General features: G+C 72.7%; 46 protein-coding genes, 7 tRNA genes and 1 pseudogene. 40 read left to right on the top strand and 14 right to left on the bottom strand.

Features of this window, described 5'->3' with window-relative positions; translation table 11 throughout:
- Positions 1-924 (bottom strand): serine/threonine-protein kinase (locus tag JJV70_RS19185; protein WP_219049253.1); only part of this gene is annotated, 924 nt, incomplete at its 3' end.
- A gap of 518 nt (positions 925-1,442) precedes the next feature.
- Here JJV70_RS19185 and JJV70_RS19180 point away from each other — a divergent pair.
- Complete coding sequence (locus tag JJV70_RS19180; protein WP_219049252.1) at positions 1,443-1,667, top strand: hypothetical protein; 225 nt, start codon at positions 1,443-1,445, stop codon at positions 1,665-1,667.
- A 225-nt stretch (positions 1,668-1,892) separates the two neighbouring features.
- Here JJV70_RS19180 and JJV70_RS19175 read toward each other — a convergent pair.
- The 5 genes from JJV70_RS19175 to JJV70_RS19155 all read right to left on the bottom strand — a co-directional run bounded on the left by JJV70_RS19175 (position 1,893) and on the right by JJV70_RS19155 (position 2,332).
- Positions 1,893-1,964: transfer RNA gene (locus tag JJV70_RS19175), tRNA-Val, on the bottom strand.
- A gap of 22 nt (positions 1,965-1,986) precedes the next feature.
- Positions 1,987-2,058: transfer RNA gene (locus JJV70_RS19170), tRNA-Val, on the bottom strand.
- Between the two features lie 23 nt (positions 2,059-2,081).
- Positions 2,082-2,153 (bottom strand) — tRNA-Val (locus JJV70_RS19165).
- A gap of 1 nt (position 2,154) precedes the next feature.
- Positions 2,155-2,228: transfer RNA gene (locus JJV70_RS19160), tRNA-Cys, on the bottom strand.
- Between the two features lie 31 nt (positions 2,229-2,259).
- Positions 2,260-2,332 (bottom strand) — tRNA-Gly (locus JJV70_RS19155).
- Between the two features lie 108 nt (positions 2,333-2,440).
- On the opposite strand from JJV70_RS19155, the gene JJV70_RS19150 reads away from it, so the two are divergent.
- A complete protein-coding gene (locus JJV70_RS19150; protein ID WP_219049251.1) occupies positions 2,441-3,493 on the top strand; it encodes a chorismate-binding protein in 1,053 nt (350 codons plus the stop codon).
- Between the two features lie 9 nt (positions 3,494-3,502).
- Positions 3,503-4,321 carry an aminotransferase class IV gene (locus JJV70_RS19145; RefSeq protein ID WP_219049259.1) on the top strand — a complete coding sequence of 273 codons (819 nt, stop codon included), beginning with the start codon at positions 3,503-3,505 and terminating at the stop codon, positions 4,319-4,321.
- Positions 4,322-4,404: 83 nt separating this feature from the next.
- Here the strand turns inward: JJV70_RS19145 and JJV70_RS19140 are convergent, their stop codons facing one another.
- Positions 4,405-4,914: a DsbA family protein gene (locus tag JJV70_RS19140; protein WP_219049250.1), complete on the bottom strand. Its 510-nt coding sequence runs from the start codon at positions 4,912-4,914 to the stop codon at positions 4,405-4,407.
- 58 nt (positions 4,915-4,972) lie between these two features.
- Between JJV70_RS19140 and JJV70_RS19135 the strand changes: the two genes are divergently transcribed.
- Together JJV70_RS19135 and JJV70_RS22955 are read left to right on the top strand one after the other, a co-directional pair.
- Positions 4,973-5,431 (top strand): hypothetical protein, encoded by a 459-nt coding sequence (locus JJV70_RS19135; protein WP_219049249.1) that lies wholly within the window; start codon positions 4,973-4,975, stop codon positions 5,429-5,431.
- Between the two features lie 68 nt (positions 5,432-5,499).
- Positions 5,500-5,625: a hypothetical protein gene (locus tag JJV70_RS22955; protein ID WP_257574210.1), complete on the top strand. Its 126-nt coding sequence runs from the start codon at positions 5,500-5,502 to the stop codon at positions 5,623-5,625.
- A gap of 31 nt (positions 5,626-5,656) precedes the next feature.
- On the opposite strand, the gene JJV70_RS19130 is transcribed toward JJV70_RS22955, so the two are convergent.
- Positions 5,657-6,217, bottom strand: coding sequence for a CGNR zinc finger domain-containing protein (locus JJV70_RS19130; protein ID WP_219049248.1), 561 nt, complete (start codon positions 6,215-6,217; stop codon positions 5,657-5,659).
- Between the two features lie 217 nt (positions 6,218-6,434).
- Positions 6,435-6,848, bottom strand: a complete 414-nt coding sequence (locus tag JJV70_RS19125; RefSeq protein WP_003959770.1) for an SsgA family sporulation/cell division regulator — start codon at positions 6,846-6,848, stop codon at positions 6,435-6,437.
- Between the two features lie 249 nt (positions 6,849-7,097).
- Here JJV70_RS19125 and JJV70_RS19120 point away from each other — a divergent pair.
- The 4 genes from JJV70_RS19120 to JJV70_RS19105 all read left to right on the top strand — a co-directional run bounded on the left by JJV70_RS19120 (position 7,098) and on the right by JJV70_RS19105 (position 10,376).
- Positions 7,098-7,169 (top strand) — tRNA-Val (locus JJV70_RS19120).
- Between the two features lie 166 nt (positions 7,170-7,335).
- Positions 7,336-7,407: transfer RNA gene (locus JJV70_RS19115), tRNA-Val, on the top strand.
- Positions 7,408-7,598: 191 nt separating this feature from the next.
- A complete protein-coding gene (gene thrS, locus JJV70_RS19110) occupies positions 7,599-9,578 on the top strand; it encodes a threonine--tRNA ligase (protein WP_219049247.1) in 1,980 nt (659 codons plus the stop codon).
- A 234-nt stretch (positions 9,579-9,812) separates the two neighbouring features.
- On the top strand, positions 9,813-10,376 hold the full coding sequence (locus tag JJV70_RS19105; protein WP_219049258.1) for an HIT domain-containing protein: 564 nt from the start codon (positions 9,813-9,815) through the stop codon (positions 10,374-10,376).
- A 46-nt stretch (positions 10,377-10,422) separates the two neighbouring features.
- Here JJV70_RS19105 and JJV70_RS19100 read toward each other — a convergent pair whose 3' ends face one another.
- Both JJV70_RS19100 and JJV70_RS19095 read right to left on the bottom strand, forming a co-directional pair.
- Positions 10,423-12,156: a hypothetical protein gene (locus JJV70_RS19100; RefSeq protein ID WP_219049246.1), complete on the bottom strand. Its 1,734-nt coding sequence runs from the start codon at positions 12,154-12,156 to the stop codon at positions 10,423-10,425.
- 167 nt (positions 12,157-12,323) lie between these two features.
- Complete coding sequence (locus JJV70_RS19095; RefSeq protein ID WP_219049245.1) at positions 12,324-14,531, bottom strand: elongation factor G-like protein EF-G2; 2,208 nt, start codon at positions 14,529-14,531, stop codon at positions 12,324-12,326.
- 260 nt (positions 14,532-14,791) lie between these two features.
- On the opposite strand from JJV70_RS19095, the gene pgsA reads away from it, so the two are divergent.
- From pgsA to JJV70_RS19020, 15 genes are all read left to right on the top strand, one after another.
- The gene (gene pgsA / locus JJV70_RS19090) at positions 14,792-15,580 is read left to right on the top strand and encodes a phosphatidylinositol phosphate synthase (RefSeq protein ID WP_219049257.1); all 789 of its coding nucleotides are present in this window, start codon (positions 14,792-14,794) and stop codon (positions 15,578-15,580) included.
- Positions 15,577-16,488 carry a phosphatidylinositol mannoside acyltransferase gene (locus tag JJV70_RS19085; protein WP_219049244.1) on the top strand — a complete coding sequence of 304 codons (912 nt, stop codon included), beginning with the start codon at positions 15,577-15,579 and terminating at the stop codon, positions 16,486-16,488. The genes pgsA and JJV70_RS19085 overlap by 4 nt, the downstream gene beginning before the upstream one ends.
- The gene (locus JJV70_RS19080) at positions 16,485-17,645 is read left to right on the top strand and encodes a glycosyltransferase family 4 protein (RefSeq protein WP_219049243.1); all 1,161 of its coding nucleotides are present in this window, start codon (positions 16,485-16,487) and stop codon (positions 17,643-17,645) included. The genes JJV70_RS19085 and JJV70_RS19080 overlap by 4 nt, the downstream gene beginning before the upstream one ends.
- Positions 17,646-17,762: 117 nt before the next feature.
- Complete coding sequence (locus JJV70_RS19075; protein ID WP_308294904.1) at positions 17,763-18,455, top strand: hypothetical protein; 693 nt, start codon at positions 17,763-17,765, stop codon at positions 18,453-18,455.
- A 309-nt stretch (positions 18,456-18,764) separates the two neighbouring features.
- Positions 18,765-19,613, top strand: coding sequence for a pyridoxal 5'-phosphate synthase lyase subunit PdxS (gene pdxS, locus JJV70_RS19070; protein WP_257574219.1), 849 nt, complete (start codon positions 18,765-18,767; stop codon positions 19,611-19,613).
- Positions 19,614-19,740: 127 nt separating this feature from the next.
- Positions 19,741-20,331 (top strand): pyridoxal 5'-phosphate synthase glutaminase subunit PdxT, encoded by a 591-nt coding sequence (pdxT, locus tag JJV70_RS19065; RefSeq protein ID WP_219049241.1) that lies wholly within the window; start codon positions 19,741-19,743, stop codon positions 20,329-20,331.
- A gap of 61 nt (positions 20,332-20,392) precedes the next feature.
- Positions 20,393-21,151: a YebC/PmpR family DNA-binding transcriptional regulator gene (locus JJV70_RS19060; RefSeq protein WP_219049240.1), complete on the top strand. Its 759-nt coding sequence runs from the start codon at positions 20,393-20,395 to the stop codon at positions 21,149-21,151.
- Positions 21,152-21,290: 139 nt separating this feature from the next.
- A complete protein-coding gene (gene ruvC / locus JJV70_RS19055; RefSeq protein WP_219049239.1) occupies positions 21,291-21,851 on the top strand; it encodes a crossover junction endodeoxyribonuclease RuvC in 561 nt (186 codons plus the stop codon).
- Positions 21,851-22,468, top strand: a complete 618-nt coding sequence (gene ruvA / locus JJV70_RS19050) for a Holliday junction branch migration protein RuvA (RefSeq protein WP_219049238.1) — start codon at positions 21,851-21,853, stop codon at positions 22,466-22,468. Before ruvC ends, ruvA begins: the two co-directional genes overlap by 1 nt.
- A gap of 35 nt (positions 22,469-22,503) precedes the next feature.
- Positions 22,504-23,610: a Holliday junction branch migration DNA helicase RuvB gene (ruvB, locus tag JJV70_RS19045; protein ID WP_219049237.1), complete on the top strand. Its 1,107-nt coding sequence runs from the start codon at positions 22,504-22,506 to the stop codon at positions 23,608-23,610.
- A gap of 247 nt (positions 23,611-23,857) precedes the next feature.
- Positions 23,858-24,325, top strand: a complete 468-nt coding sequence (gene yajC, locus JJV70_RS19040) for a preprotein translocase subunit YajC (RefSeq protein WP_219049236.1) — start codon at positions 23,858-23,860, stop codon at positions 24,323-24,325.
- 114 nt (positions 24,326-24,439) lie between these two features.
- Positions 24,440-26,269 (top strand): protein translocase subunit SecD, encoded by a 1,830-nt coding sequence (gene secD / locus JJV70_RS19035; RefSeq protein WP_219049235.1) that lies wholly within the window; start codon positions 24,440-24,442, stop codon positions 26,267-26,269.
- Positions 26,269-27,483 (top strand): protein translocase subunit SecF, encoded by a 1,215-nt coding sequence (gene secF, locus JJV70_RS19030; protein ID WP_219049234.1) that lies wholly within the window; start codon positions 26,269-26,271, stop codon positions 27,481-27,483. The genes secD and secF overlap by 1 nt, the downstream gene beginning before the upstream one ends.
- A 5-nt stretch (positions 27,484-27,488) precedes the next feature.
- Positions 27,489-28,049 carry an adenine phosphoribosyltransferase gene (locus JJV70_RS19025; protein ID WP_308294905.1) on the top strand — a complete coding sequence of 187 codons (561 nt, stop codon included), beginning with the start codon at positions 27,489-27,491 and terminating at the stop codon, positions 28,047-28,049.
- Positions 28,050-28,227: 178 nt separating this feature from the next.
- Entirely contained in the window at positions 28,228-30,897 is a 2,670-nt protein-coding gene (locus tag JJV70_RS19020; RefSeq protein WP_219049233.1) for a bifunctional (p)ppGpp synthetase/guanosine-3',5'-bis(diphosphate) 3'-pyrophosphohydrolase, read from the top strand.
- Between the two features lie 331 nt (positions 30,898-31,228).
- Here the strand turns inward: JJV70_RS19020 and JJV70_RS19015 are convergent, their stop codons facing one another.
- The gene (locus JJV70_RS19015) at positions 31,229-32,455 is read right to left on the bottom strand and encodes a DUF349 domain-containing protein (RefSeq protein WP_219049232.1); all 1,227 of its coding nucleotides are present in this window, start codon (positions 32,453-32,455) and stop codon (positions 31,229-31,231) included.
- Between the two features lie 196 nt (positions 32,456-32,651).
- Complete coding sequence (locus JJV70_RS19010) at positions 32,652-33,461, bottom strand: peptidylprolyl isomerase (protein WP_219049231.1); 810 nt, start codon at positions 33,459-33,461, stop codon at positions 32,652-32,654.
- 225 nt (positions 33,462-33,686) lie between these two features.
- Between JJV70_RS19010 and JJV70_RS19005 the strand changes: the two genes are divergently transcribed.
- The 4 genes from JJV70_RS19005 (at position 33,687) to JJV70_RS18990 (ending at position 37,806) form a co-directional block, all read left to right on the top strand.
- Entirely contained in the window at positions 33,687-34,400 is a 714-nt protein-coding gene (locus JJV70_RS19005; RefSeq protein WP_219049230.1) for an MBL fold metallo-hydrolase, read from the top strand.
- A 14-nt stretch (positions 34,401-34,414) separates the two neighbouring features.
- Positions 34,415-35,674 carry a histidine--tRNA ligase gene (hisS, locus tag JJV70_RS19000; RefSeq protein ID WP_219049229.1) on the top strand — a complete coding sequence of 420 codons (1,260 nt, stop codon included), beginning with the start codon at positions 34,415-34,417 and terminating at the stop codon, positions 35,672-35,674.
- A gap of 60 nt (positions 35,675-35,734) precedes the next feature.
- A complete protein-coding gene (locus JJV70_RS18995) occupies positions 35,735-36,382 on the top strand; it encodes a vitamin K epoxide reductase family protein (RefSeq protein WP_219049255.1) in 648 nt (215 codons plus the stop codon).
- Positions 36,383-36,450: 68 nt separating this feature from the next.
- Complete coding sequence (locus JJV70_RS18990; RefSeq protein ID WP_219049228.1) at positions 36,451-37,806, top strand: replication-associated recombination protein A; 1,356 nt, start codon at positions 36,451-36,453, stop codon at positions 37,804-37,806.
- Between the two features lie 37 nt (positions 37,807-37,843).
- On the opposite strand, the gene JJV70_RS18985 is transcribed toward JJV70_RS18990, so the two are convergent.
- Positions 37,844-38,701 (bottom strand): DUF2470 domain-containing protein, encoded by an 858-nt coding sequence (locus JJV70_RS18985; protein ID WP_219049227.1) that lies wholly within the window; start codon positions 38,699-38,701, stop codon positions 37,844-37,846.
- Positions 38,702-38,756: 55 nt separating this feature from the next.
- Here JJV70_RS18985 and rpsD point away from each other — a divergent pair, with 55 nt between their 5' ends.
- The 12 genes and pseudogenes from rpsD to JJV70_RS18925 form a co-directional block, all read left to right on the top strand.
- Positions 38,757-39,368, top strand: a complete 612-nt coding sequence (rpsD, locus tag JJV70_RS18980; protein WP_219049226.1) for a 30S ribosomal protein S4 — start codon at positions 38,757-38,759, stop codon at positions 39,366-39,368.
- 303 nt (positions 39,369-39,671) lie between these two features.
- Complete coding sequence (locus JJV70_RS18975) at positions 39,672-40,109, top strand: DUF948 domain-containing protein (protein ID WP_219049225.1); 438 nt, start codon at positions 39,672-39,674, stop codon at positions 40,107-40,109.
- Positions 40,110-40,115: 6 nt separating this feature from the next.
- Complete coding sequence (locus tag JJV70_RS18970; protein ID WP_219049224.1) at positions 40,116-40,484, top strand: DUF6167 family protein; 369 nt, start codon at positions 40,116-40,118, stop codon at positions 40,482-40,484.
- Positions 40,484-43,162, top strand: a complete 2,679-nt coding sequence (alaS, locus tag JJV70_RS18965; protein ID WP_219049223.1) for an alanine--tRNA ligase — start codon at positions 40,484-40,486, stop codon at positions 43,160-43,162. Before JJV70_RS18970 ends, alaS begins: the two co-directional genes overlap by 1 nt.
- Entirely contained in the window at positions 43,162-43,626 is a 465-nt protein-coding gene (gene ruvX / locus JJV70_RS18960; protein ID WP_219049222.1) for a Holliday junction resolvase RuvX, read from the top strand. Before alaS ends, ruvX begins: the two co-directional genes overlap by 1 nt.
- A gap of 95 nt (positions 43,627-43,721) precedes the next feature.
- Positions 43,722-45,425 (top strand): endolytic transglycosylase MltG, encoded by a 1,704-nt coding sequence (gene mltG / locus JJV70_RS18955; protein ID WP_219049221.1) that lies wholly within the window; start codon positions 43,722-43,724, stop codon positions 45,423-45,425.
- Positions 45,422-46,246, top strand: a complete 825-nt coding sequence (locus JJV70_RS18950) for a shikimate dehydrogenase (RefSeq protein WP_219049220.1) — start codon at positions 45,422-45,424, stop codon at positions 46,244-46,246. Before mltG ends, JJV70_RS18950 begins: the two co-directional genes overlap by 4 nt.
- 133 nt (positions 46,247-46,379) lie before the next feature.
- Positions 46,380-47,564, top strand: a complete 1,185-nt coding sequence (gene aroC / locus JJV70_RS18945; RefSeq protein WP_219049219.1) for a chorismate synthase — start codon at positions 46,380-46,382, stop codon at positions 47,562-47,564.
- The gene (locus JJV70_RS18940; protein WP_308294903.1) at positions 47,561-48,076 is read left to right on the top strand and encodes a shikimate kinase; all 516 of its coding nucleotides are present in this window, start codon (positions 47,561-47,563) and stop codon (positions 48,074-48,076) included. The genes aroC and JJV70_RS18940 overlap by 4 nt, the downstream gene beginning before the upstream one ends.
- Positions 48,073-49,167, top strand: a complete 1,095-nt coding sequence (aroB, locus tag JJV70_RS18935) for a 3-dehydroquinate synthase (protein WP_219049218.1) — start codon at positions 48,073-48,075, stop codon at positions 49,165-49,167. Before JJV70_RS18940 ends, aroB begins: the two co-directional genes overlap by 4 nt.
- The gene (aroQ, locus tag JJV70_RS18930; protein ID WP_219049217.1) at positions 49,164-49,643 is read left to right on the top strand and encodes a type II 3-dehydroquinate dehydratase; all 480 of its coding nucleotides are present in this window, start codon (positions 49,164-49,166) and stop codon (positions 49,641-49,643) included. The genes aroB and aroQ overlap by 4 nt, the downstream gene beginning before the upstream one ends.
- A 183-nt stretch (positions 49,644-49,826) precedes the next feature.
- Positions 49,827-50,006 (top strand): annotated as a pseudogene (locus JJV70_RS18925) (hypothetical protein); the annotation flags it as partial.

The following is a 50,006-nucleotide window of genomic DNA, read 5'->3' as shown; positions in this document are numbered from 1 at the left end:
CGCCGCCCGGGGCGGACGCCCGGGGCGGCGCCGCGCGGGTTCGGCCGCCCGGCGCGCGGCGGGACGCGGCGCTGGCGCCTGCTCGGTGGCGTCCGGCAGCCCCCGGGCCTCGCGCGCTGCGATCTCCTTGAGCCGCAGCGAGAGTTGCAGCGTGGTCGGACGAGTCTCGGCGGCCTTCGCCAGGCACGCCTGCACGATGGGCGCGAGCGCGGGCGGCACCAGGTGCAGCTGCGCCTCCTCGTGCACCACCCGGTAGAGCATGACCTCGGAACTTCCCTGCCCGAACGGCGAGTCCCCGGTGGCCGCGTAGGCCAGCGTGGCGCCGAGTGAGAAGACGTCCGTCGCGGGCTGTACCACGGCGCCGCGCACCTGTTCGGGCGCGAGAAAACCGGGCGAACCGACGGCCGTGCCTACGTGCGTCAGCGTGCTCGCGCCCGTCGCCCAGGCGATGCCGAAGTCGATGATGCGCGGGCCCTTGGGGGACAGCAGGATGTTGGACGGCTTGAGGTCGCGGTGTACGACACCCGCCTCGTGCACCGCGACCAGCCCCTCGGCCAGCGCGGCGCCGATCGCCGCCACCTGCGCCGGGGGCAGCGGACCGCCCTCGTGCACCTTGTCGTGCAGGGAGGGGCCGGGCACGTACTGGGTGGCGAACCACGGCCGGTCTGCGTCCAGATCGGCGGCCACCAGCCGGGCCGTGCAGCCGCCGCGGATGCGGCGGGCCGCCGACACCTCACGGGCGAACCGCGAACGGAACTCCTGGTCCTCGGCGAGATCCGGACGGATGACCTTGAGCGCGACCCGCTGGCCGCGCTTGTCCGACCCCAGGTACACCACACCCATACCGCCGGCGCCCAGCCGCCGGTGGAGCTTGAACGAGCCGACGACTCGCGGGTCCTCACGCCGGAGCCGCATCATCGCCATGTCCTTCCCCTACCTCCTCCGGTGGGGAGGCCCCACGTGCCCATCCTCTGACGGATCACAGCTTACGGACTGCCACCCCTGAGCGCCGCCAGGCCGCGCACGCGCCACCGGACGGATTACCCGGGCCGGGCCCGCTGCCCTGGGCATATGCCAGCTCAATCCCCGTGTGACGCACGCCACCTGACACCCCAACAGGCACCGCGCCTGCCCGCTGATCCAGGTGATCGAAGTCACCAACTTCGCTGTGAGAAAGGCGTGTTCAGGCCGTCCAAGGACTGGCTGTGGTTTCCCCTCCGGTTCCCCTCCGGGGCAACCCTGGGGCCGGGGGGAGCGCCGTCCACCCTGGGGACTACTCGCCCGGGTCTCAGGTCCTCCTGAGGGATGCCCAGGGGTCGGTACGCACGCATGACGCCCCCGCCCCCGCCCCCGCATAGCGTTGGGGACAAGCGGCGGGTGCACGCACTCGTCCCCCGAGGTCACCCACCCGCCGCCCTGGACGCGAACAGGGAGTGACGATCATGGCGGACACGGCAGGGCGCCCGGCCGTCCGGACGCGGCAGCGGCTCACCGGACTGGTCTCCGCACTCGCCGCGACCGGTGGTGAAAGGCCCGCGCAGACACGGCACCCGCTGGTCGCCGTGGCCATGGTCCTGCCGCTGGCCCTCCTGCTCGCCGTGCTCTTCGGCGGGGTGGAGGCCGTGGTCACCCAGGCGTCGTCCGTAGCCGGAATGCTGGGGCGCTGACCGCGCCCCGGGCCCGGGAGAGCGGCCCGGGCTGGGGATGTTCCGGTACACGCACCCCGTGGGGACGGGGAACGGCGGACGGCAGGCAGGCCCGGGCAGCCCAGGCGGCTGCCCGGGCCTCGTGCCGTGGCCGGTGGCCGCACACCCGGCCGGACCGCACCCGCCGGACGGCACCCGCCCGCACACACGTGAGCCCCCGGCCAGCAGGCCGGGGGCTCGTCGCGGTGGACGATACTGGGATTGAACCAGTGACCTCTTCCGTGTCAGGGAAGCGCTCTCCCGCTGAGCTAATCGTCCGGGAAGGGTCCGCGAGGGACAGTGCGCGATACTGGGATTGAACCAGTGACCTCTTCCGTGTCAGGGAAGCGCTCTCCCGCTGAGCTAATCGCGCGGGAAGGGTCCGCGAGGGACCAGTGGACGATACTGGGATTGAACCAGTGACCTCTTCCGTGTCAGGGAAGCGCTCTCCCGCTGAGCTAATCGTCCGTGGAGGTGGAGACGGGATTTGAACCCGTGTAGACGGCTTTGCAGGCCGTTGCCTCGCCTCTCGGCCACTCCACCAGGCATGCGAGGCGCGAGCCCCGCACTGTCGAGCGGACGACGAGATTCGAACTCGCGACCCTCACCTTGGCAAGGTGATGCTCTACCAGCTGAGCCACGTCCGCAGACGTCTCCCGGCCACTGCCGTGGCCCGGCGACGTGTTGAACTTTAGCGGATTCCCCGGCCAGCTCAAATTCCGTTCACCCTGCGTGCTCGTCCTAGACTCGACAGCGTGCTCGATCCGGCCCCTTTCGCCCGCTTCGGCGGCCTCGTCGCCTCCGACCTGCGGGATGTCACCGACGACCCGCAGGCTCTCGACTCCCGCGGATGGTGGGCCGTCGTCGCCGACTTCGAAGGACGCGTCGTGTGCGCCCGCTTCGGCGACGTCCGGCCCGACCCGCGTCCGGCTCCGGCCGACCGCTGGCGTGGCCCGGCCCCGCGGGCATGGACGTCTTCGCTCGACCGCCCCGCCTACCTCGCGGGCGTGCGGCGCATCCGCGAGCACATCGCGGGCGGAGAGGTGTATCAGGCCAACCTCTGCCGGGTGCTGAGCGCGCCGCTGCCCGACGCCGAGCGCTCGGACATGGACGCGCTCACCACCCGCCTCGCCCACGGCAACCCCGCCCCCTACGCGGGCACCGTGCACCTGCCCGCCCACGGTGTCGAGGTCGCGACCGCCTCCCCGGAGCTGTACGTGCGCCGCACCGGGCGCACGCTGCACTCCGGGCCGATCAAGGGCACCGGACGCACCGCCGCCGACCTGCTGGACAAGGACCACGCCGAGAACGTGATGATCGTCGATCTGGTCCGCAACGACCTGGGCCGCGTCTGCGCCGCCGGCAGCGTCACCGTCCCCGCGCTGTGCGCCGTCGAAGAGCACCCCGGCCTCGTGCACCTCGTCTCCACGGTGCGCGGTGAGCTGGCCGAGGGCACCGGGTGGGCGGAGCTGCTGGCGGCCACCTTTCCGCCCGGCTCGGTCACCGGCGCCCCCAAGTCCAGCGCGCTGCGCATCATCGACGCGCTGGAGACCGCGCCGCGCGGGCCGTACTGCGGTGGTGTCGGCTGGGTGGACGCCGACCGCCGCACCGGCGAGCTGGCCGTGGGCATCCGCACCTTCTGGCTCGACCGCACCGCGTCCGGCGGCGCCGTCGTGCGCTTCGGCACCGGCGCGGGCATCACCTGGGGCTCCGACCCCGAACGCGAGTGGGCGGAGACCGAGCTGAAGGCATCCCGGCTGCTCGCGGTAGCGTCGGGGGCACACGCGCACCGAGCGAGCGGGAGGTAGGCCGTGCCGCTGATCTGGCTGGACGGGAAGCTGCGGGACGCGGACACCGCGCGCGTCTCGGTGTTCGACCACGGGCTCACCGTCGGGGACGGCGTCTTCGAGACGGTCAAGGCCATCGCCGGCCGCCCGTTCGCCCTCACCCGCCACCTGGACCGGCTCGCCGCCTCCGCACGCGGCCTCGGGCTGCCCGAGCCCGACGCCGACGAGGTCCGCCGCGCCTGCGCCGCCGTCCTGGACGCCAACCCGATGCCGCTGGGCCGGCTGCGCATCACCTACACCGGCGGCCCGTCCCCGCTGGGCTCGGACCGGGGCGAGGCCGGTCCCACCCTCGTGGTCGCCGCGGCCGCCGCCCACCGGCGCCCGGACACCACCGCCGCCGTCACCGTGCCGTGGACGCGCAACGAGCGCGGCGCGCTCACCGGGCTGAAGACCACCTCCTACGCGGAGAACGTCGTCGCCCTCGCCCAGGCCCGCAGCCACGGTGCCTCCGAGGCGCTGTTCGGCAACAGCGCCGGACGGCTGTGCGAGGGCACCGGCTCCAACGTCTTCGTCGTCCTCGACGGCGCATTGCACACTCCGCCGCTCGCCTCCGGCTGCCTCGCGGGCATCACCCGCGCCCTGGTGCTCCAGTGGAGCGGGGCGAAGGAGACCGACCTGCCGCTGGACGCCCTGGACCGGGCCGAGGAGATCTTCCTCACCTCCTCCCTGCGCGACGTCCAGGCCGTGCGCCGCCTGAACGGCCGCGACCTGCCCGCCGCGCCGGGGCTGGTCACCGCGGAGGCTATGCGCACCTTCGAGGAGCGTTCCGCCGCCGATCTCGACCCCTGACGCCCCTGCGCTGGTACGTCTTTGGCCCAGCCGTCCACCACTACGCCAAGCCGCTGCTGTGACGGCCCCCGCCAGCGCCGCGCTCAGCCCAGCAGCCGGTCCACCCGCTGCGCGATCCGCTCCCGCAGCCCCTCCTGGCTCCGGCCACCGTCCAGCCGCTCACCGGCGATGACGTAGGACGGGGTGCCGGTGACGCCCAGCGCCTTCGCCTCAGCCTGGTCGGCGTCCACCGCCAGCAGGTGCCGCCCGTCGATGAGGCACGTCTCCACCTCGTCCACGTCCAGCCCCAGCTGAGCCGCGACCTCCAGCAGCACCGGCTCACCCCGCCTGCCCAGCTCCGCGCCGCGCGGCAGCAGCGCTTCGACGTACTCCTCGCCGCGCCCCTGCGCGAACGCCTCCTCGGCGGCCTGCGCCGCCGCGTAGGCGTGCCGGTGCTTCGCCAGCGGGAAGTGCCGCACCCGGATCTCCAGCCGTGGCCCGTACCGCTCCCGCAGCGCGGTCAGGTCGCCCAGCGCGGTGTGGCAGTCCGGGCACTGCAGGTCGAACCACGCGTCGAGCACGGGGCGGGCGGGGGCGTCGGAGGCGTCTGTCATGCGGGCAGTCTGTCAGCAGGGCATGACCGCACCCGCCATGGAGGTGCACGATGGATACATGCTGACCCTGACCGTGTGCGCCGCACTTTCCGCAGCCGGGCTCGCCATCGCCTTCCTGACGGCCTGGCGGCGCCGCTTCGTCCGCGCGACCCGGATCGCGGCGGTCGCGCTGCTGCCGATCGGGCTCGCCCTCTCCGGCCTGCTGGGCCTGGCCGGAGAAGTCGGCCGTGCCGCCGGTTCCTGGGCCGCTGACCTGGTTGTTGACCCGCAGGTGTGGACCGGGTTCGCCGTCCTGGCGCTCGCGGTCGTCCTGTACGTCGCCGCCCGGTTCGCGGGCGCCCGCTCCGCCCGGCGCGGCGGCGGCCGGGCAGCGCGGCGGGCCGAGTCCCCGGCCGGACAGGGCGCCCAGAGCCCGGCCGAGCGCAGCCGTCCCGCCGTCGCTCCGGCGAACAAGCCCCCAGGGGGCGGCGAGGACTTCTCCGAGATCGAGGCGATTCTGAAGAAGCACGGCATCTGACGAACCGGCTTATGCGCCGGGCGTGTTGACGTGCCTCCGGGGCGTGACTGCGCCATCATCGCGGCGAGATGCCCGACACCGACCGCCGCCGGGGCTGCCTGTTCGCGCTGTCCCAGCCGCCGCTGATGCTGTTCCTCGCCGTCATCGCCACACTCCTGCTGGTGACGGCCCTGCACGACCTGCTGGTGCTGTGACCACCCCGGGCCGGGTCAGCCTCGGGCCGGGTCAGCCCTGGGCCGCGTCGCGCTGGCGCGCGCGGTAGGCCGCGACGTGCAGGCGGTTGCCACAGGTCCGGCTGTCGCAGTACCGGCGTGAGCGGTTGCGCGAGAGGTCGATGAACGCCCGTCGGCAGTCCGGCGCCGCGCAGCGCCGCAGCCGCTCCAGCTCCCCGGCTACCAGCAGGAAGCCGAGTGCCATGCCGCCGTCCGCCGCCAGATGATCCGCGACGGAGGCGCCCGGGGCGAAGTAGTGGACGTGCCAGTCGTGCCCGTCGTGGTCGGTCAGCTGCGGTGTGGTCCCGGCCTGGGCGACGAGCGAGTTGACCAGGGCCGCGGCGCCGCGCACGTCGGGCGCGGCGAAGATCTGGCCGATGCGGTCGCGTACCCGCCGGACCGCTGCCACGTCGGCTTCGGTCAGCTCGCCGACCCCGCTGATGTGGTGGCGCCGTACGTATTCCCGCAGGCTGGCCAGGTCGGTCAGGCCGTCGGAGGTGTCGGTGTCCGGTGTGGTGTTGAGCAGGTCCACCACCACGTTGAGGGCGTACCGGGTGTCGTGGTTGATCAGCACGGTCGGTCGCTCCCCAGGCTGGTGACGTCTCGCTCTCCATGGTCCGTCATCGCCGGACGATGGTGCTGCGCAGCCGTTGCGTGGCTGCCGGGAGACTCTAGCCGAGGCCCGGCATGCCGGTGCCGCCGCCACGATGACTCGTGACGGCGGCACCGGCGTCCGCGCGGGCACCAGCCCCGTGCCGTCGCCCCGAGTCGGACGGCACGGAGTGGTGGTCTCAGCTCTCCGCGAGGATGTGGGAGAGCTCGGTGTCGAGGTCGAAGTGACGGTGCTCCGTGCCGGGCGGCACCGCCGCGTCCGTCCGCTTCAGGAACGACTCCAGGGCCCGCGCCGGGGCCTCAAGCAGCGCTTCACCCTCCGGGGAACTGAGGGCGATGCAGACGACGCCCTGCCCGTGGCTTCGGGAGGGCCAGACGCGTACGTCGCCGGTGCCGGTGGGGCGGTGCAGCCCCTCGGCCAGGAGATCGCGGGCGAATACCCACTCGACGGTCTCCTCGGCGCCGGTGTGGAAGGTCGCGTGCACGGCGTAGGGGTCGGCCGTGTCATACCGCAGGCCCGCGGGTACGGGGAGGGAGGACTCGCTCGATACAACGAGGCGCAGGTGCAGCTCGCAGCTGACCGTGGTGTTCATAAGCGCCAGGGCCTTTCGCTCAGTGTGCGCTCGGGGGTTCGCACGTCGGCGAAATCGACATGCCACCTACCGGCCGGTTGTAAACCCCTCTGACCGATTTGTGCTGCTTCAAGTCCTTCGTACAGCGGATCGGCGCTTGTGGCAATTGCTCCATCCCGGTGAGCGGGGTGGCGTGTCGCAGGCGGCGGGCCGTCCGCGCTCCATGGTCATTCGCCCCGCTGACATGGGGTAATGTTGGCGCCGCACCGCGGGCGATTAGCTCAGTGGGAGAGCGCTTCGTTCACACCGAAGAGGTCACTGGTTCGAACCCAGTATCGCCCACCGCGTGCACCGGGCCCGGACGCTTCGTTCCGGGCCCGGTGGCGTTTTCGGCGGCTCCCGTGAGCCCGCCCGCCATCCCGGTCGAACCGTCCTTCGTTCGGCGGATGACGGTTTGGTGACTCGTCGCGACGCCCTGTATGGTTCTCTCCGTGCCGCTGGGCACCGCGGGCGATTAGCTCAGTGGGAGAGCGCTTCGTTCACACCGAAGAGGTCACTGGTTCGAACCCAGTATCGCCCACCCCGCCGAAGCCGGTCCGTGTCTGACGGACCGGCTTCTCACATTTCTCCGGCCCGCGCCGCCCCGTCTCCCCGCCCGGGCCGCCGCCCGCCCCCGGTAACCGTTTCGCGCCCGGCTGCCCCGGCTCGGTACGATTCCCCCTCGGCGCGGGCGCTCGTCCGCGCGGGTCCACATGAGTCAGGAGAGATCCGGTGTCCGATGTCCATGTGATCATCAAACGCGATTCCGAGCGGGAAGAACGCGTGGTGACCACGGGCACTACGGCCGCCGCGCTCTTCGAGGGCGAACGCGGCGTCATCGCGGCGCGGGTCGCCGGTGCGCTGAGGGACCTCGCCTGGGAACCGGCCGACGGCGAGGAAGTCGAGCCCGTCGAGATCTCCAGCCCGGACGGCCTGGACATCCTGCGCCACTCCACCGCACACGTGATGGCGCAGGCGGTGCAGGAGCTGTTCCCGGACGCCAAGCTTGGCATCGGCCCGCCCATCAAGGACGGCTTCTACTATGACTTCGACGTCGAGCAGCCCTTCCACCCCGACGATCTCAAGCGCATCGAGAAGAAGATGCAGGAGATCATCAAGCGCGGGCAGCGCTTCTCGCGCCGCGTCACCACCGACGAGGACGCCCGCGAGGAGCTGGCCGGTGAGCCCTACAAGCTGGAACTCATCGGCCTGAAGGGTTCGGCCGCCGACGCCGCGGAAGGCGCCGCGGCCGAGGTCGGCGCCGGTGAGCTGACCATCTACGACAACCTCGACGCCAAGACCGGCGAGCTGTGCTGGAAGGACCTCTGCCGGGGCCCGCACCTGCCCACCACCCGCATGGTCCCCGCGTTCAAGCTGATGCGCTCGGCCGCCGCCTACTGGCGCGGCAGCGAGAAGAACCGCCAGCTCCAGCGCATCTACGGCACCGCCTGGCCGTCCAAGGACGAGCTGAAGGCGTACCTGGAGTTCCTGGCCGAGGCCGAGAAGCGCGACCACCGCAAGCTCGGCGCCGAGCTGGACCTGTTCTCCGTCCCGGAGGACATCGGCTCCGGGCTCGCCGTCTTCCACCCCCGCGGCGGCATCATCCGCCGGGTCATGGAGGACTACTCGCGGCGGCGGCACGAGGAGTCGGGCTACGAGTTCGTCTACACCCCGCACGCCACCAAGGGGCAGCTCTTCGAGAAGTCCGGGCACCTGGACTGGTACGCCGACGGCATGTACCCGCCCATGAAACTCGACGAGGTGCACGACTACTACCTCAAGCCGATGAACTGCCCGATGCACAACCTGATCTTCGACGCGCGCGGACGTTCCTACCGGGAGCTCCCCCTGCGCCTGTTCGAGTTCGGGACCGTCTACCGGTATGAGAAGTCCGGTGTCGTGCACGGCCTGACCCGGGCCCGCGGGTTCACCCAGGACGACGCGCACATCTACTGCACCAAGGAGCAGATGGCCGGGGAACTGGACTCGCTGCTCACCTTCGTGCTGAACCTCCTGCGCGACTACGGCCTGGAGGACTTCTACCTGGAGCTGTCCACCAAGGACCCGGAGAAGTTCATCGGCTCGGAGGAGAACTGGGAGGAAGCCACCCAGACACTGCGTGAGGCAGCCGAGAAGCAGGGCCTGGAACTCGTGCTCGACCCGGGCGGGGCGGCGTTCTACGGACCGAAGATCTCCGTCCAGGCCCGGGACGCGATCGGCCGCACCTGGCAGATGTCCACGATCCAGGTGGACTTCAACCTCCCGGAGCGCTTCGAGCTGGAGTACACCGCCGCCGACGGCTCGCGGCAGCGGCCGGTGATGATCCACCGGGCGCTGTTCGGCTCGATCGAGCGGTTCTTCGCCGTGCTGCTGGAGCACTACGCGGGTGCCTTCCCCGCCTGGCTGGCCCCCGTGCAGGCGCTCGGCATCCCGATCGGCGACGACCACGTGCCCTACCTGGAGGACTTCGCCGCCGAGGCGAAGAAGCGCGGCCTGCGCATGGAGGTGGACGCGTCCTCGGACCGGATGCAGAAGAAGATCCGCAACGCGCAGCGCGCCAAGGTCCCGTTCATGGTCATCGCCGGTGACGAGGACGTCGCCGCTGGTGCCGTCAGCTTCCGCTACCGCGACGGCTCACAGAAGAACGGCATCCCGCGCGAGGAGGCGCTCGCCGAGATCGCCCGGGCCGTGGCCGACCGCGTACAGGTCTGACCCCAGCCCGGCACCACCCGGAGCCCTCCGGCGGATCACCGGTCCCGGAGGGCTCCGGCATCTCCCGGCCGCCGCGCCCCTTCTCGGCGTGACGTGCGCGACAGCCGGGCGGAAAGGCGCCTCGTTCGTCGGTGGTCGTCAGCGTTCACCGGCGTTCACCGGCGTTCGCCGGCTGGCATCTCCGCCCCGTCCTGGCCTGCGCCCCGGCGAGACGCCACCGTGCGGCGACGCCATATGCTGGCCCGCATGAGCAGCGAGCCGGAACAGCAGATCGGGGTCGGCACACCGGACGCGTTCCAGCGTCTGTGGACACCGCACCGGATGGCGTACATCCAGGGCGAGAACAAGCCGTCGGGCCCGGGCGCCGGGGACGGCTGCCCGTTCTGCGCGATCCCGCAAAAGGACGACGAGGACGGCCTGGTCCTGGCCCGCGGCGAGCACGTCTACGCGGTGCTCAACCTCTACCCGTACACCGGCGGCCACTGCATGGTCGTCCCCTTCCGGCACGTCGCCGACTACACGGAGCTGACGGAGGCCGAGACGGCCGAGCTGGCGCTGCTGACCCAGCGGGCGATGACGGCGCTGCGGACGGCCTCGGGCGCGCAGGGTTTCAACGTCGGCATGAATCTCGGCGCGGTGGCCGGGGCCGGGATCGCCGCCCACCTGCACCAGCACATCGTGCCGCGCTGGGGCGGCGACACCAACTTCATGCCGGTGGTCGGCCACACCCGGGTGCTGCCGCAACTGCTGGCCGACACCCGCCGCATGCTGGCCGCGTCCTGGCCCGCCGAGAACTGAGCCGGCCCGGGGCGGGCGCGGCTTCGCGCCGGGCCGTCCCGGCTCGTCAGACCTCGTACTTGTCGGCGTTGGCCGGGGTGTGGGCCTGGACGGCGCCACTGAGGAACGCCGAGCGGTTGGAGAACTTCTCGGTGTCCACCCCGTTGTCCGCCAGCACCCTCATGGTGGCCCCGTGCACCACGCGCAGCACGGGCGCGGCGGCGCGCAGCGCGTCGTCGGCCATGAAGCGGTGCCGCCAGGGCGGGTTCGCCCAGGTGTGGCGCAGCCCGAACGGCTCGGGCAGGGTCAGCTTGCCGCCGAGGAAGTCCAGCACGGGCGGGAACCAGGTCAGCGGCGCGCGCGCGGCCAGGCGCACCACCTCGGGCGTCTCCACCAAAGGCAGCGGCACCGTCTTGGTCTCCCAGAACTTCACGTGCTTGGCCACCTCCTTCTCCTTCGGCTCCGGCTTGGTCGTGAACAGCGGGTGCACCGGCCCGAGCGCGTGTCCGGTCACCTCCACGCGGAGCGTGTGGTGCAGCACCGTGACCGTGATCATCAGGGTCAGGACCAGCTGACCGTCCCAGAGCACGAACTGCACGCCCAGGTAGTGCCGGTTGCCGCTGCCGAACTGCTGCTCGTTGCAGATGCGCTGGATCTCGAAGTCCCTCACCTGGAACGACTCGATCTCCTGCCCGTCCGGCCGCGCGACCTCCTTGGCGCCCTCCCCGACCGGCGCGACGATCCAGTGCCGTATCGACGGCTTGGGGAAGCCGCCGGTGTGCAGCGGGCCGCGCTCCAGCAGGCGCAGCCGGTCCTCGATGGCCCGGATGACGTCCCAGCTGCGGAAGGGGTTGATGTCGTCCACGCCCTCGGCCGGAGTCAGCTCCTCGGCCAGCTGCCAGCTGCCCCAGCGGGTGCCCATGCCCAGTATGCCCTTGGGGCCCGCGTAGAAGACCACGTTGCTGTGCTGCTCGGCGGCGACCTTCGTCAGCGCCTGGCGCAGCGTCTCGGCCTCCTTGTCGTTCGGGTCCTGCGGTACCGCCTCCGGGATGCGCGCGCCGACCCCGCCGCCGCCGAGCAGGCCGGACCAGAACGCGCGCAGGTCCTTGGCGTACCGTTCGCACACCCGCTTGGCCAGCAGCCAGCCGACCACCGGGGCCACCAGCATGGCGATCAGGTACAGCCCGATGAGACCGCCCATCGGCAAGAGCACCACCGCCACCAGCAGCAGTGCCCCCAGCGCCAGCAGCGCCGTCCCCGCCAGGGTGGCGGCGACCCCCGCGAGCCGGGCCAGCTTCACCGCGCCGACGGCCTGCACCACGGTGGGCGCTTCGGACAGGCGGCCCCGCAGGCCCGTCAGCGTCCGCCGCAGCTGGAAACCGGCCAGCCACAGCAGCACCCCCGGCAGGAACAGGACGCCGAAGAGCACCATGAGGACGGTGAGCCGGACATCCCGCGCCTTGCGGATGCGCGTGGCCGCCAGACAGTGGTCGGCGACCGTGAGGGGGTCCGTGCCGAAGGACTGCACGAGCGGTTTGCGGGCACCGCCGAGCATGCGGACGATCACGGCCCGGGCGAATGCCTCACCCAGGTCCGGCTCGAACAGCGACAGCTTGGGGCCCTTGACCGCCGTCGCCGCGTTGATCTCCACCAGGCCGGACACCGGCCCGTCCCGGTACGCGGCCGAGGCCAGCGCCTGGGTGGCCGCCGTCTGCCCGGAGTCGCCGCCGCTGAGCGGCACCTGGGCGCCCGGGCTGAAGTCCACCTCCACGCCGTGCCTGCGGTCGTCGAAGCCTGCCACTGCTGCCCCCACTCCTGACTCCTGGTCCGCACCGGGCCACTTGGCCCGATCCCCACCGGGGCGGGGAGCGAAACATCTGCCGGAGTGTCAGGGTAGCCGCGTTCCGCGCCCGTTCCGCTCCGTTCGCCGTGACCGCCCCCCCGCCGCACTCACCCGCTCCGCCGCACTCACCCACTCCGCGTACTCACCCGCTCCGCTGTACCCATCCGCTCCGCTACCTGGTGTGGCATCGGCTCGTGGCGGGCGTAGGCGCGGGTGAAGCGTCCGGTGCCGTGGGAGAGCGAGCGCAGGTCCACCGCGTAGCGGCTGATCTCCAGCTCCGGGATCTCCGCCCGAACCAGCGTCGTCGCTCCGTCGCCCTGCTCGGTGCCCAGCACGCGGCCGCGCCGGGCGGACAGGTCGCTCATCACCGTCCCGACGTACTCGTCGGGTACCTGTACGCTCACCGCCGCCACCGGCTCCAGCAGGTGCACCGGCGCCCCGGCCGCCGCCTCGCGCAGGGCGAGTGCGCCGGCGGTCTGGAAGGCGGCGTCGGAGGAGTCCACCGAGTGTGCCTTGCCGTCCAGCAGTGTCACTCGCACGTCCACCAGCGGGTTACCGCTCGCCACGCCCTTGGCGGCCTGCGCGCGCACGCCCTTCTCCACCGACGGGATGAACTGCCGGGGTACCGCGCCGCCCACCACCTGGTCGGCGAACTCGATGCCCGAACCCACCGGCAGCGGTTCGACGCTGATCTCGCAGATCGCGAACTGGCCGTGGCCGCCGGACTGCTTGACGTGGCGTCCGCGGCCAGCGGCGGGCGCGGCGAAGGTCTCGCGCAGCGCGATGCGGTGCGGCTCGGTGTCCACCCGCACCCCGTACCGGGTGCGCAGCCGCTCCAGCACGACGTCGCGGTGCGCTTCGCCCATGCACCACAGCACCACCTGGTGCGTGTCGGGGTTGTGCTCCAGCCGCATCGTCGGGTCCTCCGCGACGACGCGGGCCAGCCCCTGGGACAGCTTGTCCTCGTCGGCCTTGCTGTGTGCGACGACGGCGACGGGCAGCAGCGGCTCGGGCATCGCCCACGGGGCCATCAGCAGCGGGTCGTCCCTAGCCGAGAGGGTGTCGCCGGTCTCGGCGCGGGTGAGCTTGGCGACGCAGGCCAGGTCACCGGCGACGGCGTGCGCCAGGGTGCGCTGGTGCTTGCCGAACGGCGAGGTCAGCGCGCCCACCCGCTCGTCCACGTCGTGGTCTTCGTGGCCACGGTCGGCCAGCCCGTGCCCGGAGACGTGCACGGTCATGTCCGGCCGCAGCGTGCCGGAGAAGACCCGCACCAGCGATATCCGGCCGACGTAGGGGTCGGAGGCGGTCTTGACCACCTCGGCCACCAGCGGGCCGGACGGGTCACAGGCCAGCGGCGGACGCGGGGCGCTCTCCGGGCTGGTGACGGGCGGCAGCGGGTGTTCCTCCGGAGTGGGGAAACCGCCGGTGACCAGCTCCAGCAATTCCAGCGTCCCGATGCCGTGCCGGGCTTCGGGAGCGGCCGGGGCGGCGGCGAGCACCGGGTGGAAACAGCCCCGGGCCACGGCCTTCTCCAGGTCCCCGACGAGCGTCTTCACGTCGATGTCCTCGCCACCGAGGTAGCGGTCCATCAGGGTCTCGTCCTCGCTCTCGGCGATGATGCCCTCAATGAGCCGGTTGCGGGCCTCGGCGATCAGCGGCACCTCGCCCGCCACCGGCGCCCGCTCCTGCCGCTGACCGCTGCCGTACTCGAAGACGCGCTGCGACAGCAGGCCGATCAGCCCGGTGACGGGGGAGTGCCCGTCGGCTCCGGCCGCCCCGTACAGCGGCAGGTACAGCGGGAGGACGGCGTCGGCGTTGTCACCGCCGAACGCCTCCTGGCAGCGGGCCGTCATCTCCGCGAAGTCCGCGCGCGCAGCCTCCAGGTGGGTGACGACAATGGCCCGCGGCATGCCGACGGCCGCGCACTCCTCCCAGATCATCCGGGTACCGCCGTCCACCCCGTCGGCGGCCGAGACGACGAACAGGGCCGCGTCCGCCGCCCGCAGACCGGCCCGCAGCTCCCCGACGAAGTCGGCGTACCCGGGGGTGTCCAGCACGTTGATCCGCACCCCGTCCCAGCCGAGCGGCACCAGGGACAGCTGCACCGAGCGGTGCTGCCGGTGCTCGATCTCGTCGTAGTCGGAGACCGCCGCCCCGTCCTCCACCCGGCCCGCGCGCTGCACCGCGCCGGTGGCCAGGGCCAGCGCCTCCACCAGAGTGGTCTTGCCCGCTCCGCTGGGGCCGACCAGCACCACGTTGCGCAGGTCCGCGGGCCGGTCGGCCGCCGTAGCCCTGCCGGCGGCTCCCTGAGGAGTGTTCGACTTGTCGCCCATGACGTCCCGCCTTACCGCTCGAAGGCCGGCCGCCCGTGCGCGGCGAGACCTCGGATGCCTCCGTGCGAGGGATACCCCCGCTGGGAGGGATGCCTCCATTCGAGCTTTGCACCGCGGGCATCACCCGTCCATACGGCGCGGTCCGGTGCCGCGGCCCGCCGCTGATCGCGCTACCGCTCCGTAACGTCCGCCCGGCGCTGGCTACGATGGGGCCGCCGGTGGCAAGGAGCGCCACCGCCCGCACCGACCCCGGGACCGCCATGCTGAACAAGTACGCGCGTGCTTTCTTCACGCGTGTCCTGACCCCGTTCGCCGCGTTGCTGCTGCGCCTGGGGGTGAGCCCGGACGCCGTCACCCTGGTCGGGACCGCGGGCGTGGTCGCCGGAGCGCTGGTGTTCTTCCCGCTGGGGGAGTTCTTCTGGGGCGTTGTCACCATCACGCTGTTCGTCTTCTCCGACCTGGTGGACGGCAACATGGCCCGGCAGCTGGGCCGCTCCAGCCGCTGGGGCGCGTTCTTGGACTCCACCCTGGACCGGGTCGCCGACGCCGCCGTCTTCGGCGGGCTCGCGCTGTGGTTCGCCGGGGCGGGGAACTCGCTGCTGCTGTGCGCGCTGGCGATCTTCTGCCTGGCCAGCGGACAGGTGGTCTCCTACACCAAGGCGCGCGGGGAGTCCATCGGCCTGCCGGTGAACGTCAACGGGCTGGTGGAGCGCGCCGAGCGGCTGGTCATCACGCTGGTGCTGACCGGCCTGGCAGGCTTCGAGACCACCTTCGGCGTCCCCCACATCGGGGTGCTGCTGCCGGTGGCCCTATGGGTGGTCGCGGTGGGCAGCGCCGTCACGCTGGTGCAGCGCGTGGTGACGGTGCGCCGGGAGTCATCCGCAGCCGACGCAGCCGACGCCGGCGACGCAGCCGACGCCACAGCGGCGTCCGGGTCCGCCGGGCCGGGGAGTGGCGACGCCGCCGGGGACACCGACGCCGGGAGCACCGGCACACCGCGCGCCGGCCGGCCGCGCGGCACGGAACAGGGGAGGAAGAGGCCCGCATGAGGGAACGGCTCACCGACGGCCTGTACGGGCTGGGCTGGGCGGGAGTGAAGCGGCTGCCGGAACCGGTCGCGGTACGGCTCGGACAGCGCATCGCCGACACCGCCTGGAAGCGGCGCGGCGCCGGGGTGCGGCAGCTGGAGGCGAACCTCGCCCGCGTCGTGCCCCACGCCTCACCGCAGCAGCTCGCGGACCTGACGCACGCCGGTATGCGCTCCTACCTGCGGTACTGGATGGAGTCCTTCCGCCTGCCCACGTGGAACCGGCAGCGCATCGCCTGGGGCCTGGAGATCACCGACGTGCACCGGCTGACCGAGCCGGTGGAACGCGGTCAGGGCGTCGTCCTGGCCCTGCCGCACCTGGGCAACTGGGACCTCGCCGGCGCCTGGGTCACCACGCAGCTCGGCGTGCGGCTGTCCACCGTCGCCGAGCGGCTCAAGCCGGAGTCGCTGTACGACCGGTTCGTCGCCTACCGGGAGTCGCTGGGCATGGAGGTGCTGCCGCACGACGGCGGTACCCCCTTCGGCGTGCTGGCACGGCGGCTGCGGGCGGGCGGCGTGGTCGCCCTCGTCGCCGACCGCGACCTGTCGGCGTCCGGGGTGGAGGTCAGCTTCTTCGGCGAGCCCACGCGCATGCCCGCGGGCCCCGCGCTGCTCGCCCTGCAGACCGGCGCCCCACTGCTGCCAGCCAGCCTGTGGTTCGACGACACGCCGGTGATGAAGGCCCGCGTCCACCCCCCGATCGAGGTGCCGGAGAGCGGCAGCCGGCGCGAGAAGGCCGCCGCCATGACGCAGGCGCTCGCGGACGTCTTCGCCGGGGCGATCGCCGAGCACCCCGCCGACTGGCACATGCTGCAGCGCCTGTGGCTGGCCGACCTGCCCGCGCGTGACGGAGCGGAGTCCGTGCGGTGAGGATCGGCATCGTCTGCCCCTACGCCTGGGACGTGCCCGGCGGGGTGCAGTTCCACATCCGCGACTGCGCCGAACACCTGATCCGGCTCGGCCATAAGGTCTCCGTGCTGGCCCCGGCCGACGACGAGACGCCGCTGCCGCCCTACGTCGTCTCCGCGGGCCGCGCCCTGCCGGTGCCCTACAACGGCTCGGTGGCCCGGCTCAGCTTCGGCGTGCTCTCCGCGGCCCGGGTGCGCCGCTGGCTGGCCGACGGCGACTTCGACGTGCTGCACGTGCACGAACCCGCCGCGCCCTCACTGACGCTGCTGGCCTGCTGGGCCGCACGCGGGCCGATCGTCGCCACCTTCCACACCTCCAACCCGCGCTCGCGCGCCATGATCGCCGCGTACCCGATCCTGCAGCCCGCGCTGGAGAAGATCAGCGCCCGCATCGCGGTCAGCGAGTACGCCCGGCGCACGCTGGTGGAGCACCTGGGCGGGGACGCCGTCGTCATTCCCAACGGCGTGGATGTCGGTTTCTTCGCCGACGCCGAGCCGAAGGCCGAGTGGCAGGGCGAAACCATCGGCTTCATCGGCCGCATCGACGAGCCGCGCAAGGGCCTGCCGGTCCTCATGCGGGCGCTGCCCTCGATCCTGGAGCGCCGTCCGCACACGCGGCTGCTGGTGGCCGGTCGCGGGGACGAGCAGGAGGCCGTGGCCGGGCTCCCGGCGCACCTGCGGGACCGGGTGGAGTTCCTCGGCATGGTCAGCGACGAGGACAAGGCGCGGCTGCTGCGCAGCGTGGACGTCTACGTGGCGCCCAACACCGGCGGCGAGAGCTTCGGGATCATCCTGGTGGAGGCGATGTCGGCGGGGGCGCCGGTGCTGGCCAGCGACCTGGACGCCTTCGTCCAGGTGCTCGGCGGCGGCACCGCGGGCGAGGTGTTCCCCGGCGGGGACGCCGACGCGCTCGCCGAGGCCGCGGTGCGGCTGCTGGCGGACGCCGCCCGGCGCACCGAGCTGCGCGAGCTGGCCGCCGCCCACGTGCGGCGCTTCGACTGGGGCACGGTGGCCGCCGACATCCTCGCCGTCTACGAGACGGTCACCGAGGGCGCCTCCACGGTGGCCGCCGACGAGCGCCTGCGTCCGCTGAACCGCCTGCGCCCAGGACGTCCGTAGCCGGAGCCGGAGCCGGACCGCTGGCCGGGCGAGCCGGGCGGCGGGGCGGGCAGGGGGTGGCAGGCGGCGGGCAGCGCCCGGGAGCGGCCCGCACGGGGTCCGCTAACGTTGCGCCCTGTGAGTGCGCTTTCCTGGGTCCTGTGGATCACCGTGGCGCTGGTGGTCACCGGCGTCTACCTGAGCTGGACCGCCGGACGGCTGGACCGGCTGCACGCCCGCATCGACGCCGCCCGCGCCGCGCTGGACGCCCAGCTGCTGCGGCGCGCGTCCGTGGCACAGGAGCTGGCCACCTCCGGGGTCTTTGACCCGGCCGCGTCCATGCTGCTGTACCAGAGCGCGCACGACGCCCGGCTGGCGGCGGAGGAGCAGCGCGAGGTGGCCGAGAGCGAACTGAGCCAGGCGCTGCGGGCCGTCCTCGGTGAGCCCGGGCAGATGGAGGCGGTGCGCGCGGTGCCAGGCGGCGAGGAGTCGGTGGGGGAGCTGGCCGAGGCGGTGCGCCGGGTGCCGATGGCCCGGCGGTTCCACAACGACGCCGTGCGGGCCGCCCGCGCGCTGCGCCGGCACCGCGCGGTGCGCTGGCTGCGCCTGGCCGGTCATGCGCCGTTCCCGCTGGCGTTCGAGATGGACGACGAGCCCCCCGCCGCACTGGTGGACCGCTCCACCGCGCATGGCGCCCCGGCCCCCGCCGACGCGGGTGGCCCGTCCCGGAGTCAGCCCCCTGGACCGCCCGGCGGCGAGCGCGAACGCGACGGGAAGGGAACCGGAGGAGACGCGGGGCGCCGGGGCGACGGCGCCGGGGCGGGCCACTGACCGCGAATTGGACCTTTCCCGGCCACCATCCGGTCCGCTTTGCTCCATCATGGAGCAGGATCGGTCGTCGAAGTGGCCTTCGTGGCCGGTCCGGGTGGTGTCCCGAACGGGCCTACGATGGAACGCGGCGGCCCGCCCGGCCGCCACTGCGGTGTGTGCCGGGGTTCTCCCCGTTCCTGACGCTCCTGGCGCCCCAGTTGTGTAGTTCGTCGTAGTCCGTCTTTCCGCCGAGTGAGGTCAACCGTGTCCACCACGTCCCCCAGCACTTCCCCGACCCCCGAGACCGGCACCGCCCGGGTCAAGCGCGGCATGGCCGAGCAGCTCAAGGGCGGCGTGATCATGGACGTCGTCACGCCGGAGCAGGCGAAGATCGCCGAGGATGCCGGGGCCGTCGCCGTCATGGCCCTGGAGCGGGTCCCGGCCGACATCCGCAAGGACGGCGGTGTCGCCCGCATGTCCGACCCGGACATGATCGAGGGCATCATCGACGCCGTCTCCATCCCGGTGATGGCCAAGTCCCGCATCGGCCACTTCGTCGAGGCGCAGGTCCTCCAGGCCCTCGGGGTGGACTACATCGACGAGTCCGAGGTCCTCACCCCCGCCGACGAGGTCAACCACAGCGACAAGTTCGCCTTCACCACGCCGTTCGTCTGCGGTGCCACCAACCTGGGCGAGGCTCTGCGCCGTATCGCCGAGGGCGCGGCGATGATCCGCTCCAAGGGGGAGGCCGGCACCGGCAACGTCGTCGAGGCCGTGCGCCACATGCGCCAGATCAAGGGCGAGATCGCCCGCCTGAAGGGCCTGGACAACCACGAGCTGTACGCCGCCGCCAAGGAGCTGCGCGCCCCCTACGAGCTGGTCGCCGAGGTGGCCGAGCTGGGCAAGCTGCCGGTCGTGCTGTTCTCCGCCGGCGGTGTCGCCACCCCGGCCGACGCCGCGCTGATGCGCCAGCTCGGCGCCGAGGGCGTCTTCGTCGGCTCCGGCATCTTCAAGTCCGGCGACCCGGCCAAGCGCGCCGCCGCCATCGTCAAGGCCACCACCTTCTTCGACGACCCGAAGATCATCGCCGACGCCTCCCGCAACCTGGGCGAGGCCATGGTCGGCATCAACTGCGACACCCTTGAGGACGCGGAGCGCTACGCCAGCCGCGGCTGGTGACACCCCGCCCGTAACCGCGCCACGTGGTGCTGCGTGGCCCCGGCGGTCCGGCCCCGCGCGGGAGCTGGACCGCCCGCCACGCCGGTCACCACGTCCCGCCTGCCACCCCCGTGCCGAAGAGGAATCCGTGAGCAACCCCGTCATCGGTGTCCTGGCCCTGCAGGGCGACGTCAGGGAGCACCTGGCGGCGCTCGCTTCCGCGGGTGCCGACGCCCGCCAGGTCCGCCGCCCCGAGGAGCTCGCCGAGGTCGAGGGCCTGGTCATCCCCGGCGGCGAGTCCACCACCATCTACAAGCTGGCCCGCGTCTTCGGGCTGCTGGAGCCGCTGCGCGCCCGGGTGCGTGCGGGCCTGCCCGCCTACGGCTCCTGCGCGGGCATGATCATGCTCGCCGACAAGATCCTCGACCCGCGCTCCGGCCAGGAGACGATCGGCGGCATCGACATGATCGTGCGCCGCAACGCCTTCGGCCGCCAGAACGAGTCCTTCGAGGCGGCCGTCGAGGTCACCGGCGTGGACGGCGGCCCGGTCGAGGGCGTCTTCATCCGCGCGCCGTGGGTGGAGTCCACCGGCGCCGCCACCGAGATCATCGCCGCCTACGCCGGACACCCCGTCGCGGTCCGCCAGGGCAACCTCCTCGCGACGGCCTTCCACCCCGAACTCACCGGCGACCACCGGGTGCACGAGCTGTTCGTCCAGATGGTCCGCGCCGCGGCGTGACGCGCTGACGGTAGGATCGGCCGCACTGGTAACCCGTTGGTGACATCGAAGGAGCGAGGCTGTGTCCGGCCACTCTAAGTGGGCAACCACCAAGCACAAGAAGGCCGTGATCGATGCCAAGCGCGGCAAGCTGTTCGCCAAGCTGATCAAGAACATCGAGGTCGCGGCGCGCATGGGCGGCGCCGACCCGGACGGCAACCCCACGCTCTACGACGCCATCCAGAAGGCCAAGAAGCAGTCGGTTCCCAACAAGAACATCGACAGCGCGGTCAAGCGCGGCGCCGGGCTGGAAGCGGGCGGCGCCGACTACGAGACGATCATGTACGAGGGCTACGGTCCCAACGGCGTCGCCGTGCTCATCGAGTGCCTGACCGACAACCGCAACCGCGCCGCGTCCGACGTGCGCGTGGCGATGACCCGCAACGGCGGCTCCATGGCCGACCCGGGCTCGGTGGCCTACCTGTTCCACCGCAAGGGCGTCGTCATCGTCCCCAAGGGCGACAGCGGTCTGAGCGAGGACGACGTGCTCGGTGCCGTGCTGGACGCGGGCGTGGAGGAGGTCAACGACCTCGGCGAGTCCTTCGAGGTACTGAGCGAGGCCACCGACCTGGTCGCGGTGCGCACCGCGCTCCAGGAGGCCGGGATCGACTACGACTCCGCCGACGCCAACTTCGTCCCCACCATGCAGGTGCAGCTGGACGAAGACGGGGCAAGGAAGATCTTCAAGCTGATCGACGCCCTGGAGGACAGCGACGACGTGCAGAACGTCTTCGCCAACTTCGACGTCTCCGACGAGGTCATGGCCAAGGTTGACGCCTGAGCGGCCGCCGCACGACGCCGGGCCGCACCGGGGTGACACACCTCGGTGCGGCCCGGCGCGTTGTCGGTGCGGGCCGATAGCCTGCGAGAACAGCCGTGGCCTGCGGCAACAGCGAGTCGAGCACAGGGGAGGGCGTGAGGTGCGGGTACTGGGCGTGGACCCGGGGCTGACCCGCTGCGGCGTCGGCGTCGTGGAGGGCCGGGCCGGGCGCCCGCTGCGCATGGTGGCCGTCGGTGTCCTGCGCACCGCCGCCGACGCCGGGGTCGCGCACCGGCTGGTGGAGATCGAACGCGGCCTGGACGCCTGGCTGGACGCGCACCGGCCCGAAGCCGTCGCCGTCGAGCGGGTGTTCAGCCAGCACAACGTGCGCACGGTCATGGGCACCGCGCAGGCCAGCGCCGTCGCGCTGCTGTGCGCCGCCCGGCGCGGGCTGCCCGTCGCACTGCACACCCCCAGCGAGGTCAAGGCCGCCGTCACCGGTACCGGGCGGGCCGACAAAGCGCAGGTCGGGGCCATGGTGACGCGACTGCTGCGGCTGGACGCGCCGCCCAGACCAGCCGACGCCGCCGATGCCCTCGCGCTCGCGATCTGCCACATCTGGCGCGCCCCGGCCGTGAACCGCCTCCAGCAGGCCCAGCAGGCTCACCGCGTGGGCCGGGCTCCCCGCACCACCGCCGCCTCCCGGAAGGGCACCGCCTGATGATCGCCTTCGTCCAGGGCCCGGTGGCCGCGCTCGCCCCCGACGCCGCCGTCATCGAGGTCGGCGGGGTCGGCATGGCCCTCCAGTGCGCGCCCGCCACGCTGGCCACGCTGCGCGTCGGCGAGCCCGCCAAACTCGCCACCTCACTGGTCGTGCGGGAGGACAGCCTGACGCTGTACGGCTTCGCCGACGACGACGAGCGCCAGGTCTTCGAACTGCTCCAGACGGCCAGCGGAGTCGGCCCCCGGCTCGCGCAGGCCATGCTCGCCGTCCACCGCCCCGACGCCCTGCGCCGGGCCGTCGCCAGCGGTGACGAGAAGGCGCTGACGGCGGTGCCCGGCATCGGCAAGAAAGGCGCACAGAAGCTGCTGCTGGAGCTGAAGGACCGCCTCGGCGCTCCCGTCGGAGCCCCGGCCCCCGGCCGTGCCCCCGCCCCGGCGCCCGCACCCTGGCGCGAGCAGCTGCACGCCGCGCTGCTGGGCCTGGGCTACGCCACCCGCGAGGCCGACGAGGCGGTGGAGGCCGTCGCCCCGCAGGCGGCGGGCGCGGACGGGGCCGTGCCGCCCGTCAGCACGCTGCTGCGCGCCGCCCTGCAGACCCTCAACCGCACCCGCTGAGGCGCCCGGCGCCCGGCCCGAGGAGAGAACCGAGCATGACCTGGGACGACGACCAGGGCGCCAGCGCCCCCACCGGCGAGGCCCACCCCGACACCGCGGGCGAACGCCTGGTCGCAGCCGACGCCGACGGCGAGGACACCGCCGTCGAAGCCGCGCTGCGGCCGAAGACGCTCGCCGAGTTCGTCGGCCAGCCGAAGGTCCGCGAACAGCTCGACCTGGTACTCAGGGCCGCCCGGCAGCGCGGCGCCACCGCCGATCACGTACTGCTCTCCGGCGCGCCCGGCCTGGGCAAGACCACACTTTCCATGATCATCGCGGCGGAGATGGGCGCCCCGATCCGTATCACCTCCGGCCCGGCCATCCAGCACGCGGGCGACCTGGCCGCCATCCTCTCCTCACTGCAGGAGGGCGAGGTGCTGTTCCTGGACGAGATCCACCGCATGTCCCGGCCCGCCGAGGAGATGCTCTACATGGCGATGGAGGACTTCCGGGTCGATGTCGTGGTCGGCAAGGGGCCCGGCGCCACCGCCATCCCGCTCGAACTGCCCCCCTTCACCCTGGTCGGCGCCACCACCCGGGCCGGGCTGCTGCCGCCGCCGCTGCGCGACCGGTTCGGCTTCACCGCGCACATGGAGTTCTACGAAGCGGCCGAACTGGAACGCGTCATCCACCGCTCCGCGCACCTGCTGGAAGTGACCACGGACGCCGGGGGCGCCGCTGAGATCGCCGGCCGCTCCCGTGGCACACCCCGCATCGCCAACCGCCTGCTGCGCCGGGTGCGCGACTACGCGCAGGTCAAGGCCGACGGCGTCGTCACCCGGCAGATCGCCGAGCAGGCGCTGGCGGTGTACGAGGTGGACGAACGCGGGCTGGACCGGCTGGACCGGTCGGTCCTGCACGCCCTGCTGAAGCTCTTCGGCGGCGGCCCGGTCGGCCTGTCCACGCTGGCGGTGGCCGTGGGGGAGGAGCGGGAGACGGTCGAGGAGGTCGCCGAGCCATTTTTGGTGCGCGAGGGCCTGCTGGCCCGCACTCCTCGCGGCCGCGTCGCCACCCCGGCCGCCTGGGCCCACCTGGGCCTCACCCCGCCCCCACAGCCCGCACCGGGCGCCGCCCCGGGCCAGCCGGGTCTCTTCGAGGGCTGAGCAAGGCAAGCCCACCGGGCCGGGCGGGGCGGGGACAGAGGCGGGTCCGGGCGCTGTGGCGCGTCACCCGCCCGCGCCACCTGAGCAGCCGACATCCGCCGGGCCCGGAACCTCGGCGGCCTATGAAGCGTTGTTTCAGCGGCAGAGCCTCGCCTAGACTCCGCCGGTGCCGCCCTTCCTGCGGCGGCAGACCATCCATCACCCCCCCAGGCCGTTCGCGCGGCCTTGCAAAGGACACTCTTCCGCCGTGGATATCGCATTCCTTCTCCCCCTCATCATCCTGATCGGCTTCATGTTCGTGATGACGAGGTCGGCCAAGAAGAAGCAGCAGCAGGCCATGCAGATGCGCGACCAGATGCAGCCCGGGACCGGCATCCGCACGATCGGCGGCATGTACGCCCGGGTCAAGGAGGTCGGGGACGACACCGTCCTGGTCGAGCTGGCGCCCGGCGTGCACGCGCGCTTCGCCAAGAACGCCGTCGGGGCGGTGCTGGAGGACGCGGAGTACGACCGCATCGTGCACGGCGCGGAATTCCACAGCGACGACGCCCCGGTCGTGCCGGACGACGCCTCGACCCTGACGGGCACGCCCGGTTCCGCGGGCGCCGCCGCTGATGAGAAGATCGACCTGGGCAAGGACGGCCAGGCGCGGGGCGCCGAGGACACCGAGCCCGAGGATGAGACCAAGCGCGACGGAGACAGCGGCCCGAAGTAGCCCCGCACGCCGCCGGACCGGCCGGTCCGGCGGCGGCGCACGCTGACGCACATCATCTCGCGTGCCGCGCGGTGACCACCGCGCGCGGGCGGCCGGACAGGGAGAAACGACAAGGTGGCGACACCGAAGAAGCGCCGGAGGTCCCCCGGGGCGCAGGGGAAACCATGGCGCGCACTCGCGCTGATCATCGCGCTGACCGGCCTGCTGGTCGGCGGGATGTTCCTCTCGGGCAGCACGACCCCGCGCCTGGGCATCGACCTCGCCGGCGGCACCAGCATCACCCTCACCGCCGAGGAGCAGCCGGGCAAGGGGGGGGCGATCAACGAGGCCAACATGAACACGGCCACGTCGATCATCGAACGCCGCGTCAACGGCCTGGGCGTCTCGGAAGCCGAGGTCAAGACCCAGGGCGACCGCAACATCATCGTCAACATCCCCCGTGGCACCGATGAGGAGCAGGCGCGCGAGCAGGTCGGCACCACCGCCGAACTCGGCTTCCGCCCGGTGCTCAACGCCGCCCCGGCCGCGCCCGGTGCCCCCGGCGGCGAGCCCACCCCGCCGCCCGGTGGCGAGGAGCAGGGCGAGGGCCAGCAGGACGGCGCGGGCGAGGCCCCCGGGGAGGACACCGCCGAGGCCCCCGAGGGGGAGCAGTCGCCCGCACCCGAGGCGTCCGAGGGCTCCGCAGGCGAACCAACCCCCCAGGGCGGCAAGCAGGGACCGGTCAACGAGCCCACGCCGTCCCCCGGCGGGGAGGAGCAGCCGGAAGGCGAGCAGCCGGAGGGCGAGGAGCAGCCACAGGAGGAGAGTCCCGCGCCGCAGGATGGCGGCCAGGCGGACGCGGCCGCGCTCGCCCAGCGCCTCCAGGAGCTCGACTGCTCCACGCCCGAGGCCCGCGCCAAGGCGGGCAAGGCCGTGGCGAACACGGAGAACTCCGAGCCCGTCGTCGCCTGCGACCGCGAGGGCTCCTTCAAGTACGCGCTCGGCCCCGTCGAGGTGCCCGGTACCGATGTCGAAGGCGCGGAAGCCGTCTTCGACCAGCAGCGTGGCATCTGGATCGTCACGATGGAGTTCAACAGCGCCGGTTCGGACAAGTTCGCCGACGTCACCGGGCGCATCGCCGCGCTGCCGCAGCCGCAGAACCAGTTCGCCATCACGCTCGACGGTGAGGTCGTCTCCGCCCCCTCGGTCTCCTCGCGGATCGGCGGCGGTCAGGCGGAGATCTCCGGCAGCTTCAACCAGGAGTCCGCCTCCGACCTGGCCAACGTGCTGAAGTTCGGCGCGCTGCCGATCAGCTTCACCGAATCCAACGTGGTGAGCATCTCGGCGTCGCTCGGCGGCGACCAGCTCCAGGCCGGACTGATCGCCGGTGCCGTCGGCCTGGCCCTGGTCGTGGTCTACCTGCTGTTCTACTACCGCGCGCTGGCCTTCGTGGCCATCGCGAGCCTGGCCCTGATGGGCGGCCTGACCTACGTCATCATGTCGCTGCTCGGCCCGGCCATCGGCTTCGCACTGAGCCTGCCGGCGGTCTGCGGCGCCATCGTCGCCATCGGCATCACCGCGGACTCCTTCATCGTCTACTTCGAGCGCATCAGGGACGAGGTCAGGGAGGGCCGGTCGATCCGGCCGGCCATCGAGCGGGCCTGGCCGCGCGCCCGGCACACCATCCTCATCTCCGACGTCGTCTCCTTCCTGGCCGCCATCGTGCTGTTCTTCGCCGCGGTGGGTTCGGTCCAGGGCTTCGCCTTCGTCCTCGGCCTCACCACCCTGCTCGACGTGGTGATCGTCTTCCTGCTGACCAAGCCGCTGACGACGCTCCTGGCCCGGCGGCCGTTCTTCGCCGAGGGACATCGCTGGTCCGGCCTGGACCCCAAGCGGCTGGGAGTCCAGCCGCCCGTCCGCGGGCGCCGCAGGGCTCCTGCCACCGCTGAGCCGAAGGAGGCCTGATGAGCGGGATCGGGGCGCTCAGCGCCAAGCTCAACCGTGGCGAAGTGGCCGTGGACATCGTCAGCCGCCGCAAGCTCTGGTACGTGCTGTCCGCCGTCATGATCGCCATCTCGCTGGGCGGGCTCGGGTTCAAGGGCCTGTTCATGGGCGTGGAGTTCCAGGGCGGTGCGGTCTTCACCACCCCCGCCACGCAGGTCTCCGTCGAGGAGGCCCGCACGGCGGCGCAGGAGGCGACCGGCAACGATGCCCGGGTCCAGCGCCTGGGCAACAAATCGCTGCGGATCACCGTCACCGGGCTGGACACCGAGACGTCCAACAACGCCCGCGGGGACATCGCCCAGGAGCTCGGCTTCGCGGGCGAGGACCTGGGCGTCGAGCTGGTCGGCCCCAGCTGGGGCGACCAGATGACGAGCAAGGCGCTCACCGGTATGGTGATCTTCCTGGTGCTCGTCAGCGTGTACCTGGCGATCACCTTCGAGTGGCGCATGGCCCTGGCCGCCCTCGTCGCGCTCCTGCACGACCTCATCATCACCGTCGGCGTGTACGCGCTGGTGGGCTTTGAGGTCACGCCGGGCACGGTCGTTGGCGTGCTGACGATTCTCGGCTACTCGCTGTATGACACCGTCGTCGTCTTCGACAAGGTCAACGAGAACACCCGCACCCTCACCCAGCAGAACCGCAGGACGTTCAGCGAGCTGGCCAACATGGGCCTCAACGCCACCCTCGTGCGCTCGGTCAACACCTCGGTGGTGGCGCTGCTCCCGGTGGCCGGTCTGCTGATCATCGGTGCGGGGCTGCTCGGCGGCGGCATGCTCAAGGACATCGCCCTGTCGCTCTTCGTGGGCCTGGTCGCGGGCACCTACTCGTCCATCATGATCGCCACGCCGATCGTGGTGGACCTGAAGAACCGCCAGCCGGAGGTGCGCAAGCACACCCGGCGGGTGCTGGCCAAGCGGGCCAAGGGCGCGCCCGGTGGCACCGAGGATGCCGCCGACGCCCCTGAGGACGCCGAGGACGCCGAGGACGCCGACGGTCCGGGCGAGGACGACCCGGCGCCGACAGCCGACGGCGCCGCGCCCCACGGAGCCGAGGACGCCCGGGACGGCGCGGACGAGGAGCGGGACGTGGCACCGGCCGGAGCCGTCGCCCCGCCCCGCCAGGGCGGCGCCCGCAGCGGCCGGGGCCGTGGCGGCGCGGCCGGGAAGCGGCGGTGAGGCGCGTGACCTCGCTGGCCCCGCTGCCCGCCGACGTCTCCAGCCTGCTGCTCAGCCGTATCCGGGACGTGCCCGACCACCCCAGGCCGGGTGTGGTGTTCAAGGACATCACCCCGCTGCTGGCCGACCCGGCGGCGTTCACCGCGCTGACGGACGCGCTGGCCCGGCGCTGCGGCCAGCTCGGTGCCACCAAGGTCGTCGGCCTGGAGGCGCGCGGGTTCATCCTCGCCGCCCCCGTCGCCGTACGGGCGGGGGTCGGGTTCATCCCGGTGCGCAAGGCGGGCAAGCTGCCGGGTGCCACCCTGGGCCGGGCGTACGACCTGGAGTACGGCAGCGCCGAGATCGAACTGCACGCCGAGGACCTGACCGCCGACGACCGCGTGCTCGTGGTCGATGACGTGCTGGCCACCGGGGGCACCGCCGAGGCGTCCGTGCACCTGATCCGGCGCACCGGCGCCGAGGTCGTCGGAGCCGCTGTCCTGATGGAACTGGAGTTCCTCGCCGGACGCGCCCGGGTCCAGGCCGCGCTCGGGGACGCGCCGCTGGACGCGCTCGTCACGGTATAGCCGGAGCCGGAGCATCGCACACCGCCGCACGCCGGGCGGGTCCGTCCCGGACCGCCCGGCGTGCGGCGTTCGGTAACCCGCCCGTCCCGGGTCCTGAGCGGCCCGTACGCCGGGCGGTCGGGGTCGATACCATGGCAGTCCAGCCGTCTTCCTGGCCGGAACCGTACGAGGAGTGCTCTTGCCAGACGAGGCCCAGCGACTCACCGCCACCGAGCGACGGGACCAGGGCGCCGCCCCGCGGCCCGCGACGGGCCCTGCGGCCGGTGCGTCGGGCCCCACCCCGGCGGACCCCGGGCCTGCCGCCGCGCGCTCCACCGCGCCGTCGTCCCGGCCGCCGCAGCCCGGGCGCACCGGCCAGCCTGGCCGCAAGGCCGGACAGCCAGCGGAGAAGCACCCGGCGAAGCAGAGCGGCAAGCAGGGCGCGAAGCCCGCTGGAAAGCAGGGCGGCAAGCAGGACGCGAAGCCGGCCGGGAAGCAGGGTGGCAAGACCCCCACCAGTTCCGGCTCCGGCGACGGGGCGCCCGCCCGCGCGATCTCCGGCGTCTCCGGGCGCTACGGCTCCTCCAACCGCGTCCGCGCCCGCCTGGCCCGGCTCGGTGTCCAGCGTTCCAGTCCGTACAACCCGGTGCTGGAACCCCTGCTGCGGATCGTCCGGAGCAACGATCCGAAGGCCGACACGGCGACGCTGCGCCAGATCGAGCACGCCTACCAGGTCGCCGAGCGCTGGCACCGTGGCCAGAAGCGCAAGAGCGGTGACCCGTACATCACCCACCCGCTGGCCGTCACCACCATCCTCGCCGAGCTGGGCATGGACCCGGCGACGCTGATGGCCGGGCTGCTGCACGACACCGTCGAGGACACCGAGTACGGCCTGGACACGCTGCGCCGCGACTTCGGTGACCAGGTCGCGCTGCTGGTGGACGGCGTCACCAAGCTGGACAAGGTCAAGTTCGGTGAGGCCGCGCAGGCCGAGACCGTGCGCAAGATGGTCGTCGCGATGGCCAAGGACCCGCGAGTGCTGGTCATCAAGCTCGCCGACCGCCTGCACAACATGCGCACCATGCGCTTCCTGCGCCGTGAGAAGCAGGAGCAGAAGGCCCGCGAGACGCTGGAGATCTACGCGCCGCTCGCCCACCGGCTGGGCATGAACACCATCAAGTGGGAGCTGGAGGACCTCGCCTTCGCGATCCTCTACCCGAAGATGTACGACGAGATCGTCCGCCTCGTCGCCGAACGCGCGCCCAAGCGGGACGAGTACCTGGCCACCGTCATCGACGAGGTGCAGGGTGACCTGCGCGGCGCCCGCATCAAGGCCACCGTCACCGGCCGCCCGAAGCACTACTACAGCGTCTACCAGAAGATGATCGTGCGGGGCCGGGACTTCGCCGAGATCTACGACCTGGTGGGCATCCGTGTGCTGGTGGACACCGTGCGCGACTGCTACGCGGCGCTCGGCAGTGTGCACGCGCGGTGGAACCCGGTGCCCGGGCGGTTCAAGGACTACATCGCCATGCCCAAGTTCAACATGTACCAGTCGTTGCACACGACGGTCATCGGGCCCGGCGGCAAACCCGTGGAACTGCAGATCCGCACCTACGACATGCACCGCCGCGCGGAGTACGGCATCGCCGCCCACTGGAAGTACAAGCAGGAGGCGGTCGCCGGAGCCTCCAAGGTGCGCACCGATTCCCCCGGGCGCGGCGGCAAGGACACCGTCAACGACATGGCGTGGCTGCGCCAGTTGCTCGACTGGCAGAAGGAGACGGAGGACCCGGGCGAGTTCCTGGAGTCCCTGCGCTTCGACCTCTCCCGCAACGAGGTCTTCGTCTTCACCCCCAAGGGCGACGTCATAGCGCTCCCGGCCGGGGCGACGCCGGTGGACTTCGCCTACGCCGTACACACCGAGGTCGGCCACCGCACCATCGGTGCCCGCGTCAACGGGCGGCTGGTGCCACTGGAGTCCACGCTCGACCACGGCGACACGGTGGAGATCTTCACCTCCAAGGCCGCCGGTGCCGGGCCCTCCCGCGACTGGCTCGGCTTCGTCAAGTCGCCCCGGGCGCGCAACAAGATCCGCGGCTGGTTCTCCAAGGAACGGCGCGACGAGGCCATCGAGCAGGGCAAGGACGCGATCGTCCGCGCCATGCGCAAGCAGAACCTGCCGATCCAGCGCATCCTCACCGGCGACTCCCTGGTGACCATGGCGCACGAGATGCGCTACCCCGACATCTCCTCGCTCTACGCGGCCATCGGCGAGGGCCACGTCACCGCGCAGAACGTGGTGCAAAAGCTCGTGCAGTCCTTCGGCGGTGAGGAGGCCGCCAACGAGGACATCGCCGAGACCGCGCCGCCGCTACGCCGCCCCCGCACCAAGCGGCGCGCGAGCGCGGACCCGGGTGTGATCGTCAAGGGCACCGACGAGGTGTGGGTCAAGCTGGCCCGCTGCTGCACGCCGGTACCCGGCGATCCGATCATCGGCTTCGTCACCCGTGGCAGCGGCGTCTCTGTGCACCGCGCGGACTGCGTCAACGTTGACGCGCTGTCCCGCGAGCCGGAACGCATGCTGGAGGTGGAGTGGGCGCCGACGCAGTCCTCGGTGTTCCTCGTCGCCATCCAGGTCGAGGCGCTGGACCGCTCCCGCCTGCTGTCCGACGTCACCCGGGTGCTGTCCGACCAGCACGTCAACATCCTCTCGGCCGCCGTCCAGACCTCCCGCGACCGCGTCGCCACCTCCCGCTTTACCTTCGAGATGGGCGACCCCAAGCACCTGGGCCACGTCCTGAAGGCCGTCCGTGGCGTCGAGGGCGTCTACGACGTCTACCGCGTCACCTCCACCCGCCGCACCTAGCCCCGCCACTCCGGCCGGGTTTCCGCCGTCTCCTGCCGCCGCGATCGCGGCGGCAGGAGACGGCGGTTTCACCAGTCGGCGGTCTCTTGGCCCGGGCACCGTGGCACAGCGAGAGCGTGAGCGGCCCCGCAGCGCTGTGGGGGCTCTGCGGATGTGGTCGGGCAGGGGTCAGGCCCCGAGCGGTACCCGGGGCCTGACGGTGGGGCCGCAACTCCTGGGCCGTCAGCAGACCGTGTGTGCCGGGCGCCGACGCGGCACCCGGCCACGACAGTGAGGGCCGAGCGGAACAGGAGATCACCCCAGCCACCGCGCACGGTGGGAAAGCTCCCGCTCAGCCCAGTTCTTCCAGGCCCTTACGGGCCTGGTCCAAGAGGGCCTGGCGGCCGGCGAGTTCCTTCTCCAGCTTCTCCGCCTTCGCGGTGTTGCCCGCCGCGCGGGCAGCGTCCGCGTCCGCGCGCAGCTTGTCCACCGCGTCCTGGAGCTGGCCGGTGAGCCCGGCGGCGCGCGCCCGCACCTCGGGGTTGGAGCGGCGCCACTCGGTGTCCTCGGCGTCCTGGATCGCCTGCTCCACCGCCCGCATGCGGCCCTCGACGCGGGGCCGCGCGTCCCGGGGGACGTGCCCGATCGCGTCCCACCGCTCGTTGACGGAGCGGAACGCGGCGCGTGCGGCCTTGAGGTCGGTGACCGGCAGCAGCTTCTCCGCCTCGGTGGCCAGCTCCTCCTTGCGGGTCAGGTTCTCCCGCTGTTCGGCGTCGCGCTCGGCGAACACCTCCCCACGGGCCTGGAAGAAGACGTCCTGCGCGGCGCGGAAGCGCTGCCACAGGTCCTCCTCATGTTCCCGCTGGGCCCGCCCGGCCGCTTTCCAGTCCCGCATCAGCTCGCGGTAGCGGGCCGCCGTCCCTCCCCAGTCGGTGGAGCCGGACAGCGCCTGGGCTTCGGTGACGAGTCTCTCCTTGCGCTGCCTGGCCTGCTCCCGTTGCGTGTCCAGCGCAGAGAAGTGCGCCTTGCGCCGCTTGGAGAACGCCGAGCGGGCGTGGGAGAAGCGGTGCCACAGCTCGTCGTCGGACGTGCGGTCCAGCCGGGGCAGGCCCTTCCACGTGTCCACCAGCGCGCGCAGCCGGTCGCCCGCCACCCGCCACTGGTCGCTGCGCGCCAGCTCCTCAGCTTCGGCGACCAGCTCTTCCTTGGCCTTGCGGGCCGCCTCGGACTGCCGGGCCTTCTTCGCCTTGCGCTCCTCCTTGCGGGCCTCCACCCGCTCGGTGAGCGCGTCGAGCCGCTGGCGCAGCGCGTCCAGGTCGCCCACCGCGTGGTGGGCTTCGACCTGCTCGCGCAGATGCCCGATGGCGGTCAGCGCGTCCTTGGTGGACAGGTCCGTCGTCTTCACCCGGCGTTCCAGCAGGCCGATCTCCACGACCAGGCCCTCGTACTTGCGCTTGAAGTAGGCGAGGGCCTCTTCCGGGGTGCCGGCCTGCCACGATCCGACGACCTGCTCACCCTCGGCCGTCCGCACGTACACGGTCCCCGCCTCATCGACGCGGCCCCACGGGTCGCTGCTCACAGCGCCTCCTCCACATGACGCCGACGGGGCACCGCGCGCCCCCGGCATCGTCCACGGTTTTCGTCCGGCATCCGATGTTCACCGTGCTGGTCACCTGGCCGGAGCAGGAAGCCCGCACACTGCCCAACATAGGCGAGAGGGGGCTGGCTGTCCGCATCCAGCGCGGAACAAGCCGCACTCCCGGGGCCGCGCGGTCTCAGCTCTCCCGCACGGTGACGTCGTTCAGTACCACGGTGGCGCGCGGAGTGGTGGCCTGGATCTGCGGGTCCGGTTCGGAACCGGCCTCGGCGATCTTCTGGAGGACGTCCATGCCCGTGGTGATCGTACCGAACGGGGTGTAGTCGGCCGGCAGCGGGCTGTCCTCGTAGACGAGGAAGAACTGGCTGCCGCCGGTGCCCGTGCCCGCGTTGGCCATCGCCACCGTTCCGGCCGGGTAGGTGCCGTCCTTGACCTCGGGGGCGTCCAGGTTCTCGTCGGGCAGCTCGTAGCCGGGGCCGCCCTGACCGGTGCCCTGCGGGTCGCCGCACTGCAGGACGTAGATGCCCTGATCCACCAGGCGGTGGCAGCGGGTGTGGTCGAAGTAGTTCTCGCCCGTGAGGAAGTGGAACGAGTTCACCGTCTGCGGCGCGTTTTTGGCGTCCAGCGCGACCTCGATGTCTCCGCAGGTGGTCTCCAGCGTCATCGTGTAGGAGGCCGAGGTGTCAATGGCCAGCTCGGGCTTCTCCTCCCACTGCTCGCTGCCCGGCTCGCCCTTCGCGGGCTGCTCACACGGGTCCTCGAACGGGCTGGGGGAGGAACTGGGGGCCGCGCCCGCGGTGCGCTGCCCGTCGTCCCCGCCCAGGGTGAGCGCGGCCACCGCGCCGCCGCCGCCCACGAGCACCACCAGCACCACCGCGACGATCGTGTTGCGCACCTTGGCCCGGCGCTGGGCGGCGGCCCGCCGCTCGCTCTGGCGCTGGTACTTCTGCCGTGCCAGCTGCCTGCGCCGCTGCTCCTTGCTGACCACCTGCGTAACTCCTTTTGCTGACTGGGGAACCCTGCCGGAGGGACGCGCCCGGCCCGGCGCGGGCCGCCCCCGCACCGGCGGCCCCGTACGCGGGATGGACCCGGCCGGGCGGCCAGCAGAGGGGACGTCGCCAGCCCGTACCGTATACGGGTTAGCGGCGGCCGTGACCGCGCCGGTAGGCTGCCTGCGGACATGTCCGCGCCGCCTGCTGAGTAAAGGACGAACGTGCTCGTTGCCGGGTTCCCCGCCGGGGCCTGGGGCACCAACTGTTACCTGGTCGCCCCCGCCGCTGGCGAGGAGTGTGTGATCATCGACCCCGGCCACGAGGCCGCCGAGGGCGTGGAGGAGGCGATCGCCAAGCACCGGCTGAAGCCGGTCGCCGTCGTCCTCACCCACGGCCACCTCGATCACGTCGCCTCGGTGGTGCCCGTCTGCGGCGCCCACGACGTGCCCGCCTGGATTCACCCGGACGACCGCTACATGATGAGCGACCCCGAGAAGGCGCTCGGCCGCGCCATCGGGCAGCAGCTCATGGGCGATCTGACGATCGGTGAGCCGGACGACGTGCGCGAACTGGGCGACGGCGCCCGGCTGACCCTGGCCGGTCTCGACCTGACCGTCGCGCACGCCCCGGGCCATACCAAGGGGTCGGTGACCTTCGCGATGCCCGGGCAGGCCGACATCCCGCCGGTCCTGTTCTCGGGCGACCTGCTCTTCGCCGGCTCCATCGGCCGCACCGATCTGCCCGGAGGCGACCCGGACGAGATCATGCGGTCGCTGGCCCGCGTGTGCCTGCCGCTGGACGACTCGACCGTGGTCCTGGCCGGACACGGTCCCCAGACCACCATCGGCCGCGAGCGCGCCGCCAACCCCTTCCTGCGGGAAGTGGCCGCCGGCCACCGAGCCCCCGGCACGGCGGCCCCCCGACGAGGAATGTGAACCAAGACCTCCGCATGAGTACCTTCTCGGCCCCCAAGGGCACCTACGACCTGACCCCGCCGGACTCCGCCGACTTCCTCGCCGTCCGCGAGGCCATCTCCGCGCCCCTGCGCCGCGCGGGCTACGGCTACGTGGAGACGCCCGGCTTCGAGCAGGTGGAGCTGTTCGCCCGCGGGGTGGGCGCCTCCACCGACATCGTCACCAAGGAGATGTACACCCTCACCACCAAGGGCGGCGACGAGCTCGCGCTGCGCCCCGAGGGCACCGCCTCCGTGCTGCGCGCCGCGCTCCAGGCCAGCCTGCACCGCGGCGCCCTGCCGGTGAAGCTGTGGTACTCCGGCTCCTACTATCGCTACGAGCGCCCGCAGGCGGGGCGCTACCGGCACTTCTCGCAGGTCGGCGCCGAGGCGCTGGGTGCCGAGGACCCGGCGCTGGACGCCGAACTGATCATCCTGGCCGCCGACGCCTACCGCGCGCTCGGCCTGCGCGAGGTGCGGCTGCTGCTCAACTCGCTCGGCGACGCCCAGTGCCGCCCCGGCTACCGCGCGGTCCTCCAGGACTTCCTGCGCGGCCTGGACCTGGACGAGGAGACGCTGCGCCGGGTGGAGATCAACCCGCTGCGCGTGCTGGACGACAAGCGGGAGACGGTGCGGCGGCAGCTCACCGGCGCACCGCTCATGCGCGACCACCTGTGCGAGGCGTGCACGGCGTACCACGAGCAGGTGCGCGAGCTGCTGACCGCCGCCGGCGTCGCGTTCGAGGACGACCCTCGGCTGGTGCGCGGCCTGGACTACTACACCCGCACCACCTTCGAGTTCGTGCACGACGGGCTGGGCGCCCAGTCCGCGGTGGGCGGCGGCGGCCGGTACGACGGGCTGTCCGAGATGATCGGCGGCCCGGCGCTGCCCTCGGTCGGCTGGGCGCTGGGCGTGGACCGCACCGTGCTGGCCCTGAAGGCCGAGGGCGTCACCCTCGACCTGCCCGCGCGCACCGAGGTGTTCGCCGTGCCGGTCGGCGAGGAGGCCCGGCGCCGCCTGTTCGGCGTGCTGACCCAGCTGCGCCGCGCGGGCGTGGCCGCCGACTTCGCGTACGGCGGCAAGGGGCTGAAGAACGCGATGAAGTCCGCGAGCCGTTCCGGTGCCCGGTACGCGCTGGTGCTCGGCGAGCGTGACCTCGCCGAGGGCGTCGTCCAGCTCAAGGACCTCGACAGCGGCGCGCAGTCTCCGGTGCCGCTCGATGTGGTGGTGGACGAGGTTCGCGCGAAACTGGGCTGAGGTGCCGCTCGTTGGCACAATGAACAGCAGACCACCGACGAGGGGACCACGAGCGTGATGATGACCGAGACGGCACCCTCCGCAGCGGACGGAACCGAGGAACGCGGGCGCCCGGCCAGCGCTGTCGGCGCCAGCCGCGCTTACGCCTGGACGCTGATCGTCAGCGCCGCCGCGGGCCTGCTGGCCGCCTGGGTCATCACGCTGGACAAGTTCAAGATCCTGGAGGCGCAGGTCGCGGGGGAGACGTTCACCCCCGCGTGCAGCCTCAACCCGGTCGTCTCCTGCGGCAGCGTGATGCAGAGCGCGCAGGCCGGGGTGTTCGGCTTCCCCAACCCCATGCTGGGCCTGGCGACCTACGCCTCCGTCCTCACCATCGGCGTCGCGGCGCTGGCCGGGGCGCGATTTAGGCCCTGGTTCTGGCGCGGTCTGCTGGGCGGCACCTTCCTCGGCGTCGCGTTCTGCACCTGGCTGATGTACCAGTCGCTGTACAACATCAACGCGCTGTGCCTGTGGTGCTGCCTGGCCTGGGTCGGCACGCTGGTGATGTTCTGGTACACCCTGGCGCACACGCTGCGGCACCGCATGGTGCCCGCGCCGTCGGGGCTGCGGAGCTTCGTGCTGGAGTTCCCGTGGGTGCTGCCGGTCGTCCACGTCGGCATCATCGGCATGCTGATCCTCACCCGGTGGTGGGACTTCTGGCTCGGCTGAGGCCGCTCGGGCTCCGGCCGCGCCGGTTCCAGCCGGGGCTGTCAGCGGCGTGACCTAGGCTCGGGTGCGTGGAGCCCGATCTGTTCACCGCAGCCGCCGAAGAACGCCAGGCGAAGGACCCGTCAGCCAGCCCGCTCGCCGTCCGCATGCGTCCGCGCACGCTGGACGAGGTGGTCGGCCAGCAGCATCTGCTGCGTCCGGGCTCGCCGCTGCGCCGCCTGGTGGGGGAGGGTGACGGTGGTCCGGCCGGGGCGTCCTCGGTCCTGTTGTGGGGTCCGCCCGGCACGGGGAAGACGACGCTCGCCTACGTCGTCAGCAAGGCCACCGACAAGCGGTTCGTGGAGCTGTCGGCGATTACCGCGGGCGTCAAGGAGGTGCGCGCGGTCATCGACGGCGCCCGCCGCTCCTCGGGCGCGTACGGCAAGGACACGGTGCTGTTCCTCGACGAGATCCACCGCTTCTCCAAGGCCCAGCAGGACTCCCTGCTGCCCGCCGTGGAGAACCGGTGGGTCACGCTGATCGCCGCCACCACGGAGAACCCGTACTTCTCGGTGATCTCCCCGCTGCTGTCCCGCTCGCTGCTGCTCACCCTGGAGCCGCTGACGGAGGAGGACGTGCGCGGCCTGCTGCGCCGCGCGGTGGCTGACGAGCGCGGCCTGGCCGGTGCCCTCACCCTGCCCGAGGACGCCGAGGCGCACCTTCTGCGCATCGCCGGCGGCGACGCCCGCCGGGCCCTGACCGCGCTGGAAGCGGGCGCGGGCGCGGCCCTGGCCAAGGGCGAGGACACCGTCACGCTGGCCACGCTGGAGGAGGCGGTGGACCGCGCCGCCGTGAAATACGACCGCGACGGGGACCAGCACTACGACGTGGCCAGCGCGCTGATCAAGTCCATCCGCGGGTCCGACGTGGACGCGGCCCTGCACTACCTGGCCCGGATGGTCGAGGCGGGGGAGGACCCGCGCTTCATCGCCCGGCGCCTGATGATCTCCGCCAGCGAGGACATCGGCCTGGCCGACCCGACGGCACTGCCCACCGCCGTGGCCGGGGCACAGGCCGTCGCCATGATCGGTTTCCCCGAGGCCCGGATCACGCTCAGCCAGGTGACGATCGCGCTCGCCCTGGCCCCCAAGTCCAATGCCGCCTACACCGCGATCGACGCCGCGCTGGCCGACGTCCGCGCGGGCCAGGCCGGTCCCGTTCCCCCGCATCTGCGCGACACCCACTACGGCGGGGCGCGCAAGCTCGGCCATGGCAAGGACTACCAGTATCCGCACGACCTGCCCGGCGGCATCGCGGCCCAGCAGTACGCGCCGGACGCCCTCCACGGCCGGCGGTACTACGAGCCGACCCGCTACGGCGCCGAGGCCCGCTACGCCGACGTCGCAGCCCGCGTCCGCGCCCGCCTGCACGGCGACCCGGAGTAACCCCGGCGGCCGGGCCCGGCCGGGTGGGCGGGACGGCTCACGCGGCCTCGGCCGCGTCGAACAGGGTGTGCATCGCGCGGCGCAGGCGGGCGACGTCGGTGACGGGCTCGGGGAACGGGAAGTGCGCGTCGAACGCCCCCGCCGGGGCTGAGGCGGGGCCGGGCGGGCAGTAGCGCACCCGCAGTCCGAAGCGGTCCAGCGCGAGCGGTACCGCGCGCAGCCCGGCGCCGCAGACCTCCGCGCGCTCGCCCAGCAGCGAACACAGGCCGAGCACCTGCTCCTCGTGCGCCGCCGCGAGGTGCTGCAGCAGGTCCGCCTCGTGCGCCGCGAGCGGATCGGGCCGGGCGGCGGCGAACTCCTCGGGCTCGACCTGTCCCTCGCCCCACAGGTCGTCCACCACGGCCTCACCGACCTCCAGGCGCAGCATCATGCGGTCCGGGCCGAAGGGCAGCGGCCCGTGCGGCTGGCGTCCGTGCAGCAGTGCCGCCGCGGCTTCCTGGGCGGCGTCGCCCCGGGCGGCGGTCAGCCAGCCCGCGACCTGGGCCCGTCCCCGGATGCGGTGCGGCACCGAGACCGGCGCCACGTCAGTGATCTCCATCACTGCGATGACGTCGTCGTCCTGTGCGTAGGCAGCCGCCCGGGCGGCCGGGGAATCGGCGCTGACCAGCACAATCACGTCCCCCTCAGGGGTGACGGCGCGGGCCAGCGGGGTGGTGGCCGCCGGGGTGGACTCGGCCCCGGGGATGCTCAGCTGGGCAGATACGCTGGAGTCCACGAGGGTTCGTACGCGCTCGGCGGCACAGGGCCGCTCAGCGCCGTCTTCCACGGGACGCGGCTGATCCGTTGTCTTGGCGTCGTCACGGGTGCCGGACACGGGACTCCCTGGTCGAAACATGCGTTCTCCTCCGCTAAGGTAAGCCTCACCTAACTTACACGGAGGTTCGTTCAACGTGAACCAGTCGCGTCCCAAGGTCAAGAAGTCGCGGGCGCTCGGCATCGCGCTGACCCCGAAGGCGGTCAAGTACTTCGAGCAGCGCCCCTACCCGCCCGGCGAGCACGGCCGCGGCCGCAAGCAGAACAGTGACTACAAGGTCCGTCTGCTGGAGAAGCAGCGGCTGCGCGCCCAGTACGACATCAGCGAGCGCCAGATGGTCCGCGCCTACGAGCGCGCCCAGAAGGCCGGGGGCAAGACCGGCGAGGCGCTGATCGTCGAGCTGGAGCGCCGGCTGGACGCGCTGGTGCTGCGCTCCGGGCTGGCCCGCACCATCTACCAGGCGCGGCAGATGGTCGTGCACGGCCACATCGAGGTCAACGGCCGCAAGGTGGACAAGCCGTCCTTCCGGGTGCGCCCCGACGACGTGGTGATGGTGCGCGAGCGCTCGCGGGCGAAGCACCCCTTCCAGGTGGCTCGCGAGGGCGGCTACGCGCTGGACGGCGAGACCCCGCGCTACCTGGAGGTCAACCTCCAGGCGCTGGCGTTCCGCCTCGACCGCGACCCGAACCGCAAGGAAGTTCCGGTCATCTGCGACGAGCAGCTGGTCGTCGAGTACTACGCCCGCTGACGCGGCGCGTGTGTCCTTCCGCCACGGCGGGCACCCGGAACTTTGGGTGCCCGCCGTTCGGCGTCTGTCCCTCGCTGGTCAGCCCGTCCCAAGGTGCCTTTCAGCGGTAGCCGGGGGTGGGCGGACCGGAGCCAAAGGCGGCGCCCCGCGAGCCGGGACCGCGCACCCGGTTCCGGGAAGACGGGGTCCCCGGCCAGAGGCTGGGTCAGGGACCGGGGCAGGGGCACAACTCGGTACAGGACGCACCGCGCGGCGCGATAGGGTCGGGGCCTGGACCTGAACCCTCAAGGAAGCGGTGCTCGCGTGTCCGGTGGAGAGGTGGCCGGCCTGCTGGTGGCCGTGTTCTGGGCGATCCTGGTGTCGTTCCTCGCCGTCGTGCTGGTCCGGCTGGCCCAGACGCTCAAGGCCGCCACCCAGCTGGTGACGCGCGTGACGGAGCAGGCGGTTCCGCTGCTCGGCGAAGCGTCGGCGACGGTGCGCTCGGCGCAGAGCCAGCTGGACCGCGTGGACGCCATCGCCTCCGACGTCCAGGAGGTCACCGCCAACGCCTCCGCGCTGTCCTCCACCGTCTCCACCGCGTTCGGCGGCCCCCTGGTGAAGGTGGCCGCGTTCGGGTACGGAGTACGCCGCGCCCTGGGCCGCACCGAAACGACGCCCCGCCCCCCGGCCACCGTCGTCGTGGGCGGCACCGTGCCCCGGGCGCGACGCGGCGGCCGGTGGCGCCGGGGTGGAAAGGACTGAGCCCCCATGTTCCGCCGCACGTTCTGGTTCGGCGCCGGCGCCGCCGCCGGTGTCTGGGCCACCACCAAGGTCAACCGCAAGCTGCGCAGCCTCACCCCCGAGTCGCTGGCCGCCCGCGCCACCGAGCGGGCGGTTTCCGCCGGGCACCGGCTGCGGGAGCTGGCCGTGGACGTCCGCACGGGCATGGCGCAGCGCGAGCGTGAGCTCAGCGACGCGCTCGGGCTCACCACCGACCCCGCCGACCCGCCTCCGCGACAGCTGCCCGCCCAGGCCGCCCCGGCCCGGTCACCCCGGGATACCGGCACCGACCGGTGGGCCGAGCTTGGCCCGCCCCACCACCCGCCCCACCACAGGAACGGAAAAGAGGACCACTGATGGAGTCGGCTGAAATCCGCCGCCGCTGGCTGAGCTTCTTCGAGGAGCGTGGGCACACCGTCGTGCCGTCGGCGTCGCTGATCGCGGACGACCCGACGCTGCTGCTGGTCCCCGCGGGCATGGTCCCCTTCAAGCCGTATTTCCTCGGCGAGGCCAAGCCGCCCTTCTCCCGCGCGGTCAGCGTGCAGAAGTGTGTGCGCACCCCCGACATCGAGGAGGTCGGCAAGACCACCCGGCACGGCACCTTCTTCCAGATGTGCGGCAACTTCTCCTTCGGTGACTACTTCAAGGAAGGCGCCTGCAAGCTCGCCTGGGAGCTGCTGACCTCCTCCGTAGCCGACGGCGGCTACGGGCTGGACGCCGGGAAGCTGTGGATCACCGTCTACGAGGAGGACGACGAGGCTGAGCGCATCTGGCGGGAGATCGTGGGCGTCCCCGCCGAGCGCATCCAGCGCCTGGGCAAGGCCGACAACTACTGGTCCATGGGCGTGCCCGGCCCCTGCGGCCCGTGCTCGGAGATCAACTACGACCGCGGCCCGGAGTTCGGCGAGGAAGGCGGCCCGGCCGTCAACGACGAGCGCTACGTGGAGATCTGGAACCTGGTCTTCATGCAGTACGAGCGCGGCGCGGGCACCGGCAAGGAGGACTTCGAGATCCTCGGCGACCTCCCCGCCAAGAACATCGACACCGGTCTCGGCCTGGAACGCCTGGCGATGATCCTCCAGGGCGTGCACAACATGTACGAGACGGACACCCTGCGCGTGGTGATGGACCAGGCCACCGAGCTGACCGGTGTGCGCTACGGCGCCGCCCACGCCTCGGATGTCTCGCTGCGCGTCATCGCCGACCACCTGCGCACCTCCGTGATGCTGATCGGCGACGGTGTCACCCCCGGCAACGAGGGCCGGGGCTACGTGCTGCGCCGCATCATGCGCCGTGCCATCCGCAACCTGCGCATCCTCGGTTCGCAGGAGCCGGTCATCGGCACGCTGGTGGACGTCATCGTGGACACGATGGGCCTGCAGTACCCGGAGCTGGTCACCGACCGCGAGCGCATCCAGACCGTCGCCCGCGCCGAGGAGGCCGCGTTCCTCAAGACGCTCAAGGCGGGCACCAACATCCTCGACACCGCCGTCACCGAGACCCGGGCCAAGGGCGGCACCGTGCTCTCCGGCGACCAGGCGTTCCTGCTGCACGACACCTGGGGCTTCCCCATCGACCTCACCCTGGAGATGGCCGCCGAGCAGGGCCTGACCGTGGACGAGGCCGGGTTCCGCCGCCTGATGAAGGAGCAGCGCGAACGCGCCAAGGCCGACGCCCAGGCCAAGAAGACCGGCCACGCCGACCTGTCCGCCTACCGCCAGGTGGCCGACGTCGCCGGGGCCACGGAGTTCACCGGCTACGCGCACACCGAAGGTGAGACGACCGTCGTCGGCCTGCTGGTGGGCGGCGTCTCCGCCCCGGCCGCGCACGAGGGCGACGAGGTGGAGGTCGTGCTCGACCGCACCCCGTTCTACGCCGAGGGCGGTGGCCAGCTCGCCGACACCGGCCGCGTCCGGCTGGAGAACGGCGCCGTCATCGAGGTGCGCGACGTGCAGCAGCCGGTGCCCGGCGTCAGCGTGCACAAGGGCGCCGTGCAGGTCGGCGAGGTGACGCTCGGAGCCAAGGGCTACTGCGTGATCGACGCGGTGCGCCGCCGCGCCATCGCCCGCGCCCACAGCGCCACCCACCTCACCCACCAGGCGCTGCGCGACGCGCTCGGGCCGACGGCCGCCCAGGCCGGGTCGGAGAACGCCCCCGGCCGCTTCCGCTTCGACTTCGGCTCGCCCTCCGCCGTCCCCACCGCCGTGCTCGGCGACGTCGAGCAGAAGATCAACGAGGTGCTGGCCCGGGAGCTGGATGTCACCGCCGAGGTGATGTCGATGGACGAGGCCCGCAAGCAGGGTGCCATCGCCGAGTTCGGCGAGAAGTACGGCGAGCGGGTGCGCGTGGTGACCATCGGCGACTTCTCCAAGGAGCTGTGCGGCGGCACCCACGTCCACAACACCGCCCAGCTCGGGCTGGTGAAGCTGCTGGGCGAGTCGTCCATCGGCTCGGGCGTGCGGCGCGTGGAAGCCCTCGTCGGCGTGGACGCCTACCAGTTCCTCGCCCGCGAGCACACCGTCGTCTCCCAGCTCACCGACCTGCTCAAGGGCCGCCCGGAGGAGCTGCCGGAGAAGATCTCCGGCATGCTCGGGCGGCTGAAGGACGCCGAGAAGGAGATCGAGCGGTTCCGCGCGGAGAAGGTGCTCCAGGCCGCCGCCGGGCTCGCCCAGGGTGCCAGGGACGTCCGGGGCACCGCCCTGGTCACCGCCCGGGTGCCCGACGGTACCGCCGCTGATGACCTGCGCAAGCTGGTGCTGGACGTGCGCGGCCGCGTCCCCGGGGACCGGCCCGCCGTCGTCGCCCTGTTCAGCGTGGTGAAAGGCCGCCCGCTGACCGTCATCGCCACCAACGAGGCCGCCCGCGAGCGCGGGCTGAAGGCCGGTGACCTGGTGCGCACCGCCGCCAAGACGCTCGGCGGCGGCGGTGGCGGCAAGCCGGACGTCGCCCAGGGCGGCGGGCAGAACGCCGGTGCGCTGGACGACGCGCTGGCCGCCGTCGAGCGGCAGGTCAGCGAGAGCCTGGTGGGCGCCTGATGCGACGCGGACGGCGGCTGGCCGTCGATGTCGGGGACGCCCGCATCGGGGTCGCCTCGTGCGACCCCGACGGGCTCCTGGCCACCCCGGTCGAGACGGTCCCCGGCCGCGACCGGCCGGCCGCCCACCGCCGCCTGGCCGAGCTGGTGGCCGAGTACGAGCCCATCGAGGTGATCGTCGGTCTCCCCCGCTCCCTCAGCGGGGGCGAGGGCCCGGCCGCCCAGAAAGTGCGCACCTTCGCGCGGGAGACGGCCCGCCGCGTCGCGCCGGTGCCGGTGCGGCTGGTGGACGAGCGCATGAGCACCGTCTCGGCCGCGCAGTCGCTGCGCGCGTCCGGAGTGAGCGCGAAGAAGGGCCGCTCACGCATCGACCAGGCGGCGGCCGTGGTCATCCTGCAGAGCGCGCTGGAGACCGAACGGGTGTCGGGCGAGCCACCGGGGCAGTGCGTCGAAACGGTTATCTGATCGACGTACGGTAACGTCACGCGCGTCGCGGCAGCTTCCCGTGAGCGAGCGCGCCGTGCACACACAGGCACGTTGCCGAAGCGGCAAGGGGAACGATGACTGAGTATGGCCGGGGCACTGGCCCACAACCGTGGCACCCCGAGGACCCGCTCTACGGCGACCTGGGCTGGAACGGCGACGGCGCCCCGCGGCAGCAGGGCGGGTGGGACGCCCACGGACACCAGCAGTCTCCCTACCCGCAGCAGCAGGACGCCTACGGCACCTGGCAGGACCCGCCCCCCGGCCTCGCCGAGCCCTACGGGCAGGGCTACGCCCAGCAGCCCCCGCAGCCCTACGGCGATCACCCAAACTCCCCGGACTACACCGCCTACTACCCGGCACCTGACGCCTACCCCCCGCCGCAGCCGCAGCACACGCGGCCCCCCGGCCCCTACGGCCCCGACCCGGCCGACGCGCCGTACTCCCCGCAGGCCGGTCCGGCCACCGGCTGGGACCCAGGCCCCGACCAGGGCGAGCACGCCTTCTTCGCCGCCGGGGAAGACGACTCCGGCGCCGTGGCCGCTCCCGACACCGAGACCCACCCCGAGCCCGGCACCGGCACCGAGCGCTCAGGCCCCCCAGGCGGCGGGCCGCCCGGCGCGGACGCCGACGGGAGCGAACCGCCCACCCGGGCCGGACGCCGGGCCGCCGCCAGGGGCGGCAAGGGACGGCGCGGCGGGGCCAGACGCCGCAACCGGGCCGCCTGCCTGATCGTCGCCGTCGTCCTCGTGGGCGGGGGAGCCGGGGCGACATACGCCGCCTACAGCTTCTACCAGAGCCGCTTCGCCTCCGCCCCGGACTACTCGGGCACCGGCACCGGTGAGGTCACCGTCGAGATCCCCCAGGGCGCCATCGCCGCCGACATGGCCAAGATCCTCGCAGGCGAGGACGTGGTGAAGAGCGAGGCGGCGTTCATCGAGGCGAGCGACGAGAACAAGGCGTCCCGCTCCATCCAGCCCGGCATCTACACGCTGCGCAAGCAGATGTCGGCCGCCGAGGCCATCAAGCTCATGCTCGACCCGGCCAGCCAGACCGGCCTGATCATCCCCGAGGGGCTGCGGGCCACCCAGATCTACCAACTGATCGACGAGCAGACCGGCTCGCCCGAGGGCACCACCGAAGAACTCGCCCAGAGCGCCGACCTGGGCCTGCCCGCCTGGGCCGGGGGGAAGATCGAGGGATTCCTCTTCCCCTCCCGCTACTCCGTCAGCCAGGACTCCGACCCGCAGACCGTGCTGAAGAACATGGTCGGCCGCGCCAAGGACGAGTTCGACAGCGTCAACCTGGAGAGCGAGGCCGCCAAGCTGGACCGTACGCCGTACGAGATCCTGATCATCGCCTCCCTCATTCAGGCCGAGGCGCAGGAGGCGGACGACTTCGGCAAGGTATCGCAGGTCATCTACAACCGGCTCCAGCCGGACAACACCGAGACCAACGGCAAGCTCGACTTCGACTCCACCATCAACTACGCCCTGGGCCGCTCCACACTCGACGTCTCCGTCGAGGACACGGGCCTCGACGACCCCTTCAACACCTACCGGAACCCCGGTCTGCCGCCCACCCCCATCGACAACCCGGGTCACCAGGCCATCGAGGCCGCGCTCCACCCGACCGAGGGGCCGTGGTACTACTTCGTCACCGTCAAACCCGGGGACACCCGGTTCACCGAGACGTACAAGGAACACCAGGAACACGTGAAGGACTTCAACGCCGAGCAGGCCAAGAAGCGCGAGGAGCGCGAGGAGGAGGACGGCGCGTGACGCCCGCCTCCGCGCGCGCGGCGGTCCTCGGCTCGCCGATCGCCCACTCCCTGTCCCCGGTGCTGCACCGCGCCGCGTACGCCGGTCTGGGCCTGCACGGCTGGAGCTACGACCGCTTCGAGGTGGACGAGGCGGGGCTTCCCGCCTTCCTCGACGGCCTCGGCCCCGGCTGGGCCGGACTGTCGCTGACGATGCCGCTCAAGCGCGCCGTCATCCCGCTGCTGGACGTGGTGACGCCGACGGCGGCGGCCGTCGAGGCCGTCAACACCGTCACTTTCGCCGAGGACGGCCAGCGGCGCGGCGACAACACCGACATCCCCGGCATGGTCGCGGCGCTGCGGGAGCGCGGCGTCGAACAGGTGCCCTCGGCAGCCGTACTCGGCGCGGGCGCGACCGCTTCCTCCGCGCTCGCCGCGCTCGCCCGGATCTGCCCGGGCACGGTCACGGCCTACGTGCGCAGCGCGGCCCGGGCTGAGGAGATGCGGGTGTGGGGTGAGCGGCTGGGCGTCCACGTCCGCACGGAGCCCTGGGAGCGGGCGGCCGGAGCGCTGACCGCCCCGCTGGTGATCGCCACGACACCGGCCGGGGCGGCGGACGCGCTCGCGGCAGCCGTGCCCACTGCCCCCGGCACGCTGTTCGACGTGCTGTACGAGCCGTGGCCCACGCCGCTGGCCGCCGCCTGGCAGGCAGCGGGCGGGCGCGTGCTGGGGGGCCTGGACCTGCTGGTCCACCAGGCGGTGCTCCAGGTCGAGCAGATGACGGGCCGGGCTCCGGCTCCCCTGGCAGCCATGCGCGAGGCGGGCGAAGCCGCCCTGGGCTGAGCCCTGCCAGCGAGCCCGCCCGGCGGGCGCGGACCGCGGCGCGATGACTCCCGGGCCGGTGAGCGGAACCCCCAGTCCGGAAGGGGCGGGGGNGGGAAGATCGGGGACAAGCACTGGCGAATGAGGAGCACCGTTGAGCACTTTGCGCTGGCTGACCGCGGGGGAGTCACACGGCCCCGCACTCGTGGCGACACTGGAGGGCCTGCCCTCCGGCGTCCCGATCACCACCGGCATGGTGGCGGACGCCCTCGCCCGGCGGCGGCTCGGCTACGGACGCGGTGCCCGGATGAAGTTCGAACAGGACGAGGTCACCTTCCTCGGCGGCGTCCGCCACGGCCGTACCCTCGGCTCCCCGGTCGCGATCATGGTCGGCAACACCGAGTGGCCCAAGTGGGAGCAGGTGATGGCCGCTGACCCGGTGGACCCGGACGAACTCGCTCAGCTGGCCCGCAACGCCCCGCTCACCCGTCCGCGTCCCGGCCACGCCGACCTCGCCGGGATGCAGAAGTACGGCTTCGACGAGGCCCGCCCCATTCTGGAGCGCGCCTCCGCCCGGGAAACCGCGGCCCGCGTCGCGCTGGGCACCGTGGCCCGCTCCTACCTGGCGCAGACAGCCGGGATCGAGATCGTCTCGCACGTGGTGGAACTCGGCGCCGCCCGCGCCCCGCACGGCACGGTCCCGGTGCCCGGTGACGTGGCGCGGCTGGACGCCGACCCGGTGCGCTGCCTGGACGCCGCCGCGAGTGAGGCGATGGTCGCCCAGATCGACCAGGCGCACAAGGACGGCGACACCCTGGGCGGTGTCGTGGAGGTCCTCGCGCACGGCGTGCCGGTGGGGCTGGGCAGCCATGTCCACTGGGACCGGCGGCTGGACGCCCGGCTGGCCGCGGCCCTGATGGGCATTCAGGCGATCAAGGGCGTCGAGGTCGGGGACGGCTTCGATCTCGCCCGGGTGCCCGGCTCGCAGGCGCACGACGAAATCCTCACCACCGCCGACGGTATCCGCCGTGCCTCGGGGCGTTCGGGGGGCACCGAGGGTGGCCTGTCCACCGGTGAACTGCTGCGCGTGCGGGCGGCGATGAAGCCGATCGCCACCGTGCCGCGCGCGCTGGCCACCGTGGACGTGGCCACCGGTGAGCCCGCCCAGGCCCACCACCAGCGCTCGGACGTCTGCGCGGTCCCGGCCGCTGGCATCGTGGCCGAGGCCATGGTGGCCCTGGTACTCGCCGACGCGGTGGCCGAGAAGTTCGGTGGCGACAGCGTCACCGAGACCCGCCGCAACGTCCTCGGCTACCTCGACCACCTGGCGATCCGGTGAGCGGCCCCGTCGTCATCCTCGTCGGCCCGATGGGTGCCGGGAAATCGACCGTCGGCAGGCTGCTCGCCACGCGGCTGGGCGTGGCGTTCCGCGACACCGACACCGACATCACCGAGCGCACCGGCAAAGCGGTGGCCGATATCTTCGTCGACGACGGCGAAGCGCACTTCCGCGCCCTGGAGCGGGACGCCGTGCGCACGGCGGTCGCGGACCACGAGGGGGTCCTCGCGCTCGGTGGCGGCGCCGTCCTGGCCGCCGAGACGCGCGCCCTGCTGGCCAAACGGCCCGTGGTGTTCCTGGAGACGGGCGTCGCCGAGGCTGTCAGGCGGGTCGGTCTGGACGCGCCGCGCCCCCTGCTCGCCGTCAACCCGCGCCAGCGGTGGCGCGCCCTGATGGAGGAGCGGCGCCCGCTGTACACCGAGGTCGCGCGCGCGGTGGTGAGCACCGAGAACCGTGGCCCCGAAGAGGTCGCCGACGACATTCTGGACGTCCTGGAGCTGAGGAAGGCATGAGCAGCACACCCACCCCCGTCCGCATCACCGTAGCTGGCACCGGGCACGAGCCCTACGACGTGCTGATCGGACGCCGTCTGCTGGGCGAGCTGCCCGCGCTGATCGGCCCGCAGGCCCGCCGGGTGGCGGTGCTGCACCCCGAGGCGCTGGCCGAGACCGGCGAGGTGCTGCGCCAGGACCTCGCCGAGCAGGGGTACGAGGCGATCGCCATCCAGCTGCCCAACGCCGAGGAGTCCAAGACGGCCGAGGTCGCCGCCTACTGCTGGAAGGCGCTGGGCCAGACCGGCTTCACCCGCACCGATGTCATCGTCGGCGTGGGCGGCGGGGCCACCACCGACCTCGCCGGGTTCGTCGCCGCGACCTGGCTGCGCGGGGTGCGCTGGATCGCCGTGCCGACCACCGTGCTGGGCATGGTGGACGCGGCCGTCGGCGGCAAGACCGGCATCAACACCGCCGAGGGCAAGAACCTGGTGGGTGCCTTCCACCCCCCGGCCGGGGTGCTGTGCGACCTCGCCGCGCTCGACTCGCTGCCCGTCCACGACTACGTCAGCGGGCTCGCGGAGGTCATCAAGGCCGGGTTCATCGCCGATCCGGTCATCCTGGACCTCATCGAGCAGGACCCCGAGGCCGCCCGCCGTCCGGACGGCCCGCACACCACCGAGCTGATCGAGCGCTCCATCCGGGTCAAGGCCGACGTGGTCTGCGCGGACCTGAAGGAGTCCGGGCTCCGGGAAATCCTCAACTACGGCCACACCCTCGGCCACGCCATCGAGAAGAACGAGCGCTACAACTGGCGGCACGGCGCGGCCGTCGCCGTCGGCATGGTCTTCGCCGCCGAACTCGGCCGCATCGCCGGACGGCTCGACGACGCCACCGCCGACCGGCACCGCAGTGTGCTGGAGGCCGTCGGACTGCCCGTCACCTACCGTGGCGACCAGTGGCCCAAGCTGCTGGAGACGATGAAGATCGACAAGAAGACCCGTGGCGACCGGCTGCGCTTCATCGTGCTGGACGGACTGGCCAAGCCCGCCGTGCTGGAGGGACCGGACCCGGCCATGCTGCTCGCCGCGCACGCGGAGATCGCCAGGTGAGCGCCGCCGAAACCGCCCCACCCGCCCAGCGCGTGCTCGTGCTGAACGGGCCCAACCTGGGCCGCCTGGGCTCGCGGGAGCCGGACGTCTACGGCTCCACCTCCTACGCCGGGCTCGTGCGCGCGTGCACGGCGCTCGGCGCGGAGCTGGGCCTGGCCGTCGAGGTGCGGGAGACCAACGACGAGGGGGAGATGGTGCGGTGGCTGCACGAGGCCGCCGACGCCGCGCTGCCCGTCGTCATCAACCCCGGCGCGTTCACCCACTACTCGTACGCGATGCGGGACGCCGCCGCCCAGCGCACCGCGCCGCTGATCGAGGTGCACATCTCCAACCCGTACGCACGCGAGGAGTTCCGGCACACCTCGGTGATCGCCGCCGTCGCCAGCGGAACCGTGGCCGGTTTCGGCGTCGGCTCCTACCGGCTGGCGCTGCGGGCGCTCGCCGAGGAGACCGCCGCCCAGCGCCGTTCCCCCTGACCGGCTGACACTTGAGCAGCCCGGGCCCGCCCGCTCGCCGAACTGGCCGGGGGCGGGCACTTTTCGTCCGCGTGCACCGTTCACACCCTGACCGCCGCCCCGGCGCCGGACACGGTACGGTGCGGTGAACTGACCGCCAGGCGCGCGCGGATGCGGCGCCGACGAGGACGGAAATGGGACCGGATGCAGCACTACGCGGGCCAGGGCGCGCCGCCGCCCGTCCCCTTGGGCACGTTCCCGCGCTCGGCTCCGCCCGCCACCGGAGCAGGCCCCGGCCGGGCCGACGCTCCCACTCCGCCCGGCACCCCGCCCGCCGGGCCGCCGCCCCCGCCCGCCGCTCCGCCCCGGCCCGCAGCCGCGCCG

The organism is Streptomyces sp. JJ66 (assembly GCF_019303495.1).
GTDB lineage: Bacteria > Actinomycetota > Actinomycetes > Streptomycetales > Streptomycetaceae > Streptomyces.
Note: the sequence above shows the minus strand (reverse complement) of the source record. Positions and strands in the feature narration are given on the sequence as shown.

Excerpts from the sequence above, each read along its gene's own strand:
- aroB (WP_219049218.1), top strand. The coding sequence starts at position 48,073 with ATGAGCAGCACACCCACCCCCGTCCGCATCACCGTAGCTGGCACCGGG.
- JJV70_RS18985 (WP_219049227.1), bottom strand. The coding sequence starts at position 38,701 with ATGTTTCGACCAGGGAGTCCCGTGTCCGGCACCCGTGACGACGCCAAG.
- JJV70_RS18970 (WP_219049224.1), top strand. The coding sequence starts at position 40,116 with ATGTTCCGCCGCACGTTCTGGTTCGGCGCCGGCGCCGCCGCCGGTGTC.
- JJV70_RS19180 (WP_219049252.1), top strand. The coding sequence starts at position 1,443 with ATGGCGGACACGGCAGGGCGCCCGGCCGTCCGGACGCGGCAGCGGCTC.
- ruvB (WP_219049237.1), top strand. The coding sequence starts at position 22,504 with ATGACCTGGGACGACGACCAGGGCGCCAGCGCCCCCACCGGCGAGGCC.
- pdxS (WP_257574219.1), top strand. The coding sequence starts at position 18,765 with ATGGCCGAGCAGCTCAAGGGCGGCGTGATCATGGACGTCGTCACGCCG.
- alaS (WP_219049223.1), top strand. The coding sequence starts at position 40,484 with ATGGAGTCGGCTGAAATCCGCCGCCGCTGGCTGAGCTTCTTCGAGGAG.
- hisS (WP_219049229.1), top strand. The coding sequence starts at position 34,415 with ATGAGTACCTTCTCGGCCCCCAAGGGCACCTACGACCTGACCCCGCCG.
- pgsA (WP_219049257.1), top strand. The coding sequence starts at position 14,792 with ATGCTGAACAAGTACGCGCGTGCTTTCTTCACGCGTGTCCTGACCCCG.
- JJV70_RS18995 (WP_219049255.1), top strand. The coding sequence starts at position 35,735 with ATGACCGAGACGGCACCCTCCGCAGCGGACGGAACCGAGGAACGCGGG.
- JJV70_RS22955 (WP_257574210.1), top strand. The coding sequence starts at position 5,500 with ATGCCCGACACCGACCGCCGCCGGGGCTGCCTGTTCGCGCTGTCCCAG.
- JJV70_RS19140 (WP_219049250.1), bottom strand. The coding sequence starts at position 4,914 with ATGACAGACGCCTCCGACGCCCCCGCCCGCCCCGTGCTCGACGCGTGG.
- JJV70_RS19105 (WP_219049258.1), top strand. The coding sequence starts at position 9,813 with ATGCTGGCCCGCATGAGCAGCGAGCCGGAACAGCAGATCGGGGTCGGC.
- mltG (WP_219049221.1), top strand. The coding sequence starts at position 43,722 with ATGACTGAGTATGGCCGGGGCACTGGCCCACAACCGTGGCACCCCGAG.
- JJV70_RS19125 (WP_003959770.1), bottom strand. The coding sequence starts at position 6,848 with ATGAACACCACGGTCAGCTGCGAGCTGCACCTGCGCCTCGTTGTATCG.
- JJV70_RS19085 (WP_219049244.1), top strand. The coding sequence starts at position 15,577 with ATGAGGGAACGGCTCACCGACGGCCTGTACGGGCTGGGCTGGGCGGGA.
- secF (WP_219049234.1), top strand. The coding sequence starts at position 26,269 with ATGAGCGGGATCGGGGCGCTCAGCGCCAAGCTCAACCGTGGCGAAGTG.
- ruvX (WP_219049222.1), top strand. The coding sequence starts at position 43,162 with ATGCGACGCGGACGGCGGCTGGCCGTCGATGTCGGGGACGCCCGCATC.
- JJV70_RS19095 (WP_219049245.1), bottom strand. The coding sequence starts at position 14,531 with ATGGGCGACAAGTCGAACACTCCTCAGGGAGCCGCCGGCAGGGCTACG.
- ruvA (WP_219049238.1), top strand. The coding sequence starts at position 21,851 with ATGATCGCCTTCGTCCAGGGCCCGGTGGCCGCGCTCGCCCCCGACGCC.
- JJV70_RS19135 (WP_219049249.1), top strand. The coding sequence starts at position 4,973 with ATGCTGACCCTGACCGTGTGCGCCGCACTTTCCGCAGCCGGGCTCGCC.